Origin of the sequence: Streptomyces sp. CAI-85 (genome assembly GCF_013363615.1) — a bacterium.
Taxonomy (GTDB): Bacteria; Actinomycetota; Actinomycetes; order Streptomycetales; family Streptomycetaceae; genus Streptomyces; species Streptomyces antibioticus_B.
This window is the reverse complement of record NZ_JAANNX010000002.1, coordinates 1-55,001: the sequence shown is the minus strand read 5'-3', so window position 1 is coordinate 55,001 and position 55,001 is coordinate 1. Positions and strand designations below refer to the sequence as shown.

At 71.5% G+C, this 55,001-nt stretch carries 58 protein-coding genes and 1 rRNA gene; 30 read left to right on the top strand and 29 right to left on the bottom strand.

Annotated features, from left to right (window positions below):
• The first annotated feature begins 123 nt into the window (after window positions 1-123).
• Entirely contained in the window at window positions 124-549 is a 426-nt protein-coding gene (dtd, locus tag G6W55_RS03120; protein ID WP_078633979.1) for a D-aminoacyl-tRNA deacylase, read from the top strand.
• A gap of 28 nt (window positions 550-577) precedes the next feature.
• Here dtd and G6W55_RS03115 read toward each other — a convergent pair whose 3' ends face one another.
• The 6 genes from G6W55_RS03115 to G6W55_RS03090 form a co-directional block, all read right to left on the bottom strand.
• Window positions 578-1,543 (bottom strand): folate-binding protein YgfZ, encoded by a 966-nt coding sequence (locus G6W55_RS03115; RefSeq protein WP_175519229.1) that lies wholly within the window; start codon window positions 1,541-1,543, stop codon window positions 578-580.
• Window positions 1,544-1,552: 9 nt separating this feature from the next.
• Window positions 1,553-1,999 carry a transcriptional repressor gene (locus G6W55_RS03110; protein ID WP_175519228.1) on the bottom strand — a complete coding sequence of 149 codons (447 nt, stop codon included), beginning with the start codon at window positions 1,997-1,999 and terminating at the stop codon, window positions 1,553-1,555.
• A gap of 16 nt (window positions 2,000-2,015) precedes the next feature.
• Window positions 2,016-2,591 (bottom strand): FABP family protein, encoded by a 576-nt coding sequence (locus G6W55_RS03105; protein WP_175519227.1) that lies wholly within the window; start codon window positions 2,589-2,591, stop codon window positions 2,016-2,018.
• 214 nt (window positions 2,592-2,805) lie between these two features.
• Complete coding sequence (locus G6W55_RS03100; RefSeq protein WP_309243616.1) at window positions 2,806-3,810, bottom strand: hypothetical protein; 1,005 nt, start codon at window positions 3,808-3,810, stop codon at window positions 2,806-2,808.
• 425 nt (window positions 3,811-4,235) lie between these two features.
• Entirely contained in the window at window positions 4,236-5,069 is an 834-nt protein-coding gene (locus G6W55_RS03095) for a hypothetical protein (RefSeq protein WP_217686478.1), read from the bottom strand.
• Window positions 5,066-5,749 carry a hypothetical protein gene (locus G6W55_RS03090; RefSeq protein ID WP_175519226.1) on the bottom strand — a complete coding sequence of 228 codons (684 nt, stop codon included), beginning with the start codon at window positions 5,747-5,749 and terminating at the stop codon, window positions 5,066-5,068. The genes G6W55_RS03095 and G6W55_RS03090 overlap by 4 nt, the downstream gene beginning before the upstream one ends.
• A 215-nt stretch (window positions 5,750-5,964) precedes the next feature.
• On the opposite strand from G6W55_RS03090, the gene G6W55_RS03085 reads away from it, so the two are divergent.
• Entirely contained in the window at window positions 5,965-6,327 is a 363-nt protein-coding gene (locus G6W55_RS03085) for a DsrE family protein (protein ID WP_175519225.1), read from the top strand.
• A 7-nt stretch (window positions 6,328-6,334) separates the two neighbouring features.
• Here the strand turns inward: G6W55_RS03085 and G6W55_RS03080 are convergent, their stop codons facing one another.
• The 8 genes from G6W55_RS03080 to G6W55_RS03045 form a co-directional block, all read right to left on the bottom strand.
• The gene (locus tag G6W55_RS03080; RefSeq protein ID WP_175519224.1) at window positions 6,335-6,730 is read right to left on the bottom strand and encodes a VOC family protein; all 396 of its coding nucleotides are present in this window, start codon (window positions 6,728-6,730) and stop codon (window positions 6,335-6,337) included.
• 9 nt (window positions 6,731-6,739) lie between these two features.
• Window positions 6,740-7,000: a DUF3099 domain-containing protein gene (locus tag G6W55_RS03075; protein ID WP_030795260.1), complete on the bottom strand. Its 261-nt coding sequence runs from the start codon at window positions 6,998-7,000 to the stop codon at window positions 6,740-6,742.
• A gap of 175 nt (window positions 7,001-7,175) precedes the next feature.
• Entirely contained in the window at window positions 7,176-7,463 is a 288-nt protein-coding gene (locus G6W55_RS03070; RefSeq protein ID WP_030795263.1) for a DUF1416 domain-containing protein, read from the bottom strand.
• A gap of 45 nt (window positions 7,464-7,508) precedes the next feature.
• Window positions 7,509-8,354, bottom strand: coding sequence for a sulfurtransferase (locus tag G6W55_RS03065; protein WP_175519223.1), 846 nt, complete (start codon window positions 8,352-8,354; stop codon window positions 7,509-7,511).
• A gap of 418 nt (window positions 8,355-8,772) precedes the next feature.
• The gene (locus G6W55_RS03060; protein WP_078633988.1) at window positions 8,773-9,510 is read right to left on the bottom strand and encodes a DUF2993 domain-containing protein; all 738 of its coding nucleotides are present in this window, start codon (window positions 9,508-9,510) and stop codon (window positions 8,773-8,775) included.
• 129 nt (window positions 9,511-9,639) lie between these two features.
• On the bottom strand, window positions 9,640-10,809 hold the full coding sequence (locus tag G6W55_RS03055) for a hypothetical protein (RefSeq protein ID WP_175519222.1): 1,170 nt from the start codon (window positions 10,807-10,809) through the stop codon (window positions 9,640-9,642).
• A 2-nt stretch (window positions 10,810-10,811) separates the two neighbouring features.
• Window positions 10,812-11,066, bottom strand: coding sequence for a MoaD/ThiS family protein (locus G6W55_RS03050; RefSeq protein WP_030795274.1), 255 nt, complete (start codon window positions 11,064-11,066; stop codon window positions 10,812-10,814).
• Between the two features lie 41 nt (window positions 11,067-11,107).
• Entirely contained in the window at window positions 11,108-11,959 is an 852-nt protein-coding gene (locus G6W55_RS03045; protein ID WP_175519221.1) for an alpha/beta hydrolase, read from the bottom strand.
• Between the two features lie 183 nt (window positions 11,960-12,142).
• On the opposite strand from G6W55_RS03045, the gene G6W55_RS03040 reads away from it, so the two are divergent.
• The 6 genes from G6W55_RS03040 (at window position 12,143) to G6W55_RS03015 (ending at window position 17,896) form a co-directional block, all read left to right on the top strand.
• On the top strand, window positions 12,143-12,922 hold the full coding sequence (locus tag G6W55_RS03040) for a response regulator transcription factor (protein ID WP_175519220.1): 780 nt from the start codon (window positions 12,143-12,145) through the stop codon (window positions 12,920-12,922).
• Between the two features lie 116 nt (window positions 12,923-13,038).
• Window positions 13,039-14,061, top strand: coding sequence for a LacI family DNA-binding transcriptional regulator (locus G6W55_RS03035; protein ID WP_030795281.1), 1,023 nt, complete (start codon window positions 13,039-13,041; stop codon window positions 14,059-14,061).
• Window positions 14,062-14,194: 133 nt separating this feature from the next.
• The gene (locus G6W55_RS03030; RefSeq protein WP_175519219.1) at window positions 14,195-15,313 is read left to right on the top strand and encodes a S1C family serine protease; all 1,119 of its coding nucleotides are present in this window, start codon (window positions 14,195-14,197) and stop codon (window positions 15,311-15,313) included.
• 57 nt (window positions 15,314-15,370) lie between these two features.
• A complete protein-coding gene (locus G6W55_RS03025) occupies window positions 15,371-15,601 on the top strand; it encodes a hypothetical protein (RefSeq protein ID WP_078633993.1) in 231 nt (76 codons plus the stop codon).
• Between the two features lie 115 nt (window positions 15,602-15,716).
• Complete coding sequence (locus G6W55_RS03020; protein WP_078633994.1) at window positions 15,717-16,454, top strand: response regulator transcription factor; 738 nt, start codon at window positions 15,717-15,719, stop codon at window positions 16,452-16,454.
• Window positions 16,451-17,896, top strand: a complete 1,446-nt coding sequence (locus G6W55_RS03015; protein ID WP_175519218.1) for a HAMP domain-containing sensor histidine kinase — start codon at window positions 16,451-16,453, stop codon at window positions 17,894-17,896. Before G6W55_RS03020 ends, G6W55_RS03015 begins: the two co-directional genes overlap by 4 nt.
• Before the next feature lie 63 nt (window positions 17,897-17,959).
• Here the strand turns inward: G6W55_RS03015 and G6W55_RS03010 are convergent, their stop codons facing one another.
• Window positions 17,960-19,780 carry a bifunctional UDP-sugar hydrolase/5'-nucleotidase gene (locus tag G6W55_RS03010; protein ID WP_175519217.1) on the bottom strand — a complete coding sequence of 607 codons (1,821 nt, stop codon included), beginning with the start codon at window positions 19,778-19,780 and terminating at the stop codon, window positions 17,960-17,962.
• 301 nt (window positions 19,781-20,081) lie between these two features.
• Between G6W55_RS03010 and mshD the strand changes: the two genes are divergently transcribed.
• Window positions 20,082-21,008, top strand: coding sequence for a mycothiol synthase (gene mshD / locus G6W55_RS03005; protein WP_175519216.1), 927 nt, complete (start codon window positions 20,082-20,084; stop codon window positions 21,006-21,008).
• Window positions 21,009-21,015: 7 nt separating this feature from the next.
• On the opposite strand, the gene G6W55_RS03000 is transcribed toward mshD, so the two are convergent.
• The 5 genes from G6W55_RS03000 to G6W55_RS02980 all read right to left on the bottom strand — a co-directional run bounded on the left by G6W55_RS03000 (window position 21,016) and on the right by G6W55_RS02980 (window position 25,687).
• Complete coding sequence (locus tag G6W55_RS03000; protein ID WP_175519215.1) at window positions 21,016-21,714, bottom strand: ABC transporter; 699 nt, start codon at window positions 21,712-21,714, stop codon at window positions 21,016-21,018.
• Window positions 21,702-23,255, bottom strand: coding sequence for an ABC transporter permease (locus G6W55_RS02995; protein ID WP_175519214.1), 1,554 nt, complete (start codon window positions 23,253-23,255; stop codon window positions 21,702-21,704). Before G6W55_RS02995 ends, G6W55_RS03000 begins: the two co-directional genes overlap by 13 nt.
• On the bottom strand, window positions 23,252-24,133 hold the full coding sequence (locus G6W55_RS02990) for an ABC transporter ATP-binding protein (protein WP_175519213.1): 882 nt from the start codon (window positions 24,131-24,133) through the stop codon (window positions 23,252-23,254). Before G6W55_RS02990 ends, G6W55_RS02995 begins: the two co-directional genes overlap by 4 nt.
• 56 nt (window positions 24,134-24,189) lie before the next feature.
• Entirely contained in the window at window positions 24,190-25,029 is an 840-nt protein-coding gene (locus tag G6W55_RS02985) for a zf-HC2 domain-containing protein (RefSeq protein WP_175519212.1), read from the bottom strand.
• Between the two features lie 115 nt (window positions 25,030-25,144).
• Window positions 25,145-25,687, bottom strand: coding sequence for an RNA polymerase sigma factor (locus G6W55_RS02980; protein WP_030795309.1), 543 nt, complete (start codon window positions 25,685-25,687; stop codon window positions 25,145-25,147).
• Window positions 25,688-25,861: 174 nt separating this feature from the next.
• Here G6W55_RS02980 and G6W55_RS02975 point away from each other — a divergent pair, with 174 nt between their 5' ends.
• The 11 genes from G6W55_RS02975 to pstB all read left to right on the top strand — a co-directional run bounded on the left by G6W55_RS02975 (window position 25,862) and on the right by pstB (window position 37,997).
• The gene (locus G6W55_RS02975) at window positions 25,862-26,290 is read left to right on the top strand and encodes a GntR family transcriptional regulator (protein WP_175519211.1); all 429 of its coding nucleotides are present in this window, start codon (window positions 25,862-25,864) and stop codon (window positions 26,288-26,290) included.
• Between the two features lie 2 nt (window positions 26,291-26,292).
• On the top strand, window positions 26,293-27,210 hold the full coding sequence (locus G6W55_RS02970; RefSeq protein ID WP_175519621.1) for an ABC transporter ATP-binding protein: 918 nt from the start codon (window positions 26,293-26,295) through the stop codon (window positions 27,208-27,210).
• 91 nt (window positions 27,211-27,301) lie between these two features.
• Entirely contained in the window at window positions 27,302-28,384 is a 1,083-nt protein-coding gene (locus G6W55_RS02965; protein WP_217686476.1) for an ABC transporter permease, read from the top strand.
• Window positions 28,381-29,394 carry a hypothetical protein gene (locus G6W55_RS02960; protein ID WP_175519210.1) on the top strand — a complete coding sequence of 338 codons (1,014 nt, stop codon included), beginning with the start codon at window positions 28,381-28,383 and terminating at the stop codon, window positions 29,392-29,394. Before G6W55_RS02965 ends, G6W55_RS02960 begins: the two co-directional genes overlap by 4 nt.
• A gap of 249 nt (window positions 29,395-29,643) precedes the next feature.
• Window positions 29,644-31,872 (top strand): RNA degradosome polyphosphate kinase, encoded by a 2,229-nt coding sequence (locus G6W55_RS02955; RefSeq protein WP_175519209.1) that lies wholly within the window; start codon window positions 29,644-29,646, stop codon window positions 31,870-31,872.
• On the top strand, window positions 31,853-33,055 hold the full coding sequence (locus tag G6W55_RS02950; protein ID WP_375372421.1) for a CHAD domain-containing protein: 1,203 nt from the start codon (window positions 31,853-31,855) through the stop codon (window positions 33,053-33,055). Before G6W55_RS02955 ends, G6W55_RS02950 begins: the two co-directional genes overlap by 20 nt.
• Window positions 33,056-33,074: 19 nt before the next feature.
• The gene (locus tag G6W55_RS02945) at window positions 33,075-33,515 is read left to right on the top strand and encodes an NUDIX hydrolase (protein WP_175519208.1); all 441 of its coding nucleotides are present in this window, start codon (window positions 33,075-33,077) and stop codon (window positions 33,513-33,515) included.
• A 310-nt stretch (window positions 33,516-33,825) separates the two neighbouring features.
• On the top strand, window positions 33,826-34,959 hold the full coding sequence (pstS, locus tag G6W55_RS02940; protein WP_175519207.1) for a phosphate ABC transporter substrate-binding protein PstS: 1,134 nt from the start codon (window positions 33,826-33,828) through the stop codon (window positions 34,957-34,959).
• 140 nt (window positions 34,960-35,099) lie between these two features.
• Window positions 35,100-36,119, top strand: a complete 1,020-nt coding sequence (pstC, locus tag G6W55_RS02935; RefSeq protein WP_175519206.1) for a phosphate ABC transporter permease subunit PstC — start codon at window positions 35,100-35,102, stop codon at window positions 36,117-36,119.
• Window positions 36,116-37,180, top strand: a complete 1,065-nt coding sequence (gene pstA / locus G6W55_RS02930; RefSeq protein WP_085211923.1) for a phosphate ABC transporter permease PstA — start codon at window positions 36,116-36,118, stop codon at window positions 37,178-37,180. Before pstC ends, pstA begins: the two co-directional genes overlap by 4 nt.
• Before the next feature lie 40 nt (window positions 37,181-37,220).
• Window positions 37,221-37,997, top strand: coding sequence for a phosphate ABC transporter ATP-binding protein PstB (pstB, locus tag G6W55_RS02925; protein WP_030795341.1), 777 nt, complete (start codon window positions 37,221-37,223; stop codon window positions 37,995-37,997).
• Window positions 37,998-38,350: 353 nt separating this feature from the next.
• On the opposite strand, the gene G6W55_RS02920 is transcribed toward pstB, so the two are convergent.
• Both G6W55_RS02920 and G6W55_RS02915 read right to left on the bottom strand, forming a co-directional pair.
• Complete coding sequence (locus tag G6W55_RS02920) at window positions 38,351-39,349, bottom strand: inorganic phosphate transporter (protein WP_030795343.1); 999 nt, start codon at window positions 39,347-39,349, stop codon at window positions 38,351-38,353.
• 7 nt (window positions 39,350-39,356) lie between these two features.
• Window positions 39,357-39,977 carry a DUF47 domain-containing protein gene (locus G6W55_RS02915; protein ID WP_030795345.1) on the bottom strand — a complete coding sequence of 207 codons (621 nt, stop codon included), beginning with the start codon at window positions 39,975-39,977 and terminating at the stop codon, window positions 39,357-39,359.
• Between the two features lie 215 nt (window positions 39,978-40,192).
• On the opposite strand from G6W55_RS02915, the gene G6W55_RS02910 reads away from it, so the two are divergent.
• The gene (locus G6W55_RS02910) at window positions 40,193-40,525 is read left to right on the top strand and encodes a metal-sensitive transcriptional regulator (RefSeq protein WP_175519205.1); all 333 of its coding nucleotides are present in this window, start codon (window positions 40,193-40,195) and stop codon (window positions 40,523-40,525) included.
• Here the strand turns inward: G6W55_RS02910 and G6W55_RS02905 are convergent.
• Both G6W55_RS02905 and G6W55_RS02900 read right to left on the bottom strand, forming a co-directional pair.
• Entirely contained in the window at window positions 40,511-40,705 is a 195-nt protein-coding gene (locus G6W55_RS02905) for a hypothetical protein (RefSeq protein ID WP_030795352.1), read from the bottom strand. The genes G6W55_RS02910 and G6W55_RS02905 overlap by 15 nt on opposite strands.
• A gap of 71 nt (window positions 40,706-40,776) precedes the next feature.
• Window positions 40,777-41,652: a hypothetical protein gene (locus G6W55_RS02900; RefSeq protein WP_175519204.1), complete on the bottom strand. Its 876-nt coding sequence runs from the start codon at window positions 41,650-41,652 to the stop codon at window positions 40,777-40,779.
• 115 nt (window positions 41,653-41,767) lie between these two features.
• Here G6W55_RS02900 and G6W55_RS02895 point away from each other — a divergent pair, with 115 nt between their 5' ends.
• Complete coding sequence (locus tag G6W55_RS02895; RefSeq protein WP_175519203.1) at window positions 41,768-41,950, top strand: hypothetical protein; 183 nt, start codon at window positions 41,768-41,770, stop codon at window positions 41,948-41,950.
• A gap of 179 nt (window positions 41,951-42,129) precedes the next feature.
• Window positions 42,130-43,701, top strand: a complete 1,572-nt coding sequence (locus tag G6W55_RS02890) for an FAD-binding oxidoreductase (protein WP_175519202.1) — start codon at window positions 42,130-42,132, stop codon at window positions 43,699-43,701.
• A gap of 27 nt (window positions 43,702-43,728) precedes the next feature.
• Here G6W55_RS02890 and G6W55_RS02885 read toward each other — a convergent pair whose 3' ends face one another.
• Entirely contained in the window at window positions 43,729-44,436 is a 708-nt protein-coding gene (locus G6W55_RS02885) for a phosphatase PAP2 family protein (protein WP_175519201.1), read from the bottom strand.
• 166 nt (window positions 44,437-44,602) lie between these two features.
• Window positions 44,603-45,607, bottom strand: coding sequence for a bifunctional lytic transglycosylase/C40 family peptidase (locus tag G6W55_RS02880; RefSeq protein WP_175519200.1), 1,005 nt, complete (start codon window positions 45,605-45,607; stop codon window positions 44,603-44,605).
• Window positions 45,608-45,710: 103 nt separating this feature from the next.
• Between G6W55_RS02880 and G6W55_RS02875 the strand changes: the two genes are divergently transcribed.
• Complete coding sequence (locus G6W55_RS02875) at window positions 45,711-45,953, top strand: DUF397 domain-containing protein (protein ID WP_175519199.1); 243 nt, start codon at window positions 45,711-45,713, stop codon at window positions 45,951-45,953.
• Between the two features lie 7 nt (window positions 45,954-45,960).
• Here G6W55_RS02875 and G6W55_RS02870 read toward each other — a convergent pair whose 3' ends face one another.
• Window positions 45,961-46,770 (bottom strand): GNAT family N-acetyltransferase, encoded by an 810-nt coding sequence (locus G6W55_RS02870; protein WP_175519198.1) that lies wholly within the window; start codon window positions 46,768-46,770, stop codon window positions 45,961-45,963.
• A gap of 332 nt (window positions 46,771-47,102) precedes the next feature.
• Here G6W55_RS02870 and G6W55_RS02865 point away from each other — a divergent pair, with 332 nt between their 5' ends.
• The 6 genes from G6W55_RS02865 (at window position 47,103) to G6W55_RS02840 (ending at window position 54,157) form a co-directional block, all read left to right on the top strand.
• On the top strand, window positions 47,103-47,411 hold the full coding sequence (locus G6W55_RS02865; RefSeq protein ID WP_030795368.1) for a hypothetical protein: 309 nt from the start codon (window positions 47,103-47,105) through the stop codon (window positions 47,409-47,411).
• Window positions 47,412-47,573: 162 nt separating this feature from the next.
• Entirely contained in the window at window positions 47,574-48,392 is an 819-nt protein-coding gene (locus G6W55_RS02860) for a hypothetical protein (RefSeq protein WP_175519197.1), read from the top strand.
• Complete coding sequence (locus G6W55_RS02855; protein ID WP_175519196.1) at window positions 48,382-49,722, top strand: hypothetical protein; 1,341 nt, start codon at window positions 48,382-48,384, stop codon at window positions 49,720-49,722. The genes G6W55_RS02860 and G6W55_RS02855 overlap by 11 nt, the downstream gene beginning before the upstream one ends.
• The gene (locus tag G6W55_RS02850; protein ID WP_175519195.1) at window positions 49,719-51,269 is read left to right on the top strand and encodes an SCO6880 family protein; all 1,551 of its coding nucleotides are present in this window, start codon (window positions 49,719-49,721) and stop codon (window positions 51,267-51,269) included. The genes G6W55_RS02855 and G6W55_RS02850 overlap by 4 nt, the downstream gene beginning before the upstream one ends.
• An 8-nt stretch (window positions 51,270-51,277) precedes the next feature.
• Window positions 51,278-52,690 (top strand): ATP-binding protein, encoded by a 1,413-nt coding sequence (locus G6W55_RS02845; protein WP_085211944.1) that lies wholly within the window; start codon window positions 51,278-51,280, stop codon window positions 52,688-52,690.
• Window positions 52,691-52,720: 30 nt separating this feature from the next.
• Window positions 52,721-54,157: a type IV secretory system conjugative DNA transfer family protein gene (locus G6W55_RS02840; protein ID WP_175519194.1), complete on the top strand. Its 1,437-nt coding sequence runs from the start codon at window positions 52,721-52,723 to the stop codon at window positions 54,155-54,157.
• Here the strand turns inward: G6W55_RS02840 and G6W55_RS02835 are convergent.
• Together G6W55_RS02835 and rrf are read right to left on the bottom strand one after the other, a co-directional pair.
• On the bottom strand, window positions 54,146-54,691 hold the full coding sequence (locus G6W55_RS02835) for a GNAT family N-acetyltransferase (protein WP_175519193.1): 546 nt from the start codon (window positions 54,689-54,691) through the stop codon (window positions 54,146-54,148). The two genes, G6W55_RS02840 and G6W55_RS02835, sit on opposite strands and share 12 nt — an antisense overlap.
• A gap of 73 nt (window positions 54,692-54,764) precedes the next feature.
• A 5S ribosomal RNA gene (gene rrf / locus G6W55_RS02830) occupies window positions 54,765-54,881 on the bottom strand.
• Between the last annotated feature and the right edge of the window lie 120 nt (window positions 54,882-55,001).

Below are 55,001 nucleotides of genomic sequence, written 5' to 3'. Positions count from 1 at the left end.
CAAAGGAAGTCTCGCCCGGGAGCCCAGGAGCCACGGGCCCAAGAGCCACGGGCCCTGGAGCCCCGGGCCCTGGGGCCTGGGGCCGCCGCCGGGCCCCGCCGCGCACCCGGCATCATGGTGCGCATGCGAGCGGTGGTGCAGAGAGTGGACGGTGCGAGTGTCGTCGTGGACGGCGAGACGGTCGGGGAGATCACCGGCGAGGGACTGTGCGTCCTGGTCGGGGTGACCCATGAGGACACCAAGGAGAAGGCCGCCCAACTCGCCCGCAAACTCTGGTCGGTGCGCATCCTGCACGAGGAGCGCTCGTGCAGCGACATCGACGCCCCGCTGCTCGTCATCAGCCAGTTCACCCTGTACGGCGACGCCCGCAAGGGCCGCCGCCCCACCTGGAACGCGGCCGCCCCCGGCCCCGTCGCCGAACCCCTCGTCGACGAGGTGGTCGCCCAACTGCGCGCGCTGGGCGCCACGGTGGCGACGGGCCGGTTCGGCGCGGCGATGCGGGTGTCCCTGACGAACGACGGCCCGTTCACGGTCCTGATCGAGGTCTAGGGACCCGCAGGTCTCACGATCCGAAGACCTAGGGTTCGACGACGACTTCCTGGGCGGCGGCCGTGGTGCCCGCCAGCAGCGGGGCGTCCACCGGGACGTTCCGCTTGACCAGGGCCAGGGCCACCGGGCCCAGCTCGTGGTGGCGTACGGACGTCGTGATGAAGCCGATCTTGCGGCCGTCGGGGTTGTCGTCGGCGACGCGCAGCTCGGTGCCGGCGGTCGGCAGATGGACCTCGCTGCCGTCCAGGTGGAGAAAGACCAGCCGGCGCGGCGGCTTCCCCAGGTTCTGCACCCGGGCGACCGTCTCCTGGCCGCGGTAGCAGCCCTTCTGGAGGTGGACCGCGGTGCCGATCCAGCCCAGCTCGTGCGGGATGGTGCGGTGGTCGGTCTCGAAGCCGAGGCGGGGGCGGTGGTGCTCGACGCGCAGCGCCTCGTGGGCGAGGATCCCGGCCGGCGGGCCCGCCTTCGCGGCGTACGTCTCCAGGTCCGCGCGCGGCAGGAAGAGATCACGGCCGTACGGCGTCTCGCGCACGGCGACGCCCTCGGGGACCTCGGCGATCGAACCGGCGGGCAGGTGCACGACCGCGGTGTCGGCGGTGCGGTCGGCGACCTCGACCCGGTAGAAGAACTTCATCGACTCCAGGTAGGCCAGCAGCGCCTCCTGGGTGCCCGGTTCGACGTGCGCCCAGACGGTGGTGCCGTCGTCGACCAGGTACAGCGCGTGCTCGATGTGGCCGTGCGCGGAGAGGACCAGCGCCTCGGTGGCCTGGCCGGCCGGAAGGTCGCTGACGTGCTGGGTGAGCAGCAGGTGCAGCCAGCTCAGCCGGTCCTCGCCGGTGACCGTGACGACCCCGCGGTGCGAGAGGTCCACGAAACCGGTGCCGTCGGCGAGGGCGCGCTGCTCGCGGAACAGGTCGCCGTAGTGGGCGGCGACGCCTTCGTCCACACCCTCGGCGGGCACGGCGCCGGGCAGGGACAGCAGTGGGCTCTTCATATGCCTAGCCTACGACTCGGTAGTTGAACCCTTCAGAGCCTTCTGGGCGCAGTCCTCGCAGCGGCCGAAGATCGCGAAGTGCTTCATGTCCGTCTCGAAGCCGAACGTGCCGCGGAGCTGGGCGGTGAAGGCCGCCGCCACGTCCACGTCGGCCTCGATGACGTTCTCGCAGTCGCGGCACACCAGGTGGATGTGGTGGTGCCGGTCGGCGAGGTGGTACGTCGGGGCGCCGTGGCCGAGATGGGCGTGGCTGACCAGGCCCAGCTCCTCCAGCAGCTCCAGGGTCCGGTACACGGTGGAAATGTTGACCCCCGACGCGGTCTTCCTCACTTCCACGAGGATGGCGTCGGGGGTCGCGTGCTCCAGGGTGTCCACGGCTTCGAGGACAAGCTGGCGCTGCGGCGTCAGTCGGTAGCCGCGCTGCCTGAGGTCGCTCTTCCAGTCGGTGTTCACCACACCGACGAGTCTAGGACTACTTGAAGAAGGCGATGCCGTCGTCCGGCATGTCGTCGGGCAGGGCCTTCGCCCAGCGCTCGACGTCCTCGGGGGTGACGACCTTCTTCAGGTGCGCGGACATGTAGGGGCGCAGCTCGACCTCGGGGGTCTGCTTCTCGCCGACCCACATGAGGTCGCTCTTGACGTACCCGTACAGGCGCTTGCCGCCGGTGTAGGGGCGGGAGGCGGCGGTGCGGGCGACGGCGTCCGTGACCAGGTCGATCTGCGGCTTCTTGTCGGCCATCTCGCCGTACCAGATCTCGATGACGCCGTCGTCGCGGGTCATCGTGACCTCGACCTTGCGGGCGTCGTCGATCCGCCAGAAGCCGGACTCGGACTCCAGCGGCCGCACCTTGTTGCCGTCGTCGTCCAGGACCCAGGTGTGGGAGCGGTACTCGAGGAAGTCCCGGCCGTCGTGGGTGAAGGAGACCTCCTGACCGAAGTTGCACTTCTCCGAGCCGGGGAAGTCGTGCACGCCCGCGCCCGCCCAGGTGCCCAGCAGGAAGGCGAGGGGGACGAGGTCCTTGTGGAGGTCTGACGGGATCTCGATCATGGGTGGCAGTTCCTGGACGTAGGGGTCAGCGCTGGCCCTGGTACAGCTTCTTCACGGTCAGACCGGCGAAGGCGAGAACGCCGACGCAGACCAGGACCAGCAGGGCTTCGAAGAAGATCTCCACGGGGTGCTCCTCGGATGAGCGTGCTTCGGGATACGTACAACAGGGCCGGGCCCCAGCTTACGCGGCCGGGGCCCGGCGCTCCTTTCGAGGTCAGCTCAGAAGCTGGCTCTGGAGGACCACGGTCTGCTGGAAGGGCACGGCGGCGGCGGAGCCCTTGCGTGCCTGGACGACGAGCGCGATCGTGTCGCCGATCCGCAGCCACGCCTGCCGGACGTGCTCCGCGCCGTACGGCTTCTTCTCGTCGTAGGAGCGACGCATGACCCCCGCGGGGTCGGCGCTGGTGGGGTGCGCTTCGTCGAACTCCGTCTCGGCGGCGCCGCGCAGGGCGTGCTGCGGGGCGGCGTAGCCGGTGAGTTCCCCGTACAGCTCGTCGGCGATCGTGCCGGTGTCGAACTGGAGCAGGTAGACGGCGCTCCGGGTGCCGTCCTCGGTGGTCCAGCCGCGGGCCGCGACATGACGCAGGCCGTAGTCGGTGAGCTGCTGTCCGACGGCGTCCCTGCCCTCATCGTCCTCGAACACGGTGAGGAAGTCCTTCAGGGGCAGCCAGCCGTCGGTACCACGTAGCGCCTTGTTCTCCGTGGCCCCCGCGGGCGCAGGCAGCAGCAGTTCCCGCAGATCCGCGAAGTGGCCGCCGGACCAGTTGCCGCTGTCCTGTGGACCGGGGCTGCCGGCGGGCAACGGCGGCCTGGTGATCTCCGGGTACGCCCAGCGGCCGTCCGACTCTGTGGCGAGGCCGGGCACGTCCGTACGCTCCATCGTCGTGATCCCGTACGCCGTCCCGACCCCGAGCGCCGCGAACACGGTGACCACGGCAGTCCACCGCCCGACGGCCCGCAACACCCGACGCTTTTTGCGAGCAGCCGGGGTGACGGGGGTGTCGGAAGCGCCGGTGTCCTCGGTGACCGGGGGCACCGCGCTACCGGCGCCGTCGGGGGCGGCCGGCGTGACCGGGAGCCCGGGGGCGATCGGAACGACCGGGGGCTCGGAGGCATCCGGGGCCGGGGTCGTCGCTGCGGCCGGGGTCGGGGCCGACTCGGACGCGGCCGGGGTCTCCGCGGGCTCACAGGCACCCGGGGCCAGGGGCGGCTCGGACACGGCCGCGGTCTCCGCAGGCTCGGAGGCACCCGCGGTCTCCGCGGGCTCGGAAGCGGCCGGGGTCTCCGAAGGCTCCGGCTCGCCCCGAGTCACCGCCGACGCGGAAGCGCCCGGGCTCGCCGAGGGCCGGGGGGCAACCGAAGTCTCCGAGAGCTCGGCAACAGCCGGGCGCTCCACAGCCTCGGAGGCACCCGAAGGCTTCGCGGTCTCGGAAGCGACCTGAGTCTCCGCGGACTCGGCCTCGACCGAAATCATCCCCGACTCGGGCTGGGCCGAAGGCCCTGCGGCCTCGGACGCCAACGAAGTCACAGTGGTCTCGGAAGCGGCCGAAGTCACAGCGGTCTGGGATGCCGCCGGAGTCTCCGCGGGCTCGGGAGTGGACGTCGACGTGGGGTTCGGGGTCTCGGTCGGCTGAGGTTGCTGGGTCATACGGCCTGTCCCGGGTTGTCGATGCGGTCGAGTTGCGCGGCGAAGAACTTGCTGACCTGCGCCTTGTCCACCGGGTCGGGGCCGGCCATGATCGCGCTGACCAGGATGTCGCCCACGTACGCGGTGCAGAACGCGCCCGCCAGGTCCCCGGCCTTGCCCTTCGGCGTGAGATAGCAGCGCGCGTCCTTGTGGCCGTCGATCTTCGGGCCCTTGCGGAAGATGTCCGTCGTGTCGAGGAACTCGTTGTACGACGACGCCATCCGGCGCACCGCCGTACGGCTCTCCAGCCGCAGCAGCGTCACGTCGACGGTCATCCCGTCCGCGTCGAAGTAGCCCGGCTCGCGCCACCGGTAGCTCCGCATGGCCATGCCCTGGATGCGCTGCTTGTCGATCACCTTCTCCAGCTCCCGCTTGGTGCGGCTCGGCAGCCCGTCGAGGCTCTCCTTGCGCAGCGCGGTGGCCTCGGCGCCGTCGAACTCGACGTCCGCGCCGAGCTCCTCGAGGTCGGGGCCGCGCTCGTAGCCGTCGGTGCCGTACGGCACGAGCAGCGCGCTCAGTCCCGGCCCGGACTTCTCGCCCTTCTCGCCCTTCTCGTCCTTGGCCGTCGCCGGGAACTTCCACGTCGGCTTGCCCGGGTCCCGGTCGGCGTCCCGGACGGTCACGACGGTGTGGCCGACGCCTGCGGCCACCGCACAGGCGAGCACCACAAATCCGGCGACGGCGGCCACCCAGCCCGGGCGGAACTTCCGCGCGGGCTTCCCGGCGGCCGGTGCCGTCTCGGCCGTGTCCACCGTGTCCACCGGCTCCGCGGTTTCAGGGTTCTCGCTCACAGCTTCCCCATCTGCCTCTTGGCAAGGTCCATGATCTTCGCCTTGGAGATGGGCTTGCTGTCGCTGACCCGGACCTCCATGTAGATGTCGCCGCGCCAGGCGTGCGCCTCGGCCGTGTAGAGCGGCAGGTAGCCGGGCTCCCGGTCGGGGGTGTCGTGCACGTACACCATCCCGTTGTCCTCGCCGACACCCGGGATGGGCCAGCTCCGGGTGTGGTCCTCGTCACCGGACCACTGGAATCCGTTCTCGGCCCACGCGGACGCCCCCGCCGTGTTCTCCTGGCGGAACTGCACGAGATGGATGTCGACGTAGTACGCCTCGCCCACCCGCCAGGAGCTGACGGCGGCCCGCCGGAACTCGTCGTCGACGAGGCCGCTGAACGCCGAGCCGGGCACCTCGTACAGGTTCGCGTACGAGGCGAGGTCGGCCCAGCCGTCCTCACCCGGCGCGAACGGGTTTTCCTTCGCTCCCTTGGGCCGCTTGATCAGCAGCTTGCGCAGATCTCCGTCCGTCTTCACCCGGCGGTCCTGGGCCGCCGACAGCGGTTCGGCCTCGCCCTCGGCCTGCTTCACCACGGGCTGGGAGAGCGGCGGCAGCGCGGTGGGCTCGCGGTCGGCCTGGACCAGATAGCCGGCGCAGGTACCGGCGACGACACCGAGCACGGCGGCACCGACGATCATCAGCGTCGTCCGCCCCCGCCTGCGGCGCCGCGGCGAAGCGGGCACAGCCACAAGCGGGTCAGCCGTCTCGACCGCTCCGACCGCCTCGTCCCCGCTTCTTGCGGGATCTTCCATCCCATCCCCCTCAGAACGTGAAGCGCGCCTTCCGGATCGCGCTTCACAGGAGACCGATGGCCTACGCACGGAGTTGTAAAGGAGTTGATTACGATTCGGCCATGGCGAAGAAGCTCGTGATCAAGGTGACGGCGGGGGCCGATGCCCCCGAGCGGTGCTCACAGGCGTTCACGGTCGCGGCCGTGGCCGTGGCCAGCGGGGTGGAGGTCTCCCTGTGGCTGACCGGGGAGTCGGCGTGGTTCGCGCTGCCGGGCCGGGCCGCCGAGTTCGAACTCCCGCACGCCGCCCCCCTGCCGGACCTGCTCGATTCGATCCTCGCGGGCGGCCGGCTCACCCTGTGCACCCAGTGCGCGGCCCGCCGGGACATCACCGAGAAGGACCTGATCGAGGGCGTCCGGATCGCCGGCGCCCAGGTGTTCGTACAGGAGGCACTCGGCGACGAGACACAGGCGCTCGTCTACTGAGACGGCCCTAGGTGTCACCGTCGTCGCCGTCCACCCACAGGCAGAAGGGGTGGCCCGACGGGTCGAGCAGGACCCGTACGTCGTCCTGGGGCTGGTGGTCGGCGAGGCGCGCGCCCGCGGCCACCGCGCGGGCTGTCTCGGCGGCCAGGTCGTCGACCTCGATGTCGAGGTGCAGCATCATCTGCTGGTCACCGGCCCGGCGGGTCGGCCAGACGGGCTCGGTGTAGGCGGCCTCCGTCTCGAAGGCGAGGGCGGTGCCCGGCCGGCCGGGCGGGGGCCCGATGAGGACCCAGTCGGGTTCCTCGGCCCGCACCTCGTAGCCGAGCAGACGGACGTAGAACCCGGCCAGCTCGTGCGCGTCACGCGCGTCGAGCACCACGGTGGACAGTCTCGCGGGGGACATGCCCCCTTCCTACTGGTGCCGCTTCTTGCCGTCCAGTTCGTCCCACCACTCGTCGGAGGTGGGGTCGCCGGAGGGGTCGTCCCACCAGCGGTCGTCGGGGCCGCGGCGGTTGGCGACCATCGCGGCGAGCGGCGGGATGACCATGGCGACCACGCACATGCCGACGGCGACCGGGACCGACCACAGGCGTACGACACCCCAGGCCAGGACGAAGAGGCCGATGCAGGTGCCCATCATCGCGAAGTAGATGTGCCGCCGGCGCGCGTACATACGTCCAGCGTAGGTCGGTGGCCGGGGTCCGGCGAGGCTCCGGAGCATGGCTGAGGGCCGTATCCCGGGTTGTCCGACCCATGGGATACGGCCCTCAGGCCGTCAGCCGTCCTCGGTCGCCGTAAGGCATCCGTCAGGCGTCCGTAAGGCGTCCGTCACAGACCGCCCAAGACGCTCAGACCGCGATCGCGACCTCCGCGAGCCCGCCCTGCTGGGCGACGACCGTGCGGTCGGCGGTGCCGCCGGGCACGAGGGCGCGGACGGTCCAGGTTCCCTCGGCCGCGTAGAAGCGGAACTGTCCGGTGGCGGAGGTGGGGACCTCCGCGGTGAACTCGCCGGTCGAGTCCAGGAGGCGGACGTAGCCCACCACCGGCTCGCCGTCCCGGGTCACATGACCCTGGATCGTGGTCTCACCGGGCTTGATCGTCGAGGCGTCCGGGCCGCCGGCCTTCGCTCCACACATGTCTTTCTCCAGAGGGGGTCTGACCAGAAGGTCGGGTCGGTGGGATTACTTGTTGGCGCCGAGCTCGATCGGCACGCCGACGAGGGAGCCGTACTCGGTCCAGGAGCCGTCGTAGTTCTTGACGTTCTCGACACCGAGCAGCTCGTGCAGCACGAACCAGGTCAGGGCCGAGCGCTCGCCGATCCGGCAGTAGGCGATGGTGTCCTTCGCCAGGTCGACCTGCTCCTCGGCGTACAGCTCCTTGAGCTGCTCGTCCGACTTGAAGGTGCCGTCGTCGTTGGCGTTCTTGGACCACGGGATGTTGCGGGCGGACGGGACGTGGCCCGGACGCTGCGACTGCTCCTGCGGCAGGTGGGCCGGCGCGAGCAGCTTGCCGCTGAACTCGTCGGGCGACCGGACGTCGACCAGGTTCTGCGAGCCGATGGCCGCCACGACGTCGTCGCGGAAGGCGCGGATCGAGGTGTCCTGCGGCTTGGCCTTGTACTCGGTGGCCGGGCGCTCGGGGACGTCGGTGCCGTCGACCAGCTCGCGGGCGTCCAGCTCCCACTTCTTGCGGCCGCCGTCGAGGAGCTTGACGTTGTCGTGGCCGTAGAGCTTGAAGTACCAGTAGGCGTACGACGCGAACCAGTTGTTGTTGCCGCCGTAGAGGATCACCAGGGTGTCGTTGGCGATGCCCTTCGCCGACAGGAGCTTCTCGAAGCCCTCCTGGTCGATGAAGTCACGGCGGACCGGGTCCTGGAGGTCCTTCGTCCAGTCGATCCGGATGGCGTTCTTGATGTGGTTCTTCTCGTAGGCGGACGTGTCTTCGTCCACCTCCACGACGGCGATGTTCTCGTCGTCCAGGTGGTCCTGAAGCCAGTCGGCGTCGACCAGGACGTCGCTGCGGCTCATGCTCGTTCTCCTCCGGGGCAGGTGCGGCGGGGGTGTGCAAAGAGAAGGGGTGCGCGCGGCTCCGGAGCGGAGTGGCGCACGGGTGCCCTGAGCTGGGCGGCTGGGAGACACGGTGGGCCGGGACCGGCCACTACCGCTTCAGCAGGGGCGACAGAGCATGGCGGCAACGCGGCACAGGTCTACTGCCCGCCGCTTCGTGAGATCCGCCTGTCGCTTCATGGCCTCGATCGTAGGGACGCAGATCGGGCATGTCACCAGCCAGCCGCATAGTGAGATGCGATCGTCCGGATAGTGGGATGAAGAACGCGCCCGGGCCGTCCTGCCACGGCTTCCGGGCGCGTGTGTCCGCCATCACCGTTACGGTGCGGACGGTGGCGTCTCGCCTGCCGGACACCCACCGTCCATTCCTGGAACAGCCCTACCCGGCGAGCCGGACGTTCGAACCCTTCACCGAGATCAGCACACCGGACTTGGCCGCCTCGACCTTGTCCAGCCGGATCCCGCCCGGCAGGTCGTCGATCTTCTGCTCGAAGTCGGTGATCGAGCGGACCTCGTTCTCGGCGGCCTGCACCCCGCCGAAGCTGGGCAGCGAGTCGGCGTGCACCCGCACGGTGTCGCCCTCGACGGCGACCGTGCTCAGCACGGAGAGCGGCTGGGGCAGCTTGGTGCCGAGGACGGTCGCCTCGACGGTGACCTTGATCTTGCCGTTGCCGCCGTCGGACAGACCGATCACCCGCGCGGTGACGCCCGGCGCGACCTGGGTCTGCTCGGACTTGGCCGTCTTCAGCAGCTCCTCGTAGGCGATGCTCGCGGTGCCGGTGGCGCTGGTGGCCGTGGCGGAGCTGTAGTCGCCGGAGAACTCGACGCCCTTCATGTCGGCCTTGAGGTCGTCGATCCGGATGGTCTGACCGTCCGAGCCGGTGGTCGCCCGGTAGTCCTTGATGCCGACCTCGACGTCGTCCAGCGAGCCGCCGGCGACCTGGGTGAGGAAGGGGAAGCCCTTGATGGACACGTCCGGGGTGGCGGCCAGGTTCTCCGTCGCCCTCAGCTTGTCCGCGGCCTCACCCTCGGCGAAGTGGAGCGCGACCCGGTCCGCGATCACGAACAGGCCGCCCAGCACCACGACGACGATCAGCAGTATTCGAAGCGCACGCATGCGGTAGATCCCCCACCCGGATGGCCTGAACAGTCATTTTCACTTTGGCCACCCACGGTAACCCTCTCCGGAAGAGCTTCCGCGCAATTGTCGATCACCTGTGACACGGGGGTGTCCCGCAGGCAGTCGTCAGACCAGTGCCCGGCCCAGCAGGTACACCGCCGGGGCCGCGGCCGCCAGCGGCAGGGCCACGCCCGCCGTGAAGTGGACGAACCGGGAGGGGTAGTCGTAGCTCGCGACCCGGTGGCCGATCAGCGCGCACACCGCCGCGCCCGCGCCGAGCAGCGCGCCCGACGAGCCGACGCCGGTCATCCCGCCGACCGCGATGCCCGCGCCCGCGCCGGCGAGCAGGGCCACGACCACGGAGGCCGGGGTGGGCAGCGGCAGCGCCCTGGCCAGGATCGCCACCGCGACCGCGGCCGCGCCGACCGTCACCGCGTCCGGGTCGGCGCCCAGGTGTCCGGTGGCGAGGACGGCGAGCGCCGAGGAGGCGACGGTCGCCATCAGGCCGTACATGCGCTCGTCGGGGTCGGCGTGCGAGCGGAGCTGGAGGACCAGACAGAGCAGCACCCAGACGCCGAGCGTGCCGAGGATCGCGGCGGGCGCGTGGTCCCGTCCGGCCACGAGCAGCGCCGCGTCCGAGACCAGCGCGCCGAGGAAGGCGAGCGCGATGCCCTGCCGGGCCGGCCACATGCCGTTCAGCCGGAACCAGCCGGCCGCGGTGACCGCCTGGAGCACGACGAGCGGCACGAGCAGCGCGTACGAGCCGACGGCCGCCGTTCCGGAGAGCAGCAGGCCGAGGACCGCGGTGAGCGCGGCGGGCTGCATGCCCGGCTCGATGATCGGCGAGCGGCCCTCCAGACGGGCCCGCTGGGCGTCGGTGATCCGGGCGTTCCCGGCGAGGGTGGCGGGTCCGTAGCCGGAGTCGTCCGCGGGCGCCCCGGCGGGAGCGGCCTGGCTCTGCGGGCCGTGGTGCCCGTGGTGTCCCTGGGGCTCGTGGTGCCCGTGGTGCTGCGGGGGCGGGCCGGAGGCGTACGCGGGTGCGGGAGCCTGGCCGGTCTGCGGCGGCAGGTACGCGGTCTCGGCGGGGTCCTGCGCGGCGACGGGCGGCTGGACCCCGGTCTCCCAGGTCTGCCCCTGCCACTGCTGGGTGTACTGGAGCTGCGCCTGCTGCTCGTCGTACCCCTGCTGCCCGGCGTGCGGGTCGTACCCCTCGTCGTACCCCTGATAGCCCTGCCGGCCCTCAAAGCCCTGCTGGCCCTGTCGGCCCTGGTACGGCTGATACGGCTGGTCGGTCATCGTCACCCTCCTGCGAACGGCGGGAGCACCTCGACCGTGCCGCCGTCGGCCAGCCGTACCGTCTCATGTGCGCGGGTGCCCACGGGGTCACCGTCGACCAGGAACGAGCATCGCCGCAGGACACGCGTGAGTTCACCGGGGTGTCGCTCCCGCGCGGCGTCCAGTGCCTCGGCGAGGGTGACCGCGTCGTGCGGCTCCTCGGCGACACCGGCCGCGGCCTTGGCGGCCGCCCAGTAGCGCACCGTGACCTTTGCCATCTCGTCCCTACAGTCGATTTCGGTGGTCAACAGGGTTCAGGCTAGCCCGCCCGCGGGACCGCCCGGCCCGCCCACTCCCCGATCCTGGCCAGCAGGGCGTCGTCGGCCGCGTGCTCGGCGTGTCCCATGCCGTGCTCCAGCCAGAGTTCGCCGTGGTCACCGGCGGCCGCGGCGAGCGTGCGGGGGTGGTCGAGGGGGAAGTAGCCGTCCCGGTCGCCGTGGACGATCAGCAGCGGCACGGGCGCGATCCCGGGCACCGCCTCGACCGGGGAGAGCGGCACCGGGTCCCAGGCGCGGTGGTGGATGCGGGTGCGGAATCCGTAGCGGCCGACCACCCGGCCCGCAGGGCGGGTGACCATCCAGTGCAGCCGGCGCATGGGCGCGGTGCCCCGGTAGTACCAGCGGGCGGGCGCGCTCACCGAGACGACGGCGTCGACCGTGCCGGGGCGCAGCGCCGCGTGCCGCAGCACCACCGAGCCGCCCATGGAGAAGCCCACGGTGACCACCGGAGCGTCCGGGCGCGTCCGGCGCGCCAGGGCCACCGCCGCGTCGAGGTCGAGGACCTCGCGGTCGCCGACCGTGGAGCGGCCGCCGGAGCGCCCGTGGCCGCGGAAGGAGAAGGTGACGACCGCGCCGTACCGGGCGAACGCCTCCGCCGCCCGGCGGACGTGCGGGCGGTCGACGTCGCCCGTGAAGCCGTGGGCCACGACGAACACCGGACGTCCGCCGGGTGGCGTGCGCATGTCGTATACGGCCGCACCCGGGTCGTATACGGAATCGATCGTCACACCGTCGGCGGTGTGCAGAAACGTCCGCAATCGCGGGACTCTGGGCGTCTCGGAGTGTGGACTGTCGGCCGAACGCGCCGTATGACCTGCCGGACCCGTACTCATGTGGGCTATTCTGCTGGGCAGAGGACTCGGGCAGCGTTGCCCCCGGGTCCTTTTGTGCTTTCGGAAGCGTTGTATACGAAGCGGGAAACTCCAGGTGACCGCCGGTGTACGGGCCCCCGGGAACGCAGCGCAGTGCCGCAGTGCCGCAAACGTCCTCGCAGGGACCGAGGAGGAACCAGACATATGAGTTCTCTGCTGCTCCTGACCAATGCCCTCCAGCCGTCGACGGAGGTGCTTCCGGCCCTCGGCCTGCTGCTGCACAACGTGCGCGTGGCTCCGGCGGAAGGCCCCGCACTCGTCGACACCCCCGGCGCGGACGTCATCCTGATCGACGGCCGCCGTGATCTTCCGCAGGTGCGCAGCCTGTGTCAGTTGCTGCGCTCGACGGGACCGGGCTGTCCGCTCGTCCTGGTCGTGACCGAGGGCGGCCTCGCGGCCGTCACCGCCGACTGGGGCATCGACGACGTCCTGCTCGACACCGCCGGTCCGGCGGAGGTCGAGGCCCGGCTGCGGCTGGCCATGGGCCGGCAGCAGATCGTCAACGACGACTCCCCGATGGAGATCCGCAACGGCGATCTGTCGGTCGACGAGGCGACCTACTCCGCGAAGCTGAAGGGCCGGGTGCTCGACCTGACCTTCAAGGAGTTCGAGCTGCTGAAATATCTGGCCCAGCACCCGGGCCGGGTCTTCACCCGCGCCCAGCTCCTCCAGGAGGTCTGGGGCTACGACTACTTCGGCGGCACCCGCACCGTCGACGTGCACGTACGACGGCTGCGCGCCAAGCTCGGCCCGGAGCACGAGTCGCTGATCGGCACCGTCCGGAACGTCGGTTATCGATTCGTTACGCCCGAGAAGGCGGACCGGGGCGCGGACGACGCCAAGACCAAGGCCGACCGGGCAAACCCGGCGGATCTGGACAACGCGACCCCGGTGGGTGCCGAAGAGGTCACGGCGGAGGCGTAGTACCCGCCGGTACCCGGTGGCGGGGCGTGAGAACCCGCTCGGGAAAGGCGTCGCTTCCGCAAAGGAAGCTCCAGTACGCCCTGCCCAGAGCGGGTCCATCCGCGTAGACTCCGCGCGTGGCCAAGGTGACTCGCGATGACGTAGCTCGGCTGGCGGGGACATCCACCGCCGTAGTCAGTTACGTCATCAACAACGGACCCCGGCCGGTCGCCCCGGCCACGCGCGAGCGTGTTCTCGCCGCGATCAAGGAGCTGGGGTACCGGCCGGACCGGGTCGCCCAGGCGATGGCGTCCCGGCGCACGGATCTCATAGGTCTGATCATCCCCGACGCCCGTCAGCCCTTCTTCGGCGAGATGGCGCACGCGGTCGAACAGGCCGCCTCCGAGCGCGGAAAAATGGTTCTCGTCGGCAACACCGACTACGTCGCCGAGCGCGAGGTCCACTATCTGCGGGCGTTCCTCGGGATGCGCGTCTCGGGCCTCATCCTCGTCAGCCACGCGCTGAACGACCTGGCGGCCGCCGAGATCGAGGCATGGGACGCCCGGGTGGTGCTGCTGCACGAGCGGCCCGAGGCCATCGACGACGTCGCCGTCGTCACCGACGACCTGGGCGGCGCCGAGCTGGCCGTCCGCCACCTCCTGGAGCACGGCTACCCCTACGTCGCCTGCATGGGCGGCACCGCCGAGACCCCCTCGGTCGGCGACCCGGTCTCCGACCACGTCGAGGGCTGGCGGCGCACGATGGCCGAGGCGGGCCTGAGCACCGAGGGCCGGCTCTTCGAGGCGCCGTACAACCGCTACGACGCCTACACGATCGCCCTGGAGATCCTCGCCGGGCCGCGGCGGCCCCCCGCGATCTTCTGCTCCACCGACGACCAGGCCCTCGGCGTGCTGCGCGCGGCGCGCGAGCTGCGCATCGACGTGCCGGGCGAGCTGGCGGTCATCGGCTTCGACGACATCAAGGAAGCGGGCCTCGCCGACCCGCAACTGACAACGATCGCATCGGACCGCTCCGCGATGGCCCGCGCGGCCGTGGACCTGGTCCTGGACGACGGGGTGCGGGTCGCGGGCTCGCGCCGCGAGCGGCTCAAGGTGTTCCCGTCACGCTTGGTGACGCGGCGGTCGTGCGGCTGCGTGTGAGGCTTTGTCTGAGGCTTGTCTGAGAGGGCCTCGCCAGCTGCCTGGTGCGCCTTTATATCGGGCATACGAGGTTCTGCCGGGCTTCTCAGGGAGGACTCAGGAAGCTCTCATGGTCGCGGGTCACGCTTCTTCCATGACCGAGAGCATCCGCCGCGACGGCGAGTACGAGACCCCGAACCCGTACCCCGCGAACCCCTACCAGGGGAACCCGGTGAGCCCTGTGAACCCCGAGTGGCCGCCCCCGCCGGCATACCGGCCGGCCGATGTCTACGACGGCGGAACCGCTCTCCTCCCCCGGACCCCCGATGGCCCGGAGACCCCTGAAGCCTTCGCGCAGCCCGCGCCGGAACCGCAGCCCGCACCCGAACCGAGGAAGCGGGCCAAGGCCAAGGGCCCCTTCGCCCTGCTCGCCGCCGTGGCGATCGTCGCCGCGGCCATCGGCGGCGGTACGGCCTACGGCATCCAGGAGCTGACCGGCAAGAACGAGACGGTCGCCTCCTCCACCACGACCAGCGTGGTGCCGACCGGCAAGACCGGTGACGTGGCGACCATCGCCGCCGCGGTCAGCCCGAGCGTCGTCGAGGTCTCCGCCACGCTCAGCGGCGGGGCGTCCACCGGCTCCGGTGTGATCATCAGCAGCGACGGTGAGATCGTCACCAACAACCACGTCATCGCCGGCGCCTCCTCGATCAAGGTGACGACCAGCGACGGCACGTCCTACACCGCGAAGGTCGTCGGCACGGACAGCAAGAAGGACCTCGCCCTGATCAAGCTGGAGAACGCCTCCGGTCTGAAGGCGGCGACCCTGGGCGACTCCGACGGCGTCCAGGTCGGCGACACCGTCGTCGCGATCGGCTCCCCCGAGGGCCTCACCGGCACCGTGACCAGCGGAATCGTCTCCGCGCTCGACCGGGACGTGACCGTGTCCACCGACGAGAGCCAGCAGCAACAACAGCAGCAGGGCGGCGGCGGGTGGCCGTTCGAGTTCGGCGGCCGGGAGTTCAACGGCGACACCGGCTCCTCGACCACGACGTACAAGGCGATCCAGACCGACGCGTCCCTCAACCCCGGCAACTCCGGCGGTGCGCTCATCGACGCCAACGGCAACATCATCGGCATCAACTCCGCGATGTACTCGGCCGCCGCGGAGTCCTCCTCGGACGCCGGCAGCGTCGGCCTCGGCTTCGCCATCCCGATCAACACCGTCAAGGCCGACCTGGCCACGCTGCGGGCGGGCGGCTCGGACAGCTAGGGACCCGGCTGCCCAGTGCCGAACCAGCCAGTGGAACGAGCCAGTAGGGAGTACGTCATGACCCAGCAGGTTTCGCAGGTTTCGCACCCCGTGACCGGCGCCGGCGCCTCCGACCTCGGGCTGGCCCTCGACGTGGCGGCCGCGCTGCACCCTCCGGTGACCGCGGTCCGGTCGTCCGACCGGCCGTCCGAGGTCGCGGTCCCCGAGCTGATGGGCCTGCGCACCGGCACGGCCCGCCCGCACCGCCGCAAGGTCCCGCTCAACCGCCTCACGGCCCTGCGCGGCTGAACCCGCCCCCTTTCACCCAGCTCCTCCGCCCTCGCCGGCCGGGAACCGTGCGAGGCTGAGGACGGTCATCCGATCCCGGCCTCCCGTCCCCACCGCACCCGAGGAACCCACACCCATGAGCCCCGCCGAAGGCGACCGTGACCCCCAGCGCATCCTGATCGTCGACGACGAACCGGCGGTGCGCGAAGCCCTCCAGCGCAGCCTCGCCTTCGAGGGCTACGACACGGAGGTCGCGGTCGACGGGGCCGACGCCCTGGAGAAGGCGACGGCCTACCGCCCCGACCTGGTCGTCCTGGACATCCAGATGCCCCGCATGGACGGCCTCACCGCCGCGCGCCGCATCCGCGGGGCCGGTGACACCACGCCCATCCTGATGCTGACGGCCCGTGACACCGTCGGTGACCGGGTCACCGGCCTCGACGCGGGGGCCGACGACTACCTCGTCAAGCCCTTCGAACTGGACGAGCTGTTCGCCCGCGTCCGCGCCCTGCTGCGCCGCAGCTCCTACGCGGCGGCGGCCGGGGCGGCGCCCGCGGACGACGACGAGGCGCTCACCTTCGGCGACCTGCGGATGGACCTGGCGACCCGGGAGGTGACCCGCGGCGGCCGCCCGGTGGAACTGACCCGCACGGAGTTCACCCTGCTGGAGATGTTCATGGCCCACCCGCGCCAGGTACTGACCCGTGAGCAGATCCTCAAGGCCGTCTGGGGCTTCGACTTCGAGCCGTCCTCGAACTCCCTGGACGTGTACGTGATGTACCTGCGGCGCAAGACCGAGGCGGGCGGCGAACCGCGCCTCGTGCACACCGTGCGGGGCGTGGGGTACGTCCTGCGCCAGGGCGGCGCCGAGTGAACAGGCTCGTCCGCCGGTTCCGGGTGCTGCCGATCAGGGCCCGGCTGTCGATGCTGGTCGCTGCCGCGGTGGCGTTCGCGGTGGCGGCGGTTTCGGTGACGTGCTGGTTCATCGTGCAGGGCAAACTGTACGAACAGCTCGACAACGACCTCCAGCGGGGCATGCGGGCCCCCGGGCAGGTGATCGTGGGGGCGCTCAACAGTTGCAGTGAGGAACCGGACGGCACCGCCAACCCGTTCCGGAACAACTACATCCAGGTGGTCAAGGAGGACGGGACCATCTGCGTCATCGACGACACCATCGGCACGGTCAAGGTCACCCAGGCCGACAAGAACGCGATCGAGGAAGGCGACACCCGCCGGCTGTACTTCCGCGACGGAAGCGACGGGGACGGCGACCCGGTACGGGTCATGCTCCAGCCGATGACGACGACCACCCTCGACGGCAAGACGGGCCCCAACGTCGGACTCGTCATCGCGGTGTCCCTCAAGAGCACCCAGTCCACGCTCAACGACCTCGCCCTCATCCTTCTCCTCGTCTCCGGGATCGGTGTGCTCGGGGCCGGGGCCGCCGGGCTCGCCGTGGCGCGGGCCGGGCTGCGGCCCGTGGACAAGCTCACCGAGGCCGTCGAACACGTCGCCCGCACCGAGGACCTCGGCATCCGCATCCCCGTCGAGGAGGACTCGGACGACGAGATCGCCCGGCTCTCCCGCTCCTTCAACTCGATGACCGCCTCCCTCGCCAGCTCCCGCGAGCTTCAGCAGCAGCTCATCGCCGACGCCGGGCACGAACTGCGCACCCCGCTCACCTCGCTGCGCACCAACATCGAACTGCTCACCCGCAGCGAGGAGACCGGCCGCCCGATCCCGGAGGCCGACCGCAAGGCCCTGCTCGCGTCGGTGAAGGCCCAGATGACGGAGCTGGCGGCGCTGATCGGCGACCTCCAGGAACTGTCCCGCTCGGAGGGCCAGCGCGGCGAACGCGTCCAGGTGGTCTCCCTGGAGGACACCGTCGAGTCCGCGCTGCGCCGCGCCCGGCTGCGCGGCCCGGAACTGACCATCGACGCCGACATCCAGCCCTGGTTCACCCGGGCGGAACCGGCCGCGCTGGAGCGCGCGGTGGTCAACATCCTCGACAACGCGGTGAAGTTCAGCCCCGAGGGCGGCACCATCGACGTACGGCTCGACGGCGGTGTCCTGACCGTCCGCGACCACGGCCCCGGCATCCCCGAGGACGAACTCCCGTACGTCTTCGACCGCTTCTGGCGCTCCCCCAGCGCCCGCGCCCTGCCGGGCTCCGGCCTCGGCCTGTCGATCGTGGCCCGCACGGTCCAGCAGGCGGGCGGCGAGGTCACCCTGGCCCGCGCCCCGGGCGGCGGCACGGTGGCGACCGTACGGCTGCCGGGCGCACCGGTCCCGCCGCCGGAGACCCCGCAGCCGTGAACGAAAAGAGGCGGCCGCGTCGATGACGCGGCCGCCTCCTTCGATTCCGTGGAGCGCTGTCGGCTACTGCACGATCGTGATCCGGTTGGCGACCGGCGGGACGATCGGGGCGGATGCCGAGGAGCTGGCCAGCAGGTACTGCTCCAGGGCGGTCAGGTCGTCGCTGCCGACGAGGTCGTTGGTGCCCAGGCCCAGCGTGGTGAAGCCGTCACCGCCGCCCGCGAGGAAGCTGTTGGTGGCGACCCGGTAGGTGGCGGCCGGGTCGACGGCGACGCCGTTCAGCCGGATGGAGTCCGTGACGACCCGGTCGGCGCCGGACTTCGTCAGGTCGAGGGTGTACGTCAGGTTCGCCGACGGCTGGAGGATCTTCGGCGCGGTCGCGTTCGAGCCGCTCACCTGCTCCTTGAGCACCTGGACGAGCTGGGCGCCGGTGAAGTCCTGGAGGTTCACCGTGTTGGAGAACGGCTGCACGGTGAAGCCCTCGGCGTAGGTCACCACGCCGTCGCCCTCGGTGCCCTTGGCCGCGTAGGTGAGGCCGGCCCGGACACCGCCCGGGTTCATCAGCGCGACGTCCGTCGTGGCGTCGAGCGTCTTGCCGTACCAGAGCTGGGCGTCCGCGATCAGGTCGCCCATCGGGGACTCGGTGCCCGTGTTGGGGACGTCACCGGAGATGTAGCCGATGGCGCGGTTGCCGATCGGGGCGGCCAGCGTGTTCCACTTGCTGATGAGCTGGGTCATGTCGGGCGCCTTGGCGACGGTCCGGGTGACCACGTGGTTCGCCGACTTCACCGCCGTACGCGCGATGTCGCCCGTGAGACGGTCGTAGGTGAGCGTGGTGTCCGTGTAGAGCCGGCCGAACGACGCGGCCGAGGTGACCGTGCGCGGCTTGCCCGACGGGTCGGCGATCGTGCACGCGTACGCCGCGTGCGTGTGACCGGTGACCAGCGCGTCGACCTTCGGCGTGATGTTCTTCGCGATGTCCACGATCGGACCGGAGATGCCGTCACCGGCGCCCGGCGAGTCGCAGTCGTAGTTGTACGACGACGACGCGGGCAGCCCGCCCTCGTGGATCAGCGCCACGATCGACTTCACGCCCTGGCGCTCCAGCACCTTGGCGTACTTGTTGATCGTCTCGACCTCGTCCTTGAACTTCAGGCCCTTGACGCCCTCGGCGGAGACGACGCCCGGGGTGTCCTCCAGCGTCACACCGATGAAGCCGATCTTGACGCCGTTCTTCTTCCACACCCGGTACGGGCTGAGGATCGGCTTGCCGGTCTTCTCGTTCTGGACGTTGGCCGCCAGGTAGGGGAAGTCGGCGCCCTTGAACTTCTTGTCCGTGTAGCAGCCGTCGGTCGGGTGGCAGCCGCCGCGCTGGAGCCGGGACAGTTCCTTGGCGCCCTCGTCGAACTCGTGGTTGCCGACGGACGTGACGTCCAGGTCCAGCTTGTTGAGCGCCTCGATGGTGGGCTCGTCGTGGAAGAGGCCCGAGATCAGCGGGGAGGCGCCGACCATGTCACCGCCGGCCGCGGTGATCGAGTACGCCTTGCCCTTGCGTGCCTCGCGCAGATGCGTCGCGAGGTACTCGACACCGCCCGCGTCGATCGTCTTCGTGGTGCCGTCCGCCTGGACCTCGGTGACCCGGCCGGAGGAACCGGACGGCGGCTCCAGGTTGCCGTGCAGATCGTTGAACGACAGGAGCTGCACGTCCTGGTAACGGCTCGGCAGATGCTTGCCGTGCTTGTGGTCCTTGGAGTGCTTGGACTCATGGGCGTCCGCCGGGAGAGCGGCCGCCATCGCACCGGCGGTGGCGAGAACCGCGGCGGCCGCGACAAGACGGTACGTACGACGTCTGCCGCTCGGATGCGGCTGGGCAGTGGCTGGCATGCGCTCCCCTGTGATGTCCGGGTCTTCGGTGTCCGGTGTCTTGGTGTCAGGTGTCTCGGTGTCCGGTGTGGCGTCCGGCTGTGCGGTGTCCGCGTCGCCCGCGCCGGCGTCGCGGTCCCCATGAGGCGGGTGAGGAAACCGAACCCGCCCGGCGCAGCCTAGAGTCAACGCGCGTAGCGCGACAGGGGGTTCTTGGTTACATCCTGGTTTCCCTTTGCCCTCCCCTTGCCCTCCGCCTTGCGTTTGCGCTGCTCCTTCCGCGTGCCGCCACTTTGCGCCGCCCGCCCTTTACCCTCGTCCCATGAGCAGCGACGACATCGCACCGGCCCCCGGCTCCCGATCCATCGAGACCCTCTCCTCGCTCACCCCCGAACAGACCGAGGCCGTCCTCGAACTGCTCGCGGAGGCCGCCCGGACCGACGGCCAGCAGGCGGTGTCCGAGCAGGGCCGTCTGCAACTGCGCGGCGGTCCCCGCGACGGCGTCTCCCATCTGCTGCTGACCGTCGCCGGTGAACTCGTCGGCTACGCCCAACTGGAGGACGCCGACCCGGTCGAGGCGCCGGCCGCCGAACTGGTCGTCCACCCCTCGCACCGCGGTCACGGTCACGGCCGCGCCCTCGGCTCCGCGCTGCTCGCCGTCTCCGGCAAGCGGCTGCGGGTGTGGGCCCACGGCGGCCACTCCGCCGCCCGCCATCTCGCCCAGGTCCTCGGGCTGACCCTGTTCCGTGAACTGCGCCAGATGCGGCGGCCGTTGACCGACCTCGACCTGCCCGACCCGGTGCTGCCCGACGGTGTCACCGTCCGCCCCTTCGTGCCCGGGCAGGACGACGCCGCCTGGCTCGCCGTCAACTCCGCCGCCTTCGCCCACCACCCCGAGCAGGGCTCCCTCTCCCAGCGCGACCTCGACGACCGCAAGGCCGAGCCGTGGTTCGACCCCGCGGGCTTCTTCCTCGCCCTGCGCGGCGACCGGCTCGTCGGCTTCCACTGGACCAAGGTCCACGCCGAGGAACAACTCGGCGAGGTCTACGTCCTCGGCGTGGCCCCCGGCGCCCAGGGCGGCGGCCTCGGCAAGTCCCTCACCACGATCGGCCTGCGCCACCTCGCGGCCCAGGGCCTACCGACCGCGATGCTCTACGTCGACGCCGACAACAAGGCGGCCGTCTCGGTCTACGAGCGCCTGGGATTCGTCACCCACGAGACGGACCTGATGTACCGAACGGAGACGTGACGGCGGCTCAGCCGGTCCGGGTGGGTATCGGGCGACCGATCCTGGCGGGTATCGGGCGACGGCGGACGAGGGGCTCCGGGGTCCACAGGGCGCAGGCCGCGAGGGCCGCGCACAGGACCACCGCCCATCTGATCTGGGCCGCCTGCCACCAGAGGCCGTCCGGGCCGGCCAGCAGGCCCCAGCGGTCGGGCACGACCGTCACCAGCAGGGCGATAGCGGTCAGCCGGGTCGCCGTGGTCCGGCCCACCTCCGCCCGGTCGGTGAAGCGGACGGCGACCGTGGCGAGCGCGAGCGCGGCGACGGCCGTACCCGCCGCCTGGAGCGTCACCGGCGCCGTCGGGGGGCGGGTCGCGGCGGGCAGCAGGAGAAGGACCGCCGTCCACCACAGCGCGGCGAGCGGGGCGACGAAGGCCAGCCGCAGGACCGTGCGGACCGCACGGCCGACCGGGGTTCCGGTGCTGGTGTTGCGGGCCGGGTCGTCGAGCACGAAGACCAGCCCGAACGCTCCGACCAGCGCGGTCACCCGCAGGACGAACAGGCCGAGCCCCGCGCCCGGTTCGCCGTCGGGGATCCGGGTGCTGCCCGCGAGCAGCAGCCCCGCCGCCCCGGCCGCCGCGAGCATCCTCCAGGGCACGGTCCGCCACACGGCCGGCAGCAGGGGCCGGAGCAGGGCGACTCCCACGAGCTTGTTCTCTACTCCTCGCACGTCTCCACCCCCTTCGGCACCTCGACGCCCAGCACCTTCGCGACCTGGGCCGTCGTCGTCCTCCTGGCCGTCAGTTCCTCCCAGTGGGCCTTGACCCGGGCCGTCATCTTGGCGCGGGGCTCCTTCAGCATGTCCCGGACCACCTCGGTCTGGTGGGCCGTCATGCTCAGTCCGTTCGTCGGGGCGAGGACGAGGCCCGAGCCGCTGACGCGGTCGTCCAGCCGTACGTGCTGGAAGGTGTCCAGCGGGTCCCGCTCGGTGCCCAGGACCAGCCACATGACCACGACCGTGCGGCCGTCGCACCCCTCGTCGAGGGTCATGTCCTCCCGGCCGCTGACCAGGACCGAGGCGGCGCCGACCGCGAACTCGGGGACGCGGTTGCCGCCCCAGCGGGTGCCGACCGTCACCTGGCCGGGGGTGGAGGAGGGCCACAGGGCGCCGTCACCCGACTCGCCCACGGAGGCGTCGACCCGCTGCCGGATCGTGAGCCCGGCCCGCGCGGCCGAACCGCCGGCCGCGGACTGGAGCCGGTCGACCACCTCGGCCCATTCGGACCGCACGACCTCCCATTCGGGGAAGGAGCAGTACCGCGACCGGCCGTACGTGGTGCACGACTGGGCCTCCTCGGGCGTCTCGGAGGCCGTCTTCCGGGCCGCGTCCAGGGCCGCGCCGTGCGGAAGCTGGCCGATCGCACCGGCTGCGGTAACCACGAGGGCGAGAACGGTCGCCGCCCTGACGGCCCGGGCGCGGCCGCCCCCGGCGAGCAGCAGCACCGCGCAGGTCAGTACGGCACACAGGCCCGCCATGTAGAGCGCGTGCCAGCCGGCCGGGCGTCCGATCAGGTCGGCGGGGATCGGGTCGCCGCTGGTGTCCGGGCTGAGGACGACCGGGGAGAGCCAGCCCGACCAGCCACCGCCGTCCGCGACCCACGAGGCGAACATGAAGGCCAGGTACGCGCCGATCGAGAACAGCACGGGCCCGAAGGTCGTGGGCAGCACCCGGGCCAGCAGCACGCCGAGGGCCCCGGCCAGCAGCACCGTGAGCGGGCCGACCGCCAGTTCGCCGAAGGAGCCGTGGCCGATCGCGCCGGGCTTGAGGGCCTCCCAGACGTACTCGGCGACGACGAAGAGCGCGGTGAGCGCCGCGTAGGGGACCGCGGAGAGGACATGGGCCAGGGACCGGCGCCAGGGCTCCATCGGCAGGACACCGAACTGCTGGACCGTACCGCCCTTGCGCGAGCGCAGCGCCGCCGCGTTGGTGCAGATCAAGACGGACAGGGCGACCAGCAGCGGGAGCGTCTGGGTGCGGCGGTCGACGGTGTTCAGCACCGGATAGGCGTCCATGCCGTCCGTGGGCACCAGCCGGGTGATGACGATCAGGGCGTAGAACGCGAAGACCAGCAGTACGGGTGCCTGGAAGAGCAGTTCGCGGGCCTCGAAGCGGGTCAGGGCGAGGACGGCTCCGGTCCTGCGCGGGTCACGCGAGGGTTCCGCCGGGGTGGGCGGCGGGGCGGTGTGCGGAGTGGTCGTGGCGCTGCTCATGCCGTCACCTCCGCGGACTCGCCGTCGAGGGCGAGCAGATAGCCGTCCTCCAGGGTGGGTTCGAGGAGGTCCGCGCCGGACGGCGGAGCGCCGATGTTGCGGAAGGTGCCGACGCCGGTGCGCCAGCCGGCCAGGGCGCCCGGGTCGCGCTCCGCGCTGCTCCAGACCCGGCCGGCCGCGCGGGCGGTCAGCTCGGCGGGGGTGCCCTCGAAGCGGACCCGGCCGGCGGCCAGGACCACGACACGGTGGCAGAGCATCGCCACGTCCTCCGTCTGGTGGGTGGACAGCAGGACCGTGCGCCCCTCGCCGGCCTGGGCGATCAACTCGCGGAACCGCATGCGCTGTTCCGGGTCGAGGCCGACGGTCGGCTCGTCCAGCACCAGGAAGCCGGGGTCGCCGACCAGCGCGGCGGCCAGGGCGACGCGCTGCCGCATCCCGCCGGACAGATGCTTGAGGCGTCGGCCGCGCACGTCCGAGAGGTTCACCGCGTCCAGCACCCGCCGCACCTCGCCGTACCGGGCGGTGCGGTCGGTCAGCTCCTTGAGGATCGCCACGTACTCGACGAACTCGAAGGCCGTGAAGTCCTGGTGGAATCCGGGGGTCTGGGGCAGATAGCCGAGCGTGCGGCGCAGCTCCAGCCGGCCGGCGGAGGTGCGCGGATCATGGCCGAAGACGGTGAAGTTCCCGCCGTCCGGCGGCACGGCCGTGGCCAGCACCCGCAACAGGGTCGTCTTCCCCGCGCCGTTGGGGCCGAGCAGTCCGGTCACGCCCCGGGACAGCCGCAGCGAGACCCCGTCGAGGGCGCGGGTGCCGCCGTAGCGCAGGGAGAGGCCGGTGGCCGTCAGGGTCGCCGGGCCGGCGGGGGACGCGTCGGTCATCTGGGGCTCCTGGATCGAGTCCGGTCGAGGGGTGGGGCTGGTGGAGGGGAGCGGTGTCATCCCGCGCCTCCGCCCTGGAAGCCGCCGAGCGGGCGGGAGTCGAAGCGGTCCCTGCCCAGGTAGAGCAGCAGGGCGGCGAGGACGGCGACGAACGCCGCGCTCGACTGTCCGGCCGCGGTGAAGGGGACGAGCGTCTCGTCCGGCGAGCGTTCGTGGGCCACGCCCAGCAGCGTCAGCCAGGCGCCGCCGACCAGCGCCGGGGCCAGGACCGGGCCCAGCCGGGCGCTCAGCGCGAGGCCCGTGGCCGTCAGGGCGAGGGCGGGCAGCAGCCAGGACAGGGCCAGCAGGCCGTACCCCGGCAGGGCGAGCGTGGCCAGGCCGTTCAGCACGAGACCGGTGCCGAGCACCGCGACCGTGCGGATCATCAGCAGCCGGAAGCCGTGCAGCGGGGCGACGACCGCCATCTCGAACGTCGGGTCCAGGGCACGGCCGTAGGACAGGGCGACGCCGACCAGCGGGAGCAGCGGGGCCAGCGCCAGGAACAGCGCGGGCTGGTCCACCACCCGGACCGCGAGCACGGTGCTGACCAGCAGGAGCAGCACCGCCAGCAGCCAGGAGCGGCGCAGCACCGGCGTGGCCGTCAGCAGCCGGGCGGTGTGGTCGGACACGCCGAACCGCACCAGCAGCCGTTCGGACAGGCTCGGCCGGGGCGCGTCCAGCTCGGCGTCCAGCCGCTCCCAGCCGGTGTCCAGCGCGACCGGGTCGGCGCTCCGCGCGAGCCGGGCCCGGCACTCCGCGCACTGGGCGAGATGGGTGTCGGCGGACCACAGCAGGGGCGGCGTCAACGCGCCGTGCGCGTAGGCGCGCAGGTCCTCTTCGGCCACGTGCCACGTCATGCCAGTGCCTCCTTCGGCTTCGACCGCTCGGCGCCCGCGCCCGTACGCAGGGTCGTTCCGTCCTCCCGGGGCGCCGGGGCGCCCTCGCGCCGGCCGTCCGGTCTCGCGTACCGCCTCATGCCAGCGCCTCCCGAAGCTGCTTGCGGGCGCGCAGGGCCCGGGTCTTGACCGTGCCGGGCGGGATGCCGAGCAGAACGGCCGCCTCCCGGGTGCTGAGCCCGTCGATGACGGTCGCCTGGAGCACGGCCCGCAGCTCCGGCGAGAGCCGCGTGAGGGCCCCGGCGAGGTCCCCGTGCTCCACCCCCGCGAGCACGCGCTCCTCCGCCGAGACCTCGTCGCGGTGCCGCAGACGGGCGAGGACCTGGCGCAGCCGGCCGCGCGCGCCGTCGCCCCGCAGGGCGTCGACCAGCCGCCGCGCGCCGATCCGCCACAGCCAGCCGGCCACGTCGCCCTCCTCGCGGTAGCGCGCGCTGCCCCGCCACACCGCGAGGAACGTCTCCTGCACGACGTCGTCGACTATCCCGGCGTCGGCGCAGCGGCCGCGCATGCGCGCGGTCAGCCACGGGGCGTACCGCCGGTACAGCTCCTCGAAGGCGTGACGGTCCGCGTCCGCCGCGATGGCCCGCAGCAGCTCCCCGTCGCTTCTCGTTTCGCTCACATCCCCTCATCGGAACGACATCGCCGATCGGTTCACGATCCGCCCACCGAATTTTTCTTGATCCCGGCGGGCCTCCGTCACGGCCCGGACCGGGAGGCCGACACGGCCGATCTTGACTTCCGCGCCCCCTTGCACCACCCTTTCACTACTCAATTAGTGAAAGGGTGGTGCCCGATGGTCGAATACCGCATCGACCGGCACAGCGGCGTGGCCACCTACGTCCAGATCGTCCAGCAGACCAAGCAGGCCCTGCGCCTGGGTGTGCTGCGCCCCGGCGACAAGCTGCCCACGGCCCGCGAGGTCGTCGAGGCCACCGCCATCAACCCCAACACCGTGCTGAAGGCGTACCGCGAGCTGGAGCGCGACGGGCTGGTGGAGGCCCGGCGCGGCCTCGGCACCTTCGTACGGCGCGGACTGAGCACCGCCCCGGCCGACTCGCCCCTGCGCAGCGAACTGGGCGCCTGGGCGGTCCGGGCCCGCGAGGCCGGCCTGGACCGCGAGGACGTGGCCGCGCTCTTCACCGCCGTGCTCGACGAACACTTCACCACCGCCACGGGCCCCGCCCCGAAGGCCGGCCGGACCTCTCAGGGAGACCCCTCATGACCGTGACCGACACCGCCCTGGCCGCGTCCGGGCTCGGCAAGCGCTTCGGGCGGCGGGCCGGCTGGGCGCTGCGGGACTGCGCGTTCCGGCTCCCCGCGGGTCGCGTCTGCGCCGTCGTCGGCCCCAACGGCGCGGGCAAGTCCACGCTCCTCTCCCTCGCCGCCGGTCTGCTGGCCCCCACCGAGGGCACGGTCACCGTCCTCGGCACGGACCCGGCGTCCGCACGCGCGCGTGTCGGTTACGTCGCCCAGGACAAGCCGCTCTACCCGCAGCTCACCGTCGCAGAGACCCTGCGCGTCGGCGCCGACCTCAACCCGGGCCGCTGGGACGCCGCGACCGCCGAGCGGATCGTCGCCGCGGGCGACCTCGACCCCAAGGCCCGGATCCGCACCCTCTCCGGCGGCCAGCGCACCCGCGTCGCGCTCGCCCTGGCCCTCGGCAAGCAGCCCGAACTGCTCCTGCTGGACGAGCCGATGGCCGACCTCGACCCGCTGGCCCGGCACGAGCTGATGGGCACGCTGATGGCGCGGGCGGCGCAGTACGGCACGACGATCGTGATGTCGTCCCACGTGGTCGCCGAACTGGAGGACTCCTGCGACCACTTGCTGCTCGTCGGCGGCGGCCGGGTCCGCCTCGCCGGTGAGATCGACGACCTGCTCGCCGCCCACACGCGCGTGCACGCGTCCACCGAGACCGCGCCCGACACCGCCCTCGCCCCGCACACCGTCGTCGAGTCACGGACCACCGGCCGTCAGCTCAGCGCCCTGATCCGCCCGGCGGGCCCGCTCCCCGCGGACTGGCGCACCGCGACCCCCTCCCTGGAGGAACTCGTCCTCGCCTACCTGCGCAACCCGCAGGCGGCGCCCCTCACCCCGGCGGAGCCCGAGGACCACCCGGCCGGCGCGAAGGCCCTGGCATGACCGGCACTGGTCTGACCAGCACTGGCCCGACCGGCACTGGCCTGACCAGCCCTGACACGACCCCCCTCGTCCCCGCCCAGGAGCCCACCGCATGACCGCCCACACGCCGACCCTCGAGACACCCGCCGGGCCCGCCGGTCCCTCCGTGCCCGCCACGGCCCCCGCCGTCGCCGCCGCCCGGCCCCCGCACCCCCGCTGGCTGCTGCGCCTGCACGGCCCCGCCCTGTACGTCTGGGCCGCCATCGTCGCCGTCCTCGCCCTCGGCCTGCTGTGGCTGTGGGGCCCGCTCACCGACGCGGCGGCCGACGCCTGGCGGCAGTACAACGCCTGTGCCGGGAACGGCCCCTGCACCTACGACCAGGACGCGATCGTCACGTACAAGTCCGTGTACAACTACGTGACCCTGCCCCTGTCCGCGCTCCCCTTCCTGGTCGGGGCCTGGTCCGGTGCCGCCCTGTTCGGCCGCGAGCTGGAGCACGGCACCGCGCAGCTCGCCTGGACGCAGGGCCTGTCCCCGACCCGCTGGCTCGCCACCAAGCTCGCCGTGCCCGCCCTGCTCGTCACCGTCGGCACCGGACTGCTCGTCACGCTGCACCGCCTGGCCTGGTCGGCGGGCGACGGCCGGATCGACACCGCCAAGACCTGGTACGACGACCCGACCCTGCACGCCAACGGCCCCACCACCGTCGCCTTCGCCCTGACCGGCCTGGCCGCCGGCGCGCTCGCGGGACTGCTGCTGCGCCGCACCCTGCCCGCGCTGCTGCTCGCCCTCGGCGCCGTCGCCGCCGTACGGTTCCTCGCCGTCCTGGCCATGCCGCACCTGTGGCCCGGCGTCACGCGCGTCTCCCCGCTGGCGGACGGCTACCGCAGCTCGGGCCTCGGTATCGACTCCGGCCTGGTCACCTCCACGGGCGCGCACATCGCCGACCCCGGCTGCGGCCCCACGGTCGTCCCCGAGTGCAAGGCGCTGTACGACAAGCTGGACGCCACGGGCTTCTACAACACGTTCCACCCCGAGTCCCACTACTGGCCGCTCCAGCTCACCACGACCGCGCTCGTCCTGGCCGTCGCCGCCGCGCTCACGGTCGCCTCGTTCGCGCTGATCAGGCGTACGACGGCCACGACGGCCACGACGGCCGCGTCGCACGCCGCCGCCCGGGAGAGCGCCGTATGACCGCCGCCCTCCCGATACCGGAGCGCACCGCCGCCACCGCACGCCGGTCCATGAGCCCCGCCGGCTGGGGCACCGTCCGCACCGTGCTGCGGGTGCACCGCGCGGCGCTCGTCCTGTGGGCCCTGCTCGTGGCCGCCCTGACAGGCGGGGCGGTGTGGATCACCGAGCTGACGGAACGCGCCGTGCGCGCCGAGCAGGAAGCCTGCGAGCGGGCGGGCCGCGACCTGTGCGACGTCGCCGGATGGGTCGGCTACGACGGACCGATCACCTGGATCGGGCTCCTGACCGGCGGCGCGTTCATCGCCGTGGCCGCCTTCGCGGGCGGTGCGCTGATCGGCCGCGAGCTGGACGGCGGCACCGCGCGGCTGGCCTGGACCCAGGGCGTCACGCCCACCCGCTGGCTCGCCGCCAAGCTGGCCGTGCCCGCGCTCGCCGTCACGCTCGGCGTCACCGTCCTGGTCCTGGTGTTCCGCTGGGCCTGGGCCGTCGACCGGCCGCCGGTCTACGCCGACTGGTGGTCCCTGGAGGCGTACGCCGCGCGCGGCCCGGTCGCGGTCGCCCACGCCCTGTGCGCCCTCGCCGTCGGCACCCTCGCCGGGCTGCTGCTGCGCCGCTCCCTGCCCGCCCTGGGGGTCTCCGTCGCCGTGATGCTGGGACTCACCACGCTCCTGACGTCGTACCGCAGCGCCCTGTGGCCCACGGTGACCGTCACGTCCGCGACGGAGATCCCCTCGATCCCCGAGAACTCCTACGAGGTGGAGAGCGGCACCCTGGTCCACGGGCGGCCGGCCACCGGCCTCGACGCCTCGGTGTGCGACCGGCCGGAGGTCTCCCTGGAGCGCTGCTGGGACGACCTGGGCGTCACCGGCCACTACGTGCGATTCCACCCCGAGTCCCACTACTGGCCGCTCCAGCTCGTGGAGAGCGGGATCGTCCTCGCCGTCGCCGCGCTGGCCACGGCCGCCGCGTTCCTGCTCCTGCGCCGCCGCACGGCGACGACCGGCGGCTGAAACCGGCGGGGCCCGGCGCCCCCACGCGCGGGTGTCCCTCCACGGGGGGAGGGACACCCGCGGATATCCCGTACGCCATGTCTCCGTAACCACCGGTTCAGACGACCTTGCGACGCTCGGTCAATGAACCCCGTCGTGCCCGAGGCATCGCCGCCCCCAGAGGGGAATCGCCCCGAGGGGAACGCCTCCGTGCTCCCTTCCGCACGTTCCGACGCGCCCGTCCCGCTCCGGGCGCGGAAGAATGGGTACATGAGCCAGTCACACGCCCAGGCCGAGGTCCAGCCCACGCAGCCCTCCGTGGGCTCCATAGCCGCGCACCGCCCGCACACCGTGGCGGCCGCGGTCTCCGATCTGGAACCCGACATCGACGCGGACCTCGACTCCTACGAGGACGCCACGGACGGCCCCCTGCTGCCCCAGGGCCGTTTCCTGGACCGGGAGCGAAGCTGGCTCGCGTTCAACGAACGGGTCCTGGAACTGGCCGAGGACCCCAACACGCCGCTGCTCGAACGCGCGAACTTCCTCGCCATCTTCGCCAGCAACCTGGACGAGTTCTTCATGGTCCGGGTGGCCGGTCTCAAGCGCCGTATCGCCACCGGGGTCGCCACCCGCTCGGCGTCCGGCCTCCAGCCGCGCGAGGTGCTGGAGATGATCTGGGCCCGCTCCCGCGAGCTGATGGCCCGGCACGCCGCGACCTACCACGAGGACATCGCCCCGGCGCTCGCCGAGGAGGGCATCCACCTGGTCCGCTGGCAGGAGCTGACCGAGAAGGAGCAGGCCCGCCTCTTCACGCTGTTCCGGCACCAGATCTTCCCGGTCCTGACGCCGCTGGCCGTCGACCCCGCGCACCCCTTCCCGTACATCTCGGGTCTCTCGCTGAACCTCGCGGTCGTCGTCCGCAACCCGGTCAGCGGCCACAAGCACTTCGCGCGCGTCAAGGTGCCGCCGCTGCTGTCCCGCTTCCTGGAGAGCTCCCCGGGCCGCTACGTCCCCATCGAGGACGTCATCGGCGCGCACCTGGAGGAGCTGTTCCCGGGCATGGAGGTCCTGGAGCACCACGCCTTCCGGCTCACCCGCAACGAGGACCTGGAGGTCGAGGAGGACGACGCCGAGAACCTCCTCCAGGCCCTGGAGAAGGAACTGATGCGGCGCCGCTTCGGCCCGCCGGTGCGGCTGGAGGTCGAGGAGTCCATCGACCGCGAGGTGCTCGACCTGCTGGTGCGCGAGCTGAAGATCTCCGAGGCCGAGGTCTACCCGCTGCCCGGTCCGCTCGACCTCACCGGTCTGTTCCGCATCCACGGACTCGACCGTCCGGAGCTGAAGTACAAGAAGTTCATCGCCGGCACGCACCGCGACCTCGCCGAGGTGGAGTCCGCCTCCGCCCCCGACATCTTCGGCGCGCTGCGCAACCGCGACGTGCTGCTGCACCACCCGTACGACAGCTTCTCCACCTCGGTGCAGGCGTTCCTGGAGCAGGCGGCCGCCGACCCGGACGTCCTCGCCATCAAGCAGACCCTGTACCGGACCTCGGGCGACTCCCCGATAGTCGACGCGCTGATCGAGGCCGCCGAGGCCGGCAAGCAGGTCCTCGTCCTGGTCGAGATCAAGGCCCGCTTCGACGAGCACGCCAACATCAAGTGGGCGCGCAAGCTGGAGGAGGCCGGCTGCCACGTCGTCTACGGCCTCGTCGGTCTGAAGACGCACTGCAAGCTGTCCCTGGTGGTCCGTCAGGAGGGCGAGACGCTCCGGCGGTACTGCCACGTGGGCACCGGCAACTACCACCCGAAGACCGCGCGGCTCTACGAGGACCTCGGGCTGCTCACCGCCGACCCGCAGGTCGGCGCGGACCTCTCCGACCTGTTCAACCGGCTCTCCGGCTACTCCCGCCGCGAGACCTACCGCCGGCTCCTGGTCGCCCCCAAGTCGCTGCGCGACGGCCTGATCTCGCGCGTCGAGAAGGAGATCCAGCACCACCGCGCCGGACGCCCCGCGTACGTCCGGATCAAGGTGAACTCCATCGTCGACGAGGCGCTCATCGACTCCCTCTACCGGGCCTCCCGGGCGGGTGTGCCGGTCGAGGTGTGGGTGCGCGGCATCTGCGCGGTGCGCCCGGGCGTGCCCGGCCTGTCGGAGAACATCCAGGTCCGCTCGATCCTGGGCCGCTTCCTGGAGCACTCCCGGGTCTTCGCCTTCGGCAACGGCGGCGAGCCCGAGGTGTGGTTCGGCAGCGCCGACATGATGCACCGCAACCTCGACCGCCGTATCGAGGCCCTGGTCAGGGTCACCGACCCGGCCCACCGGGCGGCCCTGAACCGGCTGCTGGAGACCGGTATGTCCGACGCCACCGCCTCCTGGCACCTCGGCCCCGACGGCGAGTGGACCCGGCACGCGACGGACGCGGACGGCCAGCCCCTGCGCAACGTCCAGGAGATGCTCATAGACGCCCGGAGGCGCCGGCGTGGCACAGCGACACCATGACCTGACGGACCCGGACCCGGACCCGGGAGGCCATGGCCCGACGGACCCGGCGGTGGGGGTCGCCGCCCCCGCCGCCACCCCCGCGTCGGTCCCTGCGGCGGTCCCTGCGTCGGTCCCCACCGGGAACGCCGTCGCCGGGAACGCCGTCGCGGCAGGCGCCGTCACCGGAGAGGCTCTCGCGGGCTATCTCCGGGCCCAGGCCACGGACTTCCTGCGCGCCCTGCGGCTGCACCGGGAGACCGGCGGGGGCGGGGCGGCGGGCGGCGCCGAGGACTCCGTCGACGCGGCGCGCGCCCTGCGCCGCACCGCCCGCCGGATCAGCGCCGGCCTGCACACCTTCCGCCCGCTGCTGGACGCCGACTGGTCGGAGCGGATCCGGCCCGAACTGGCCTGGGTGTCGGGCACGCTGGCCCTGGAGCACGCGTGCGGGGCCCGTCTGGAACGGCTGCTGCTGGCCCTGCACCGGCTGTCGGGGGCGGCGGCCGCCCCGGTCCCGGCCCGGGTGGGCGTCCCGACGCAGGCGGGCCCGCCCGCCCCCGCCGCCGCCTCCTCGACTCCAGGGCGCGGCAACCTCACCGTCGGCGCGGCGAAGGCGGGCGCCCTGCTGGACCGTCAGCTCACCCTCGCCCGCACCCGCGCCCACTCCACCGCCCTCCAGGCCCTCGGCTCCTCCCGTTTTCACGCGGTCGCGGACCAGGTCGCCGTCCTCGCCAGCGAGGTCCCGCTGACCCCGGCGGCCACCACAACCGATCTGCGCCCCCTGGCCGCCGCCGCGCAGGAGCGCCTCACGGACGCCGTCGCCGCGCTCCCGCTGGTCACCGCGGGCAGCCCGTACAACGCGGAGGCCCTCGTCCACGGCCTCTCCCCGGACCCCGCCCCGCACCCGCAGGACACGCCCTGGCACCAGGTACGGCTGCTGCTGCGCCTGCACCGCTACGCGTGCGAGGTGCTGGACGGCGGCCCCGGCACCCCCGTCGACGTCCGGCTGCTCGCCGCGGCCCGGGCCCTGGACCGGCACCGCGACGCGGCGGAGGCCGCGTCCGCGGCCGCGCAGGCGGCCCGCACCCCCCGGATCGCGCCCGCGACGGCCTACGCCCTCGGCGTGCTGCACGCGGACCAGCGCCACGAGGTGGAGGCGGCGCGCTACGCCTTCCAGCACTCCTGGCCGAAGCGGAACCCATGACCCCAGGCGGTGAGACGCAGTGAGTACCCCCAACGCGACCCCCGAGACCCCCGAGACGCCCGTGCAGGCGGCCGGCTGCGTCCTGTGGCGCCGTTCGCCGGTAGACGGTGAACTGGAGGTGTGCCTGGTCCACCGACCGAAGTACGACGACTGGTCACACCCCAAGGGCAAGCTCAAGCGGGGCGAGGATCCGCTCGCCGGTGCCCTGCGCGAGGTGGCCGAGGAGACCGGGTACGGAGCGGCACCGGGGACCGGCCTGCCCACCCTGGAGTACGAGGCGAACGGCCGCCCCAAGCAGGTCCGCTACTGGGCGGCCGAGGCCGTCTCCGGCACCTTCACCCCCAACGACGAGGTGGACCGCCTCCTCTGGCTCCCCCCGTCCTCCGCCCGCACCCGCCTCACCCAGCCCAGGGACCGCGACCTCGTCGACGCCCTGCTGACCGCGCTCCACCGGGCCTGACGCCCTGGGCCCAGGGCCCGATCCGCCTCGGATCCCCCTCCGGTCCGCCCCCTCGGCACCCTCTTCCCCCCACCGCCCCGGAACCGCCCCGTGTCCTCCGCGTGAGCGTTCCGTGACCTCACCGGCACTTCCCCACGGGTTCACCCGCCGTTCATTCACGCCCATAGGCGCCTTCACCTGTTCTGCCTAATTTCGGCCTTACCGGCAGGACAGCGACCAGACGGAGGACCCGGACGGACGCCGCCCGCCACCCATGAACTTCGCACGCCGCCGGATTCAGGACGGCGGCTCCTGGAAGGATCTCCCTCAAGTGAAGCTTCAGCGCATGAACCGGCGGGCCCTCACCCTCGGTGCTCTCGCCGTCTCCGGCGCCCTGGCCCTCACGGCGTGCGGCTCCGACGACACCGGCGCCGCCGGCGACAGCGGCACCAGCGCGGCCGCGACCGCCGCCGCCGGTGACATCAAGTGCGACGACGCCAAGGGCCAGCTCCTCGCCGACGGCTCCTCCGCGCAGAAGAACGCGATCGACGCCTGGGTCAAGAACTTCACCCAGGCCTGCAACGGCGTCCAGGTCAACTACAAGGGCTCCGGCTCGGGCGCCGGTGTCACCGCGTTCACCCAGGGCACCGTCGCCTTCGCCGGCTCCGACTCCGCGCTGAAGCCGGAAGAGGTCACCGCCTCCAAGAAGGTCTGCACCGACGGCCAGGGCATCGACCTGCCGATGGTGGCCGGCCCGATCGCGGTCGCCTACAACGTCTCCGGCGTGGACGACCTGGTGCTCGACGCCCCGACCATCGCCAAGATCTTCGACGGCAAGATCACCAACTGGAACGACGCCGCCATCGCGAAGCTCAACCCCGACGCGAAGCTGCCCGACCTCAAGATCCAGCCGTACCACCGCTCGGACGAGTCCGGCACCACGGACAACTTCACCAAGTACCTGATCGCCGCCACCCCCGACAACTGGAAGTACGAGGGCGGCAAGGCGTGGCAGGCCAAGGGCGGCCAGTCCGCGGCCGGCTCCTCCGGTGTCGCCCAGGGCGTCAAGCAGACCAACGGCGCGATCGGCTACATGGAGCTGTCCTACGCCAAGGACGGCCTCGGCACCGTCTCCATCGACACCGGCGCCGCCGCCCCGGTCAAGGCGTCCTCCGACGGCGCCACCAAGGCCGTCGCCGCCGCCCAGGTCGTCGGCACCGGCAACGACCTGTCGCTGAAGCTCGACTACACGACCAAGGCCGAGGGCGCCTACCCGATCACCCTGGTCACGTACGAGATCGCCTGCGACAAGGGCAACAAGGCCGAGACCCTCCCCGCCACCAAGGCGTTCCTGCGCTACATCGCCAGCGAGCAGGGCCAGGGCATCCTCTCGGGCATCGACTACGCGCCGATCCCCGACGCCATCATTAGCAAGGTCCGCACCACCATCGAGGGCCTGAGCTAGTCCGATGGTGCGGTCCGGCGCCGGGGTGACCCGGTCCGGACCGCACCCGTCCGGTGCACCGCCGCCAGGGGCCGTCCGTCGTCGGCCCCGCCCGAGCCGCCCGATCCATCCGCGGACGGCTCCGCAGACCGGAGACCCCCATGGACATATCAACGAAGAGGACGGGCGCGGACGACGTGCCCGGCACGAACATCCCCCCGGCACCGACGGCCGAGCAGAAGCGCACGGCCCGCGGCGCCACCCGCCCCGGCGACCGGATCTTCCTCGGCCTCTCGCGCGGCTCGGGCATCCTGCTGCTCGCGATCATGGCCGCGATCGCGGTCTTCCTGACCTACCGCGCCTACCTCGCGATCAGCGAGGACGACGCGAACTTCCTGACCACCTTCGAGTGGAACACCGGCCTGGTCCCGCCGAAGTTCGGCATCGCGGTCCTGGCCTTCGGCACCGTCGTCTCGTCGGTCATCGCCATGGTCATCGCGGTCCCGGTCGCGGTCGCCATCGCGCTGTTCATCACCCATTACGCCCCCCGCAGGCTGAGCGGTCCGGTCGCCTACGTGGTCGACCTGCTCGCCGCGGTCCCGTCCATCGTGTACGGCCTGTGGGGCGCCCTGGTGCTGGTGCCGTACCTGGACGGCCTGTTCGGCTGGCTGAACGACTTCTTCGGCTGGACCGGCGTCTTCTCCTGGGACGAGGGCGCCCCGCGCTCGATGCTCACCGTCGGCATCCTGCTGGCCATCATGATCCTGCCGATCATCACCAACGTCAGCCGTGAGGTGTTCCGGCAGGTCCCGCAGATGCACGAGGAGGCGGCCCTGGCGCTCGGCGCCACCCGCTGGGAGGTCGTCCGCATGGCGGTGATCCCCTTCGGCCGCTCCGGAGTGATCTCGGCCTCGATGCTCGGTCTCGGCCGCGCGCTCGGCGAGACGATGGCCGTGGCCACCGTCCTCTCCCCCGACTTCGACATCCACGCCAGCCTGCTGAACCCCGGCGGCGGCACCTTCGCCCAGAACATCGCCAGCAAGTTCAACGAGGCGACGGAGTTCGGCCGTGACGCGCTCATCGCCTCCGGTCTGGTCCTGTTCGTCATCACCCTGCTGGTCAACGGCGCGGCACGCATGATCATCGCCCGCCGCAAGGAGTACTCGGGGGCCAACGCATGAGCCACGCAGCAACCGTCTCCGACAAGCGCCCCAGCACGCTGCGCGGCGCGAGCCTCCCGAAGTGGTCGCCGTGGGCGATCGCGGCCGGCGCCATCGCCGTGGCCGTCGGCATCGGCCTGGCCGCCGGACTGCACAGCCGGGTCCAGTGGGGCCTGATCGCCGGCCTCCTCTTCGTCCTCGGCACCTACGGCATCGCCGCGAAGGTGGAGGGCCGCCGCCAGGCCAAGGACCGCATCGCGACCTCGCTGGTCTGGGTCGCGTTCGTGCTGGCCGTCGTCCCGCTGGTCTCCCTGCTGTGGACGACGATCGTCCGCGGCGTGAAGGTCCTGGACGTCTACTTCCTGACCCACTCCATGGGCGTGGTCGCCGACTCCGAGCCGGGCGGCGGCATCTACCACGCCATCATCGGCAGCCTGGAGCAGGTCGGCCTCGCCACCCTGATCGGCGCCCCGATCGGCATCCTGACGGCGATCTACCTGGTCGAGTACGGCCGCGGCGGCCTGGCGAAGGCGGTCACCTTCTTCGTCGACGTCATGACGGGCATCCCGTCGATCGTCGCGGGCCTGTTCATCCTCAGCCTGATGCTGATGTTCGACATGCAGCCCTTCGGCTTCGCCGGCTCCCTCGCCCTGGCGATCCTGATGATGCCGGTGGTCGTACGCTCGACCGAGGAGATGCTGAAGCTCGTCCCGAACGAACTGCGCGAGGCGAGCCTGGCGCTCGGTGTCCCGAAGTGGCGCACCATCCTCAAGGTGGTGGTCCCGACCTCGATCGGCGGCATCATCACCGGTGTGATGCTGTCGGTCGCCCGCATCGCGGGTGAGACGGCCCCCGTCCTGCTGCTGGTCTTCGGCAACCCCTTCATCAACAACAACCCCTTCGAAGGGGCGCAGGCGTCGCTGCCGCTCTACATCTACCAGCAGTACTCGCAGAGCGCGGGTTCGACGGCGGCCTACGACCGTGCCTGGGCGGCCTCGCTCACGCTGATCGCCTTCGTGATGATCCTCAACATGGTGGCCCGCGGCATAGCCCGCTGGAAGGCCCCGAAGACCGGTCGCTGACGCGGCCTCGGCGACCGAGACTGGAAGTGAAGAAGTAACCATGGCCAAGCGAATCGACGTAAGCGGACTGACCGCGTACTACGGCGCCCACAAGGCGATCGAGGACATCTCGATGACAGTGGAGCCGCGTTCGGTGACGGCGTTCATCGGGCCGTCCGGCTGCGGCAAGTCGACGTTCCTGCGCACGCTGAACCGTATGCACGAGGTGACGTCCGGCGGCCGGGTCGAGGGCAAGGTGCTCCTCGACGACGAGGACCTGTACGGCGCGGGGGTGGACCCGGTGTCGGTCCGCCGCGAGATCGGCATGGTCTTCCAGCGTCCCAACCCCTTCCCCACCATGTCGATCTTCGACAACGTGGCGGCGGGCCTGCGCCTCAACGGCAGCTACAAGAAGAGCGAGCTGTCCGAGGTCGTGGAGCGGTCCCTGAAGGGCGCGAACCTCTGGAACGAGGTCAAGGACCGCCTCAACAAGCCGGGCTCCGGTCTGTCGGGCGGCCAGCAGCAGCGGCTGTGCATCGCGCGCGCCATCGCGGTCGAGCCGAAGGTGCTGCTCATGGACGAGCCCTGCTCGGCCCTGGACCCGATCTCCACGCTCGCCATCGAGGACCTGATCGGCGAGCTGAAGGAACGCTTCACGATCGTCATCGTGACGCACAACATGCAGCAGGCGGCCCGGGTCTCCGACCGCACGGCCTTCTTCAACCTGGCGGCCGTCGGCCGTCCCGGCAAGCTGATCGAGATCGACGACACGGAGCGCATCTTCTCCAACCCGTCCGTCCAGGCCACGGAGGACTACATCTCGGGCCGCTTCGGCTAGACCCCTCGCGGTGCTGCATGGCGGTGCCACCGCGAGGCGCAAAAGGGCCCGCCCCCACTCCGGGGGCGGGCCCACACGCGTGGCTCTCGGGCACTTCTTGTCCACCGAGACGGGCCTCCCCACCCAACCGAGACGGGTGCCTCCCCACCCCAACCAAGTCGGGGGCCTCCCCATCCAACCGAGACGGACGCCTCCCCACCCCAACCGAGACGGGGGCCTCCCCATCCCAACCAAGTCGGTACCTCTTCATCCGACCGAGACGGGTGGGTGGGTGGGAAACATGGGGTCCGGGGCGCAGCCCCGCGACGGCGCCTCTCAGCCAACGGGGCCCGGGGCGGAGCCCGTGGCGTCGGCTACAGGAACGCCAGATTCACGACCCAGAACGACAGCGCAGCGACCACCGCAGCCGCCGGCATCGTGATGAACCACCCGAGCACGATGTTCTTCGCGACACCCCACCGCACCGCATTGATCCGCTTCGTCGCCCCCACACCCATGATCGCCGAGGTGATCACATGCGTCGTGGAGATCGGCGCCTTGAACAGAAACGCCGTCGTGAACATGATCGACGCCCCCGTCGTCTCCGCAGCGAACCCCTGCGGCGGATCCAGCTCGATGATCTTCCGCCCCAGCGTCCGCATGATCCGCCACCCCCCGGCGTACGTCCCCGCGGACAGCATCACCGCACAGACGATCTTCACCCACACCGGGATCGGGTCGCCGTAGTCCTCGACGTCCGCGATGACGAGCGCCATCACCACGATGCCCATCGTCTTCTGCGCGTCCTGAAGACCGTGCCCGAGCGCCATCCCCGCCGCGGAGACGGTCTGCGCGATCCGGAAGCCACGCTTCGCCTTGTGCGGATTGGCCCGCCGGAACAGCCACAGGATCGCGGTCATCACCAGATAGCCGACGATCAGACCCACCAGCGGCGACAGGAACATCGGAATGACGACTTTCTCCAGGACGCCGCTCCAGTAGACCGTCGTACCCCCCGCCAGCGCCGCCCCCACCATCCCGCCGAACAGCGCGTGCGACGACGACGAGGGCAGCCCGAAGTACCAGGTGATGAGGTTCCAGGTGATCGCGCCGACCAGCGCGGCGAAGAGGATCCCCATCCCCTTCGACCCCTCGGGCGTCTCGATCAGCCCCTCGCTGACCGTCTTGGCGACCCCGGACCCCATGAACGCGCCGGCGAGGTTCATCACCGCGGCCATCGCGAGCGCGGCCCGCGGCGTGAGCGCGCGCGTCGACACCGAGGTGGCGATGGCGTTCGCCGAGTCGTGGAAACCGTTCGTGTACGTGAAGAAGAGCGCGACCCCGACGGTCACGACCAGTGCAAGGGTGTCCATGAAAGGTTCAGGACTCCTTGACGGCGATGGTCTCCACCGTGTTCGCCACGTGCTCGAACGCGTCGGCCGCTTCTTCCAGCACGTCCACGATCTGCTTGAGCTTCAGCACCTCGATCGCGTCGTACTTGCCGTTGAACAGGTGCGCCAGCAGCTTGCGGTGGATCTGGTCGGCCTGGTTCTCCAGCCGGTTGACCTCGATCCAGTACTCGGTGAGGTTCTGCATCGTCCGCAGGTTCGGCATCGCCTCGGCGGTCAGCTCGGCCGCCCGCGCCAGCACCTCGATCTGCTGCTCGACGCCCTTGGGCAGCTCCTCGACGTTGTAGAGGACGACCAGGTCGACGGCCTCCTCCATGAAGTCCATGATGTCGTCGAGGGAGGACGCCAGGGAGTAGATGTCCTCGCGGTCGAACGGCGTGATGAAGGAGGAGTTGAGCTGGTGGAAGATCGCGTGCGTGGCGTCGTCACCGGCGTGTTCCGCGGCCCGCATACGCTCTGCGATCTCGGCCCGGCCGGACGAGTCCGCCCCGAGCAGTTCCATCAGGAGCTTGGAGCCCGTGACGATGTTGTCCGCGGATGCGGCGAACATGTCGTAGAAGCTCGTCTCCCTGGGGGTCAGACGAAAGCGCACGTGAGGTCCTCGGAATGGATCGGTTTCGGTCAAGCTGGTGGCCAGGTTGATGCTAGGCGCACCATCCGACCGTGGCTATCGGGCCGTCCCCCAGTGTCGCCCATCAGGCACAGTGATCAGCACGGGGGCGGTCACGGAGTTCTCACGGGCCCTCTACCCGCAAAGTTCGTTACGATATACCCGGCAGGGGTATATGTCCGAAACGGGAGGACGCGATGACGACGACCGAGGTCACCGAGGGCGCACCGACCGCCGAGACGCACGCCACACACGGCTACCACAAGCAGAAGGACGAGCACCTCAAACGCCTGCGGCGGATCGAGGGCCAGATCCGCGGTCTCCAGCGCATGGTCGACGAGGACACCTACTGCATCGACATACTCACCCAGGTGTCCGCCTCCACCAAAGCGCTTCAGTCGTTCGCGCTGCAACTGCTGGAGGAGCACCTGCGCCACTGCGTCGCCGACGCGGCCGTCAAGGGCGGCGAGGAGATCGACGCGAAGGTCGAGGAGGCCACGAAGGCGATCGGCCGGCTACTGCGCACCTGACCCGGTGGGCCGTGCCGCGGCCGCCCGTTCCTCCCCGACCCGCAGCACCTGGTCGATGCTCTCCAGGCTGAGCCGCTCCTCGGCCGCCGAGGCCGCGATGATCAGCTCCCCGCACAGCTCGATCTCGGCGAGGGCCACGTGGTCCTGAACTGCCGTACCGCCGACCGGAGCCACGCGCATCACCTCGTCTCTGCCGTCACCGGCTTCCTAGAGTAGGGAGCGGTATACATCGCGCGCATGGCACGGACGGGCTAGTCCTTGCCCCCCGCGGCGGCCTCACCGCCCCCGGTGTCCTCCGCGATCCGCCCGGCGTAGATGTCCTCGGACGCCGGCAGCCGTACGTCGACGGCGGCCCCGAAGTCGTAGAGCAGGGTCGTGGAGGCCACCGCCACCGCCTTCTCCTGCCGTCCGTTGACAAAGCTGAACCGGTGCCGGACCTTGCGGATGCGCCCCTCGTCGTCGAGGTACACGTCGAACGGCACCCGCGCCGTGGCGAACCCTTTCGCCGCCGCCCGCAGCGGCCCCCGGCCCCCCTCGGAGGCCCCCTCGGCGGCCAGCGCCAGGTCCGCCGTCCCGCGGTAGTGCCGCACCGGCGTCCCGGCCACCTCGGTCCGCCCCACGTACGTCGCCGTGCGCGTCCCGCGCAGCACCTCGGCCGCGGCGAACGGGTCGGTGGCCCCGCCGGTCACCAGATTCCCGTCGGACAGGGTCGCCGTCTCCACCCGCACCCACTTGTCCTCGGGCACCCCCGCGCCCCGGTTCTTCATGAACAGCGCGCCGGGCGCGAGGAGTTCGGTGATCGGCCGGTGCTCGACGGTGCCCGCCGGGTCCTGCGGCAGCAGCACCTTCAGCTCGCCGAGCTGGCGGCGATAGTCGTAGACCCCTTGGCCGCGGATGGTGACCCGGGTGCCGCCGGTGGCCATCTCCATCGAGGTGCGCGCCTTGGACGTGCCCGCCCGCACCAACGTGTCGGCGGCCCGGTGCAGCAGCGGCACCGGGTCTCCCGCCCGGCCGTCCTCGGTGTCGGAGCCCCCCGCGGAGCATCCGCCCGCCCCCGTGCAGACCCCGGCCACCAGGCCCGCGACGACGACCACCGCACCCCTTCGACTGTGCCACCGCTGCGCCATCGCCCGCCTGCCTCGACCGATCCGTCCGTCAGGGGGCCCGGAGGTCCCCGTCGTTCCGGATAACGACGGGTACGTGCCCCCGTCACGCGCGCCCGGGGCCGGTAACGTTGTCGTCGTGACACAGCAGGACGGTTCGGCCCCTCCCCTCTCCGACGGGGAGCACGACAGGGAACACCTCACCACGACCGTCGAACAGGGCCGCTTCTGTGTGGCCCGGTGCACCTGCGGCTGGCGCGGACCGGCCCGCAGGGCGCGCAGCCTGGCGAGAGCCGACGCCGCGGACCACCTCGGCGGCTGAGCACCCCGGCGCACCCCGCTCCACCCACCGCCGCCGACTCCACCGCCACCCCCGACCGACGTCACCGTTCCGTCACCGCCCGGCCGCCGGCGGAACCCGCCCTTCCGAGACCCCGTCTCGCAGGACGAGGCCCCCGGTGGCCGACAGACGAGCCGACAGGCCGACGGAAGGCGCGAGACATGCAACGGCGTACGTTCATCGCGGGCGGCACCGCCGCCCTCGCGGCGCTCACCACGACCGCCTGCACGGGCGGCGACGACACGGGAGGCACCACGGACGACTCCGCTCCCCGCCCCGGCACCCCGGCCGCGTCCCCGACCCTGATCACCACCGGCGTCTCCGCGGCCGCCAACTGGTCCGCGCTCGCACGCGACTTGGACGGCCCGCTGATCCGCCCCGGCGACGCCTCCTGGAACACCGCCCGCAAGCTCTACAACACCCGCTTCGACACCCTCAAGCCGGCCGCCGTGGCCTACGTCGCCCACACCGACGACATCCGCACCGTCCTGGCGTACGCCCGCGCCCACCGCACGAAGGTCGCGATCCGCAACGGCGGCCACTCCTACGGCGGTTGGTCCTCCGGGGACGGCCGCCTGATCGTCGACGTCTCCAAGCTCAACAAGGTACGGGCGAGCGGGAGTTCGGCCGTGGTCGGCGCCGGGGCGAAGCTGATCGACGTCTACCGGGCGCTCGCCGCCAAGGGCGTGACGATCCCGGCGGGCTCCTGCCCCACGGTCGGCGTCTCGGGCCTGGTGCTCGGCGGCGGCCACGGCGTGGTCTCCCGCGCCTACGGCCTGACCTGCGACAGCCTCACCCGGGCCACGATCGTCACGGCGGACGGCAAGCAGCTCGTCGCCGACGCCACCCAGAACAAGGACCTGTTCTGGGCGCTGCGCGGCGCGGGCAACGGCAACTTCGGCGTCGTCACCGAGCTTCAGTTCAGGACCCACCCCGCGCCCCAGGCCGTCACCGGCTATCTCACCTGGCCCTGGGCGAAGGCGGCCGCGGTGGTGAAGGCGTGGCAGGAGTGGGGTCCCGCCCAGCCCGACGAGATCTGGTCCTCGCTCCATGTCTCCGCCTCGCCCGGCCGCACCCCCACGGTCTCGGTCGCCGCGTTCAGCATCGGCACGTACGGCGGCCTGAAGAACGCCGTGGACCGGCTGGCGGACCGGGTGGGCGCCCCGGCGTCGAGCGTGTCCCTGCGCCGCCGCTCCTACGAGGAGGCGATGGAGGTCTACGCCGGCTGCTCGTCCTTCGCCACCGACGCCCAGTGCCATCTGCCGGGCTCGACCCCGGGCCGCACCCCGCAGGGCAAGCTGGGCCGCGAGACGTACGCGGCCCGCTCGGACTTCTTCGACCGCTCCCTGTCGGCGGCCGGCATCCAGACCCTGCTCAAGCAGATCACCGCGGTGCAGGGCGGCGCGGGCAGCATCGCACTCACCGCGCTCGGCGGCGCCGTCAACCGGGTCTCCCCGACGGCCACGGCGTTCGTCCACCGCCGCTCGCGCATGCTCGCCCAGTACATCGCGTCCTGGGGAGCCGGTTCGGCGGGCACGGCGGCCCAGTCCTGGCTGACCAGGGCGCACAAGGCGATGGGCCCGTACGCCTCGGGCGCCGCCTACCAGAACTACGCCGACCCGACACTGACGAACTGGCGCAAGGCGTACTACGGCGACGCCCTCCCGCGCCTGACCCAGCTCAAGCGGCAGTACGACCCGCAGGGCTTCTTCAGCTACCCGCAGGCCCTCTGAGACACCCTCACGGCCGCCTCCCCCGGCCTACGCCGCGAGGTCCCGCTCCCTGCTCGCCGACCGCCGCGCCCCCGGGACCACCGCGTCCCGGGCACCGGCACGGGCCTCCTTGCTGCGCACCGCCCAGCCGAGCCGCGGCGACCGGTCGACGGCCTTCAGCAGCGGGGTGAGCAGCATCGAGGCGAACGGCGACAGCAGCAGGGCGACGGCCGTACCGAGGGCGAAGCCGCCGATGACGTCCGTCGGGTAGTGCACGCCCATGTAGACCCGGCAGAACCCTTCGAGCAGGGCTATCCCGAGACCGACGAGTCCGAACTTCCGGTTGGCGACGAACAGCGCGACCGCCATGGCCATGGTGATGGTGGCGTGGTCGCTGACGAAGGAGTAGTCGGTCTTCCCGGAGACCAGCACTTCCAGGCCCTGATGGTCGAGGAAGGGCCGGGGCCGCTCCACGAACCCGCGGATCGGCACATTGACGACCACGGCGACGGCGGCGGCGAGCGGGGCCCACACCAGCGCGGCGACGGAGGACGCGGCCTCCTCGACCCCGCCGGGCCGGCGGCGCACGGTCCACCAGCACCACATGATCATCAGGATCATGGCGAACAGCAGTCCGTACTCGCCGACGAACTCCACGACCCGGTCCAGCCAGTGCGGCGCGTCCTTCGCGAGCCCGTTGATGTCGTAGAGCAGGTCGACGTCGGGGTTCGACCCGGAGTCGGCGAGTCCAGCCATGGTGCTGCGGCCCCTTCGTCATGATCGTGCGCGGCGCTCGCGTGCGCCTGTCCCCACAGGAACGCACGACCCCCGTCGATACGTTCCGCTCTCCATCGAATGATCACGCAGACGTTATCGAAGAGAGATACATCACCGCAGCTCAGGGGGGCGGAGACGGTCCCTGTCAGACGGTCGTGGGGAGCGCTTTCGCGCCATCTTCGGTCACCCGGGTGGCGCCGAAGTACTTACGGGTGTCGATCGGGTCGAACCGGATGACGGCGCCCGTGTACGGAGCGTCGATCATGTACCCGCCACCGACGTAGATGCCCACGTGATCGATGGCGCGGGAATTTGTGGGATCCGGCGAGAAGAACACCAGATCACCGGGAAGGAGTTCGTCCCGGGAGGGATGCGGCCCGGCGTTGTACTGATCGTTGGCCACCCGGGGCAGCGTGATCCCCACGCTCTCATAGGCAGCCTTGGTCAGCCCGGAACAGTCGAACCGCCCACCCTGATCGGCAGTGCCATTCCCACCCCACAAATAGGGCGTCCCCAGCTTCTTCTGCGCAAAGTAAATCGCCCCCGCCGCCTGCTCGGAGGGGTCGACCCGGGTCACCGGGGCCGCGAAGGACTCCTCCAGGGTCGTGATCGTCTTCACGTAGTTCTGGGTCTCCCGGTACGGCGGCACGCCCCCGTGCTTGATGACCGCGTAGGCCCCCGCGTTGTAGGCGGCGAGCATGTTCCTGGTCGCGTCCCCGGGTACGTCCTTCACGTACGAGGCGAGCTGGCAGTCGTACGACGCGGCCGACGGGATCGCGTCGTCGGGGTCCCAGACGTCACGGTCGCCGTCGCCGTCGCCGTCGATGCCGTGCGTGGCCCAGGTGCCGGGGATGAACTGCGCTATCCCCTGCGCGGCCGCCGGGCTCTGCGCCTTCGGGTTGAAGCCGCTCTCCTGGTAGAGCTGGGCGGCGAGCAGCGCGGGGTTGATGGCGGGGCAGAGATTGCCCCACTTCTGCACGAGGTTCTGGTACGCGGCGGGCACGGCACCCTTGGCGAGCGTCGTGACGCCGCCGACTCCGCCCGTGACGTTCCCGGCGACCAGGTACACGCCGATGACAAGCACCATCATGAAGGCGGCCCCGGCTCCGACGGCGGCCGTCCCCACGATCCACGCCTTACGCACCGTCAACCGCCCCTCGCCGCCCGTGAGTCCGCCCCGGTCAGTGTAGAGGCGTATAAGTTCGTGCACGGAGACCGCAGAGCGCCGTTTTCACGCCGAGGAGGCCCCGCCGATGTCCGACGTCCCCCAGGACCTCACCTGGATCCGCGCCGCCCCGCCGGAGGCGACCGGCCCCGGCCCCTGGTTCGAGGTCGCCTTCGGCGAGGGCGACGACCCCGAGACCCCGGTCCACATCCGCGTCACCGACGCCCCGGACAACATCGTCACGACGAACCGCCGCAAGTGGGACGCCTTCGTCCTGGGCGTCCGAGCAGGAGAGTTCGACCACTTCGTGGAGGGCGTGGACCTGACCTGACCCGGCGTCACGGACCACCGCCGTCCCCGTCCAGGGCGTCCAGAAACCGCCCCTGGAAGTCCCTCTCGGCCCGTCGGCAGGGCGCCGAGAAGAAGGCCCGCCCGGCCTCCGCGAGCGAACACCCCAGCAGGGCCCTGGTGACCAGGACCGCCTCGGCCCCGTGGCAGCCGCGGTCCTTCAGCCACTGCTGGAGCCGGTCGGGGTCCCGGGACGCCTCCCAGCCGGGCCGGGCGGCCTCGACCGCCGCCGCGACCCGATGCTCGCGACCCCACACATCCCCGCGCACCACCGCATGCAGATGCTGGTCGTGCCAGCCGTCCTCGTGCAGTAGTGCGCCCCGCATGGTGCCCTCGTAGGCGTAGCCCGCCTTCGACGCCACCCGGCAGGACGGTTCGTTGGACACGGAGTGGCACAGGCGCAGGCGGTGCAGGCCGAGGTCGTCGAAGGCCCAGCGGGTCAGTCGTTCCACCACGGGGACGGCGAGGCCGCGTCCCCGGGCCGGCGGCAGCAGCCAGTACACGATCTCCGCACTCCCGCCCGCGAGATCGACGTCGTTCCACCCGGCCAGCCCGACGACGTCCCCGCCGTCCACCGGCGCCAGGGCCCAGACCGCGCCGGTCCCGGACCGCCACCGCTCGCTCATACGCGCGATGCGCAGCTCGGCGGCGGCGAGGTCGGCGACGGTCAGCAGGTTCCACTTCCGGATCGCGGGATCCCCCGCGGCCGCGACCAGCGCCCCCGCGTCCGCCGCCCGCCAGGGCCGCAGCTCCAGTCCCCGCACCACCGGCCCCAGCACGGGCTGTTCGGCACCCCTCATCGTCCCTGACGCCCCCTCACTCGCCGTGCGCCCATCGCCACCATGAGACCATCGGAGAACAGGAAGACCGGCCTCACCCGACCAGCCGTCAGAAGCGGAACAGGGCCGTGAAGTGGGTCAACGACGGAACCACACCAAGGTTCCGCTCCGGCCTCATTGCCCGGCGTGACCGGCCGTGATACACAGAGTGACCGTACGAGACATTCATACGAATCCCGCTCATCAATGGCGCCAAGTCGACATGAGACGGCGGCATTGTCGGCGACAATGAGTCCTGACCTCTGCACACCGCAGGGGACACGCGGAACTACCCACCAGGGGCGGTGACTTACATGCTGTTCGCGGCCGACAAAGGCGACATCAACACCATCATCGGCGGGATCGCTCCCGACTGGGGCCCCTTCGGCAGCCTGGGCAACGAGGCGAAGACGATGATCCAGGTGGTGATGGCCGTGGCCATCCTGCTCTGCCTGGGCATCGCCGTCTGGGGCGCGGCCAAACAGCGCATCGGCGCCACGGCCCTCCGGGACACCTTCAGCGCGGAACAGGGCAAGGGCCTCATCATCGCCGGCCTGACGGGCGTCTTCATCATCGGATCGCTCGGCACCCTGTTCACGATCGTGTACGGCATGGCCATCTAGCCCGGCTCCCCGGCCCCCGCACTCCCACCCACCCGTCGCGCCCACCGGCTGAGGTTGCGTCTCCCTGATGTCGAGTCACCACACCGCGCCCGCGCGGGAACCAGCACGGCTACCGTCGTACTCCTACGCGTTCCGGTACGGCAGCGAGGGGGCGTTCGCGGCATGACTCCCGGCGACGAACACGACTACGGCGAGCGCACGGGCACCCGCCTGCGCCTCCCCGAGACCGACCCCTACGGCGGCGCCCGCCGCCCCGCCCGCTCCTCGTCCCGCAGCCTGGTCACGGTCGTCGGCGTCTTCGTCCTCCTCATCGCGGCCATCGCCTTCGCGAACCGCGGCGGAGACGACACCTCGGCCTCCGACACACCCCAGCAAGCGAACAAGCCGAACGCGAAGTCGACGGCCCCGTCGGGCACGAAGCCGGTGGAATCGAAGCAGGCCGGTATCCCGTCCGGGTTCGCCCGGACCGAGCAGGGCGCCCAGTCCGCGGCCGCCAACTACGCGGTGGCGCTGGGCTCGACCGGCATGTTCAAGAAGGACAGCAGACACAGCCTCGTCGACACCGTCTACACCACCGACGCGGCGGCGAAGCTCCAGGGCGCCATGGACCAGGCGTACTCGGCCGACTTCCTCGCCAAGATGGGACTCGACCCCGAGGGCGACGCCCCCAAGGGCAACACCTTCGTCTCCCGCGTCGTCCCCGTGGGCACCACCGTCGAGGCGTACTCGGACACCACCGCCAAGGTCGCCGTCTGGTACCTCGGCCTGATCGGCATGTCCGGCACCACCTCGACCGACCCGGTCACCTCGTCCTGGAAGACCTGGACGTTCGACCTCAACTGGGCCGACGGCGACTGGAAGATCGCCGCCGACACCCAGCGCAACGGCCCCGCCCCGGTCCCCGGCGACGACCAGGCCGCCACCTCCGACGAGATCAGCAAGGCCATCGAGGAGTACGGAGGGTTCACGTATGCCCGGTAACCCGCACCGCCTGCTCAGGCTCGCCGGAGTCGTCACGGCCGTCCAGACCACCGCCGTGCTGCTGGCCACCCGCGCCTACGCGGCCCCGACACCCGACCCGTCCCCGTCGGGCTCACCGACGCCCGCCCCCAGCAACACCGTGGATTGCAGCCTGATCCCGGGCGAGGCCAAGAAGTACTGCGAGCGCGGCAACACCAGCCCCGGCACCACCCAGAACCCCACCGTCTCCGACACCCTCGACCCCCTCTCCTCCCTGGCGAAGGGCTGCGCCGAGGCCGCCGCGTGGACCGTCAAGAAGCTCAGTGAGGCGGTGAAGGAGACGGCGAACGTCGACTTCACCAACCCCCGCTTCCTCCAGCAGTACGCCGTCGTCTTCGCCGCCTCCACCGTCCTCACCCTCCTGCTCTGGCTGCTCGCCGTGGCCAAGCGGGCGGTCCGCGGCGTCCCCCTGCCCACCGCCATCGGCGAAGCCGTCGGCTTCCTCTGGCTGACCGTCCTCGCCTCCGCCTTCACCCCCCTGATCCTCTACACCGTCGTCTCCGCCACCGACGGCATCACCGAGGTCCTCGCGAAGACCACCGGCGACCAGACCGACACCTTCTTCGGCACCTTCTCCGCCGCCCTGGAGAAGGGCGAGAACATCGGCGGCGGCCCGATCATGCTGATCGTCGTCTCCCTGGTCAGCATCCTCGCCGCCGGCGTCCTCTGGCTCGAGCTGGTCATCCGCGCCGCGCTCCTCTACGTCGGCGCCCTCCTCGGCACCGTCGTCTACGCCGGCCTGGTCGACAAGAACCTGTGGAGCCACGTCCGCCGCTGGGCCGGCATCATGATCGCCGTCATCCTGGTCAAACCGGTCATCGTGATCGTCCTCGGCCTGGCCGGCGCCCTCTCCGCCGACGACGGACCCAACGCCTTCTCCGCCGTCGTCTCCGGCCTCTCCATCATCCTGCTCGCCATCTTCGCCAGCGCGATGATCTACCGCTTCGTCCCCGGCTTCGGCGACGAGATCGCCGGCTCCCGCAACAACCGCATCATGCAGGGCGCCGAGAGCAAGGCCGCCGCCGTCATCAGCTCCCCCGCGACCCTCGTCGCCCAGGGCATCAAGACCCACAGCACCCGCGCCGACAACAACGGCGGCGGAACCACCTCCAGTGGCCCCCGCCCCGCCAACCCGGCCTCCGGAGGCGTCGCCGCGCACAGCTCGCGCACCTCGAACGGAGGCGGCGGATCTGTCCCCTCCGCCGCACCCGCACCCCGCACGAGCGGCACGGTCAACACCCCGCACGCAGGCAACACCCGCAACAACCGCACGGGAGGTGAAGGGCGTTGACGACCGAGTCCCACGCGATCTCGCCCCGCCGCACTTATCTGATCGGCCGCGCCCGGCCGAACGCGATCGTCGGCCGCAACCGCGAGACCGGCGAGATCGCCCTGATCATCGCCGGCGCCTTCCTCGGCATGATGTGCGGACTCCTCGTCCCCGTCCTCTCACTGCGCATCGTGCTGCTGACCGGCTTCCCGCTGATCGCGCTCGCCGCGGTCTACGTGCCGTACAAGCACCGCACGTTCTACAAGTGGTTCGAGATCAACCGCAGTTACAAGCGCAGCCTGCGCCGCGGCACCGCCTACCGCTCCGGCGTCATGGAGGCCGGCACCCGTATCGGCGGCGAGGAGATCGAGGTCGGCCCGCCGCCGGGCATCGGCCGCATCAGTTGGCTGGCCGCCCCCTTCGGCCCCGACGAGATCGCCGTACTCCTGCACGCGGACCGCCGTACGGTCACCGCCGCCATCGAGATCGAGGGCCCCGGCGTCGGCCTGCGCGACAGCGAGGACCAGGAGGCCCTGGTCGACCGCTTCGGCACGCTCCTCAAGCACGTGGCCAACGGCGACGGATTCGTCACCCGCCTCCAGATGCTCGCCCGCACCCTGCCCGCCGACCCCGACGCCCACGCCAAGGACGTCGCCCAGCGCGGCGACGACAAGGCCCTGCCCTGGCTCCAGACGTCGTACGACCAGCTCCAGTCCATGGTGTCGACGAGCAGCGAGCAGCACCGCGCCTACCTCGTCGCCTGCATGCACTACAACCGCGAACTGGCCGCCGAGGCCCACGCCATGGCCCGCGCCGCCCGCCCCCAGGCCGGCCGCAAGCTGGACCGCGACGCCGGCCTCGCCGTCGTCATGGCCCGCGAACTCACCGACATCTGCTCCCGGCTCCAGGAGGCGGACATCCGCGTCCGCCAGCCCCTCGGCCAGGGCCGCCTCGCCTCGCTCATCCACTCCATGTACGACCCGGACCACCCCATCGACCACATCCAGGCGATGACCCGGCGCAACGCCTGGCCGGCCGAACTCGACGCCATGGAGCCCACGTTCCTCCAGGCCAAGACCCGCGAGTCCGCCACCCGCGCCCCCTGGTGCCACGCCACGGCCTGGGTCAAGGAGTGGCCCATGACCCCCGTCGGCGTGAACTTCCTGGCCCCGCTCCTCGTCCACACCCCGGACGTCATCCGCACCGTCGCCGTCACGATGGACCTCGAACCCACCGAGGTCGCCATCGAGCGCATGCTCACCGAGAAGACCAACGACGAGGCCGAGGCCAGCCGCGCCGCCAAGATGAACCGCACCGTCGACCCCCGCGACGTCGCCGCCCACTCCCGCCTCGACCAGCGGGGCGAGGACCTGGCCTCCGGCGCCGCCGGCGTCAACCTGGTCGGCTACATCACCGTCTCCTCCCGGAACCCCGAGGCCCTCGCCCGCGACAAGCGCACGATAAGGGCGTCCGCGGGCAAGTCGTACCTGAAGCTGGAGTGGTGCGACCGTGAGCACCACCGCGCGTTCGTGAACACGCTCCCGTTCGCCACCGGCATCCGAAGGTAGGGCTTCACATGCGGGACCCGCTGTCCGTCCTCACCGACGCCTTCACGGCCTTCCTCTTCGGCAAGGTCGAGACGACCCGGCTGCCCGTCCGCACCTCCACCGGCCAGGCCCAGGCGGTCTACCTGCCCACGGCCGCCCCCGGCCTCGGCGACTCCGGCGTCATCATCGGCCGCGAGGTGTACTCCGGCAAGGGCTACATCTACGACCCCTTCCAGCTCTACGGCCAGCAGCTCCCGGCCCCGCACTGGCTGGTCCTCGGCGAGTCCGGCAACGGCAAGTCGGCGCTGGAGAAGACGTACGTCCTGCGCCAGCTCCGCTTCCGCGACCGCCAGGTCGTCGTCCTGGACGCCCAGGGCGAGGACGGCGTCGGCGAATGGAACCTCATCGCGCAGGCGCTGGGAATAACTCCCATCCGCCTGGACCCGATGGCCGCCCTGGACCACGGCATCCGCCTCAACCCCCTGGACCCGTCGATCACCACCACGGGCCAGCTCGCGCTGCTGCGTACGATCATCGAGGTGGCGATGGGCCACGGCCTGGACGAACGCTCCGGCTTCGCCCTGAAGGTCGCGCACGCCTACGTCAACGAGACGATCGTCGAACGCCAGCCGGTCCTGATGGACATCGTGGAGCAACTCCGCCACCCCGAGCCCGAGTCGGCCGAGGCGATGAACGTCGCCATAGACGACGTACGCGCCTGGGGCCTGGACGTCGCCCTGGTCCTGGACCGCCTCGTCGACGGCGACCTGCGCGGCATGTTCGACGGCCCGACCACGGTCGGCATCGACCTCGACGCGCCCCTGATCGTCTTCGACCTCTCGCACATCGACCGCAACTCCATCGCCATGCCCATCCTGATGGCGATCGTCGGCGTCTGGCTGGAGCACACCTGGATCCGCCCCGACCGGAAGAAGCGCATCTTCCTGGTCGAGGAGGCATGGCACATCATCAACAGCCCCTTCGTCGCCCAGCTCTTCCAGCGTCTGCTGAAGTTCGGCCGGCGCCTCGGCCTGTCCTTCGTGGCGGTGGTCCACCATCTCTCGGACGTGGTGGACGGAGCGGCCGCGAAGGAGGCGGCGGCGATCCTGAAGATGGCCTCCACCAGGACGATCTACGCCCAGAAGGCCGACGAGGCACGGGCCACCGGCCGCGTCCTCGGCCTGCCCCGCTGGGCGGTGGAGATCATCCCCACGCTGACCCCCGGCATCGCCGTCTGGGACGTCAACGGCAATGTCCAGGTCGTCAAACACCTGGTCACGGAGACCGAACGCCCCCTGGTCTTCACGGACCGCGCGATGACGGAGTCCTCGGCCGACCGCCTGACCTCCGACGCCCTGCGCGCCGCGGAACTCGAACAGGAGGAGCGGGCTGCGGCCTTCATGGAACAGCACCTGGGCGACTCGGAATCCACGGTGGCGTAGGCGGCGCGGGCAGACAGGGAGTGCGGTGCGATGAGACCGGGTGAGAACCGGCACGACGGCGGCCAGGGCGGCGGCGTCCCCGACGGCCTGCTGATCGGCATCATCGCGTTCCTGCTCGGCATCACCCTGCTGACCTGGACCGCGGCGGGCCTGGCCGCCCTCCTGGCGCACGGCGCCTGGCCGGAGGGGCTCAGCTTCACCCGCACCCCCCTGGCCATGCGCCACCTCGTCTCGGCCCCCCGCGACCTCCCGGCCGCCTGGCCGGACACTCCCCCCGGCTCCCTGTCCGGCTACGGCCTCTTCTGGGGCCTGCTCATCGGCCAGTTGATGATCCTCCTGGTCCTGGCCATCTTCACCATGGGCACCCTGGCCCGCTGGAAGGCGGTCCGCGCCCGCAAGAAGGCCGGCGCCTACGACACCCCGCCGCCCCCGGAGCCCGCCCCTACGGCGACGGAACGCCTCCCCGTCGAGGCGATCCCGTCGATCCCCTCGACCCCGTCGATCCCGGCCCCCGCCGCTCCTCCCCTCACCGTCGAACGGCCCGTCGGCGCCGTCCACTTCGCCCCGCCCGCCGACCGCAGATCCCCTGCCGTCCAGGCCATCCAGGACGCCGAGGGCGCCACCCTGGTCGTCACGTCCGACCCCACCCTCTGGCAGGACACCAAGGACGCCCGCGCCAAACTGGGCCCGGTCCACCTCTACGACCCCGCCCACCTCTGCGACACCCCGTCCCGCCTCCACTGGTCCCCGACCACGGGCTGTGAGGACAAGCCGACGGCCGCCGCCCGCGCCACCGCGCTCCTGACCCCGGTGAAGCCGACGGCCCGCCTCGACCAGGCGGTCAACGACACCGCCGAAACCCTGCTGCGCAGCTACCTGCACGCCGCCGCCCTCGACGGCCGCACCATCCGCCACGTCCACCGCTGGTGCCAGGGCACCGGCGTCCAGGAGGCGGTCCGCACCCTGCGCACCCACCCCAAGGCGGCCCCCGGCTCGGCCGGCGAACTCGAAGCCGCCCTGACCGCCCACCCCGAACGCCGCGACATCGCCCACGAACTGACGACCCGGGCACTCTCCGCCCTCTCCGTCGTCAACCTCCGCGAGGCATGCACTCCAAACCGAACTGATGCCCTCGCCTTGGATTCCTTCGTGGACGAAGGGGGCAGTCTTTACGTGGTCGGCGAATCCATCGAGGACCCCAGGACGCATCCCGGCGCGATGCCGCTCCTCACGGCCCTCGTCTCCAGCGTGGTCGAGCGCGGCCGGCGCATGGCCGAACGGTCATCCTCCGGTCGCCTCGACCCACCACTGACCCTGGTCCTGGACGACATCGCGGCCGTGGCCCCTCTCCCCCAGCTCCCGGACCTCCTCGCCTCCGGAGCCGACCAGGGCCTGCCCACCCTCGCCCTCCTCCGCTCCCGCGAACAGGCCAAGTCCCGCTGGCCCCACCACGACCTACCGCTCTAGCACCAGCTCCAACTCGGACTCGGGCTCCCCTTCCCCGAGCGCCACGGTCACCCCACTGGCCACAAACCCCATCCGCCGGTACGCGGCCAACGCCGGCGCGTTGTCCTCGTGCACGATGAGCCGCACCCGCTCGAGCCCCAGCCCCCAGGCCCACTCCAACGCGGCGTCGAACAGCCCCCGGCTCACCGCGCCCCCACGCCATTCGGGCCGCACATACACCCCGACGACATGCCCTTGCCCACGCTCCACGTCGAACCCGGCCCAGTCGACCGTCCCGGCCTCCTCCACCAGCAGGGTGACCGTGCCCACCCAGGCCCCGTCCCCGGCCACGGCGACGAACTGCCGGGCACCGCGAGAGCCCTCCCCGGCGCCGGCGGCCCGCTCCTGCCAGAAGGAGTCCGGCCGCTCGACGGCGTCCTCGTACGTCTCCAGAAAGGCGAGCGGCGCCGCCGGATCCTTGAGCGCCAGCAGTCGCAGCGCTTTCACGGACTCCCACTCGCCGGCCTGTATACCCCGCACTATGAAGTCACTCATGGGGTCACAGTAATAACCCCGGTAAACGCAGAAAACCCCGCACCATGACGGTGCGGGGTTTCCCACAATGATTGTTCGGCGGTGTCCTACTCTCCCACAGGGTCCCCCCTGCAGTACCATCGGCGCTGTGAGGCTTAGCTTCCGGGTTCGGAATGTAACCGGGCGTTTCCCTCACGCTATGACCACCGAAACACTATGAAACTGTTCCAGCCGCACCGTATGTGGCAACGTGGGGCTGTTCGTGGTTTCAGAACCAACACAGTGGACGCGAGCAACTGAGGACAAGCCCTCGGCCTATTAGTACCGGTCA

Bases quoted from the DNA above. Each gene is read 5' to 3' on its own strand.
- dtd (WP_078633979.1), top strand. From the start codon at position 124: ATGCGAGCGGTGGTGCAGAGAGTGGACGGTGCGAGTGTCGTCGTGGAC.
- G6W55_RS03115 (WP_175519229.1), bottom strand. From the start codon at position 1,543: ATGAAGAGCCCACTGCTGTCCCTGCCCGGCGCCGTGCCCGCCGAGGGT.
- G6W55_RS03105 (WP_175519227.1), bottom strand. From the start codon at position 2,591: ATGATCGAGATCCCGTCAGACCTCCACAAGGACCTCGTCCCCCTCGCC.
- G6W55_RS03090 (WP_175519226.1), bottom strand. From the start codon at position 5,749: ATGATCGTCGGTGCCGCCGTGCTCGGTGTCGTCGCCGGTACCTGCGCC.
- G6W55_RS03085 (WP_175519225.1), top strand. From the start codon at position 5,965: ATGGCGAAGAAGCTCGTGATCAAGGTGACGGCGGGGGCCGATGCCCCC.
- G6W55_RS03080 (WP_175519224.1), bottom strand. From the start codon at position 6,730: ATGTCCCCCGCGAGACTGTCCACCGTGGTGCTCGACGCGCGTGACGCG.
- G6W55_RS03075 (WP_030795260.1), bottom strand. From the start codon at position 7,000: ATGTACGCGCGCCGGCGGCACATCTACTTCGCGATGATGGGCACCTGC.
- G6W55_RS03070 (WP_030795263.1), bottom strand. From the start codon at position 7,463: ATGTGTGGAGCGAAGGCCGGCGGCCCGGACGCCTCGACGATCAAGCCC.
- G6W55_RS03065 (WP_175519223.1), bottom strand. From the start codon at position 8,354: ATGAGCCGCAGCGACGTCCTGGTCGACGCCGACTGGCTTCAGGACCAC.
- G6W55_RS03060 (WP_078633988.1), bottom strand. From the start codon at position 9,510: ATGCGTGCGCTTCGAATACTGCTGATCGTCGTCGTGGTGCTGGGCGGC.
- G6W55_RS03055 (WP_175519222.1), bottom strand. From the start codon at position 10,809: ATGACCGACCAGCCGTATCAGCCGTACCAGGGCCGACAGGGCCAGCAG.
- G6W55_RS03050 (WP_030795274.1), bottom strand. From the start codon at position 11,066: ATGGCAAAGGTCACGGTGCGCTACTGGGCGGCCGCCAAGGCCGCGGCC.
- G6W55_RS03045 (WP_175519221.1), bottom strand. From the start codon at position 11,959: ATGAGTACGGGTCCGGCAGGTCATACGGCGCGTTCGGCCGACAGTCCA.
- G6W55_RS03040 (WP_175519220.1), top strand. From the start codon at position 12,143: ATGAGTTCTCTGCTGCTCCTGACCAATGCCCTCCAGCCGTCGACGGAG.
- G6W55_RS03030 (WP_175519219.1), top strand. From the start codon at position 14,195: ATGACCGAGAGCATCCGCCGCGACGGCGAGTACGAGACCCCGAACCCG.
- G6W55_RS03025 (WP_078633993.1), top strand. From the start codon at position 15,371: ATGACCCAGCAGGTTTCGCAGGTTTCGCACCCCGTGACCGGCGCCGGC.
- G6W55_RS03020 (WP_078633994.1), top strand. From the start codon at position 15,717: ATGAGCCCCGCCGAAGGCGACCGTGACCCCCAGCGCATCCTGATCGTC.
- G6W55_RS03010 (WP_175519217.1), bottom strand. From the start codon at position 19,780: ATGCCAGCCACTGCCCAGCCGCATCCGAGCGGCAGACGTCGTACGTAC.
- mshD (WP_175519216.1), top strand. From the start codon at position 20,082: ATGAGCAGCGACGACATCGCACCGGCCCCCGGCTCCCGATCCATCGAG.
- G6W55_RS02995 (WP_175519214.1), bottom strand. From the start codon at position 23,255: ATGAGCAGCGCCACGACCACTCCGCACACCGCCCCGCCGCCCACCCCG.
- G6W55_RS02990 (WP_175519213.1), bottom strand. From the start codon at position 24,133: ATGACCGACGCGTCCCCCGCCGGCCCGGCGACCCTGACGGCCACCGGC.
- G6W55_RS02985 (WP_175519212.1), bottom strand. From the start codon at position 25,029: ATGACGTGGCACGTGGCCGAAGAGGACCTGCGCGCCTACGCGCACGGC.
- G6W55_RS02975 (WP_175519211.1), top strand. From the start codon at position 25,862: ATGGTCGAATACCGCATCGACCGGCACAGCGGCGTGGCCACCTACGTC.
- G6W55_RS02965 (WP_217686476.1), top strand. From the start codon at position 27,302: ATGACCGCCCACACGCCGACCCTCGAGACACCCGCCGGGCCCGCCGGT.
- G6W55_RS02960 (WP_175519210.1), top strand. From the start codon at position 28,381: ATGACCGCCGCCCTCCCGATACCGGAGCGCACCGCCGCCACCGCACGC.
- G6W55_RS02955 (WP_175519209.1), top strand. From the start codon at position 29,644: ATGAGCCAGTCACACGCCCAGGCCGAGGTCCAGCCCACGCAGCCCTCC.
- pstC (WP_175519206.1), top strand. From the start codon at position 35,100: ATGGACATATCAACGAAGAGGACGGGCGCGGACGACGTGCCCGGCACG.
- pstA (WP_085211923.1), top strand. From the start codon at position 36,116: ATGAGCCACGCAGCAACCGTCTCCGACAAGCGCCCCAGCACGCTGCGC.
- pstB (WP_030795341.1), top strand. From the start codon at position 37,221: ATGGCCAAGCGAATCGACGTAAGCGGACTGACCGCGTACTACGGCGCC.
- G6W55_RS02920 (WP_030795343.1), bottom strand. From the start codon at position 39,349: ATGGACACCCTTGCACTGGTCGTGACCGTCGGGGTCGCGCTCTTCTTC.
- G6W55_RS02910 (WP_175519205.1), top strand. From the start codon at position 40,193: ATGACGACGACCGAGGTCACCGAGGGCGCACCGACCGCCGAGACGCAC.
- G6W55_RS02905 (WP_030795352.1), bottom strand. From the start codon at position 40,705: ATGCGCGTGGCTCCGGTCGGCGGTACGGCAGTTCAGGACCACGTGGCC.
- G6W55_RS02900 (WP_175519204.1), bottom strand. From the start codon at position 41,652: ATGGCGCAGCGGTGGCACAGTCGAAGGGGTGCGGTGGTCGTCGTCGCG.
- G6W55_RS02890 (WP_175519202.1), top strand. From the start codon at position 42,130: ATGCAACGGCGTACGTTCATCGCGGGCGGCACCGCCGCCCTCGCGGCG.
- G6W55_RS02885 (WP_175519201.1), bottom strand. From the start codon at position 44,436: ATGGCTGGACTCGCCGACTCCGGGTCGAACCCCGACGTCGACCTGCTC.
- G6W55_RS02875 (WP_175519199.1), top strand. From the start codon at position 45,711: ATGTCCGACGTCCCCCAGGACCTCACCTGGATCCGCGCCGCCCCGCCG.
- G6W55_RS02870 (WP_175519198.1), bottom strand. From the start codon at position 46,770: ATGAGGGGTGCCGAACAGCCCGTGCTGGGGCCGGTGGTGCGGGGACTG.
- G6W55_RS02865 (WP_030795368.1), top strand. From the start codon at position 47,103: ATGCTGTTCGCGGCCGACAAAGGCGACATCAACACCATCATCGGCGGG.
- G6W55_RS02860 (WP_175519197.1), top strand. From the start codon at position 47,574: ATGACTCCCGGCGACGAACACGACTACGGCGAGCGCACGGGCACCCGC.
- G6W55_RS02855 (WP_175519196.1), top strand. From the start codon at position 48,382: ATGCCCGGTAACCCGCACCGCCTGCTCAGGCTCGCCGGAGTCGTCACG.
- G6W55_RS02845 (WP_085211944.1), top strand. From the start codon at position 51,278: ATGCGGGACCCGCTGTCCGTCCTCACCGACGCCTTCACGGCCTTCCTC.
- G6W55_RS02840 (WP_175519194.1), top strand. From the start codon at position 52,721: ATGAGACCGGGTGAGAACCGGCACGACGGCGGCCAGGGCGGCGGCGTC.
- G6W55_RS02835 (WP_175519193.1), bottom strand. From the start codon at position 54,691: ATGAGTGACTTCATAGTGCGGGGTATACAGGCCGGCGAGTGGGAGTCC.